33 protein-coding genes and 1 tRNA gene (1 of these 34 cut by a window edge) are annotated in these 50723 nt (G+C 44.9%); 22 read left to right on the forward strand and 12 right to left on the reverse strand.

Annotation, left to right across the window (positions count from 1 at the left end):
* From ACFSR5_RS02885 to ACFSR5_RS02905, 5 genes are all read right to left on the reverse strand, one after another.
* Positions 1–461 carry the beginning of a pectate lyase family protein gene (locus ACFSR5_RS02885; protein ID WP_380900521.1) on the reverse strand. Its footprint begins 877 nt before the window's first position, so only the first 461 of its 1338 coding nucleotides appear in the window; it begins with the start codon at positions 459–461; its stop codon lies off the left edge, out of view.
* Positions 458–1960 carry a pectate lyase family protein gene (locus tag ACFSR5_RS02890; RefSeq protein ID WP_380900523.1) on the reverse strand — a complete coding sequence of 501 codons (1503 nt, stop codon included), beginning with the start codon at positions 1958–1960 and terminating at the stop codon, positions 458–460. The genes ACFSR5_RS02885 and ACFSR5_RS02890 overlap by 4 nt, the downstream gene beginning before the upstream one ends.
* Positions 1961–2064: 104 nt before the next feature.
* Positions 2065–2583, reverse strand: coding sequence for a DUF5060 domain-containing protein (locus ACFSR5_RS02895; protein ID WP_380900525.1), 519 nt, complete (start codon positions 2581–2583; stop codon positions 2065–2067).
* On the reverse strand, positions 2580–3338 hold the full coding sequence (locus ACFSR5_RS02900) for a DUF1593 domain-containing protein (protein ID WP_380900527.1): 759 nt from the start codon (positions 3336–3338) through the stop codon (positions 2580–2582). The genes ACFSR5_RS02895 and ACFSR5_RS02900 overlap by 4 nt, the downstream gene beginning before the upstream one ends.
* A 176-nt stretch (positions 3339–3514) precedes the next feature.
* Positions 3515–4600: a glycoside hydrolase family 88/105 protein gene (locus ACFSR5_RS02905; protein ID WP_380900529.1), complete on the reverse strand. Its 1086-nt coding sequence runs from the start codon at positions 4598–4600 to the stop codon at positions 3515–3517.
* A 712-nt stretch (positions 4601–5312) separates the two neighbouring features.
* On the opposite strand from ACFSR5_RS02905, the gene ACFSR5_RS02910 reads away from it, so the two are divergent.
* Entirely contained in the window at positions 5313–8561 is a 3249-nt protein-coding gene (locus ACFSR5_RS02910) for a SusC/RagA family TonB-linked outer membrane protein (protein ID WP_380900531.1), read from the forward strand.
* Between the two features lie 40 nt (positions 8562–8601).
* Complete coding sequence (locus ACFSR5_RS02915) at positions 8602–10125, forward strand: RagB/SusD family nutrient uptake outer membrane protein (protein WP_380900533.1); 1524 nt, start codon at positions 8602–8604, stop codon at positions 10123–10125.
* A 60-nt stretch (positions 10126–10185) separates the two neighbouring features.
* Here the strand turns inward: ACFSR5_RS02915 and ACFSR5_RS02920 are convergent, their stop codons facing one another.
* Positions 10186–12834, reverse strand: a complete 2649-nt coding sequence (locus ACFSR5_RS02920; RefSeq protein WP_380900535.1) for an alpha-L-rhamnosidase — start codon at positions 12832–12834, stop codon at positions 10186–10188.
* A gap of 427 nt (positions 12835–13261) precedes the next feature.
* On the opposite strand from ACFSR5_RS02920, the gene ACFSR5_RS02925 reads away from it, so the two are divergent.
* The 4 genes from ACFSR5_RS02925 to xyl3A all read left to right on the forward strand — a co-directional run bounded on the left by ACFSR5_RS02925 (position 13262) and on the right by xyl3A (position 22926).
* Entirely contained in the window at positions 13262–16498 is a 3237-nt protein-coding gene (locus ACFSR5_RS02925; RefSeq protein ID WP_380900537.1) for a SusC/RagA family TonB-linked outer membrane protein, read from the forward strand.
* A 7-nt stretch (positions 16499–16505) separates the two neighbouring features.
* The gene (locus tag ACFSR5_RS02930; protein WP_380900539.1) at positions 16506–18344 is read left to right on the forward strand and encodes a RagB/SusD family nutrient uptake outer membrane protein; all 1839 of its coding nucleotides are present in this window, start codon (positions 16506–16508) and stop codon (positions 18342–18344) included.
* A 21-nt stretch (positions 18345–18365) separates the two neighbouring features.
* On the forward strand, positions 18366–19994 hold the full coding sequence (locus ACFSR5_RS02935) for a DUF4957 domain-containing protein (protein WP_380900541.1): 1629 nt from the start codon (positions 18366–18368) through the stop codon (positions 19992–19994).
* A gap of 307 nt (positions 19995–20301) precedes the next feature.
* Positions 20302–22926, forward strand: coding sequence for a xylan 1,4-beta-xylosidase (xyl3A, locus tag ACFSR5_RS02940; RefSeq protein ID WP_380900543.1), 2625 nt, complete (start codon positions 20302–20304; stop codon positions 22924–22926).
* 21 nt (positions 22927–22947) lie between these two features.
* Here the strand turns inward: xyl3A and ACFSR5_RS02945 are convergent, their stop codons facing one another.
* The 5 genes from ACFSR5_RS02945 to ACFSR5_RS02965 are packed head-to-tail and all read right to left on the reverse strand — an operon-like array spanning position 22948 to position 29809.
* Entirely contained in the window at positions 22948–23898 is a 951-nt protein-coding gene (locus tag ACFSR5_RS02945; protein ID WP_380900545.1) for an alpha/beta hydrolase fold domain-containing protein, read from the reverse strand.
* Complete coding sequence (locus ACFSR5_RS02950) at positions 23895–24689, reverse strand: rhamnogalacturonan acetylesterase (protein ID WP_380900547.1); 795 nt, start codon at positions 24687–24689, stop codon at positions 23895–23897. The genes ACFSR5_RS02945 and ACFSR5_RS02950 overlap by 4 nt, the downstream gene beginning before the upstream one ends.
* Positions 24664–27147, reverse strand: a complete 2484-nt coding sequence (locus tag ACFSR5_RS02955; protein WP_380900549.1) for a glycoside hydrolase family 95 protein — start codon at positions 27145–27147, stop codon at positions 24664–24666. Before ACFSR5_RS02955 ends, ACFSR5_RS02950 begins: the two co-directional genes overlap by 26 nt.
* 21 nt (positions 27148–27168) lie before the next feature.
* A complete protein-coding gene (locus ACFSR5_RS02960; RefSeq protein ID WP_380900551.1) occupies positions 27169–28167 on the reverse strand; it encodes a pectinesterase family protein in 999 nt (332 codons plus the stop codon).
* 7 nt (positions 28168–28174) lie between these two features.
* Entirely contained in the window at positions 28175–29809 is a 1635-nt protein-coding gene (locus ACFSR5_RS02965; RefSeq protein WP_380900553.1) for a glycoside hydrolase family 43 protein, read from the reverse strand.
* 174 nt (positions 29810–29983) lie between these two features.
* Between ACFSR5_RS02965 and ACFSR5_RS02970 the strand changes: the two genes are divergently transcribed.
* The 14 genes from ACFSR5_RS02970 to ACFSR5_RS03035 all read left to right on the forward strand — a co-directional run bounded on the left by ACFSR5_RS02970 (position 29984) and on the right by ACFSR5_RS03035 (position 48241).
* The gene (locus tag ACFSR5_RS02970; protein WP_380900555.1) at positions 29984–30727 is read left to right on the forward strand and encodes a rhamnogalacturonan acetylesterase; all 744 of its coding nucleotides are present in this window, start codon (positions 29984–29986) and stop codon (positions 30725–30727) included.
* 15 nt (positions 30728–30742) lie between these two features.
* Positions 30743–31753: a zinc-binding alcohol dehydrogenase family protein gene (locus ACFSR5_RS02975; RefSeq protein ID WP_380900557.1), complete on the forward strand. Its 1011-nt coding sequence runs from the start codon at positions 30743–30745 to the stop codon at positions 31751–31753.
* 247 nt (positions 31754–32000) lie between these two features.
* Positions 32001–32978: a pectinesterase family protein gene (locus ACFSR5_RS02980; RefSeq protein ID WP_380900559.1), complete on the forward strand. Its 978-nt coding sequence runs from the start codon at positions 32001–32003 to the stop codon at positions 32976–32978.
* A gap of 85 nt (positions 32979–33063) precedes the next feature.
* Complete coding sequence (locus ACFSR5_RS02985; protein WP_380900561.1) at positions 33064–34737, forward strand: glycoside hydrolase family 28 protein; 1674 nt, start codon at positions 33064–33066, stop codon at positions 34735–34737.
* Between the two features lie 13 nt (positions 34738–34750).
* Entirely contained in the window at positions 34751–36658 is a 1908-nt protein-coding gene (locus ACFSR5_RS02990; RefSeq protein ID WP_380900563.1) for a glycoside hydrolase family 88 protein, read from the forward strand.
* A gap of 2 nt (positions 36659–36660) precedes the next feature.
* The gene (gene pelA / locus ACFSR5_RS02995) at positions 36661–37710 is read left to right on the forward strand and encodes a pectate lyase (protein WP_380900565.1); all 1050 of its coding nucleotides are present in this window, start codon (positions 36661–36663) and stop codon (positions 37708–37710) included.
* A gap of 24 nt (positions 37711–37734) precedes the next feature.
* Positions 37735–39252 carry a tagaturonate reductase gene (locus ACFSR5_RS03000; protein ID WP_380900567.1) on the forward strand — a complete coding sequence of 506 codons (1518 nt, stop codon included), beginning with the start codon at positions 37735–37737 and terminating at the stop codon, positions 39250–39252.
* Positions 39234–40880, forward strand: coding sequence for a UxaA family hydrolase (locus ACFSR5_RS03005; protein WP_380900569.1), 1647 nt, complete (start codon positions 39234–39236; stop codon positions 40878–40880). Before ACFSR5_RS03000 ends, ACFSR5_RS03005 begins: the two co-directional genes overlap by 19 nt.
* 10 nt (positions 40881–40890) lie before the next feature.
* Positions 40891–42291, forward strand: a complete 1401-nt coding sequence (uxaC, locus tag ACFSR5_RS03010; protein WP_380900571.1) for a glucuronate isomerase — start codon at positions 40891–40893, stop codon at positions 42289–42291.
* Positions 42292–42297: 6 nt separating this feature from the next.
* Positions 42298–43326 (forward strand): PfkB family carbohydrate kinase, encoded by a 1029-nt coding sequence (locus ACFSR5_RS03015; RefSeq protein WP_380900573.1) that lies wholly within the window; start codon positions 42298–42300, stop codon positions 43324–43326.
* Positions 43323–43976: a bifunctional 4-hydroxy-2-oxoglutarate aldolase/2-dehydro-3-deoxy-phosphogluconate aldolase gene (locus ACFSR5_RS03020; protein WP_380900575.1), complete on the forward strand. Its 654-nt coding sequence runs from the start codon at positions 43323–43325 to the stop codon at positions 43974–43976. The genes ACFSR5_RS03015 and ACFSR5_RS03020 overlap by 4 nt, the downstream gene beginning before the upstream one ends.
* A gap of 48 nt (positions 43977–44024) precedes the next feature.
* Positions 44025–45455 carry an MFS transporter gene (locus tag ACFSR5_RS03025; protein ID WP_380900577.1) on the forward strand — a complete coding sequence of 477 codons (1431 nt, stop codon included), beginning with the start codon at positions 44025–44027 and terminating at the stop codon, positions 45453–45455.
* Between the two features lie 43 nt (positions 45456–45498).
* Positions 45499–47118 carry an NADP-dependent glyceraldehyde-3-phosphate dehydrogenase gene (locus ACFSR5_RS03030; protein ID WP_380900579.1) on the forward strand — a complete coding sequence of 540 codons (1620 nt, stop codon included), beginning with the start codon at positions 45499–45501 and terminating at the stop codon, positions 47116–47118.
* Positions 47119–47230: 112 nt separating this feature from the next.
* Positions 47231–48241 (forward strand): LacI family DNA-binding transcriptional regulator, encoded by a 1011-nt coding sequence (locus ACFSR5_RS03035; RefSeq protein WP_380900581.1) that lies wholly within the window; start codon positions 47231–47233, stop codon positions 48239–48241.
* A 35-nt stretch (positions 48242–48276) separates the two neighbouring features.
* Here the strand turns inward: ACFSR5_RS03035 and ACFSR5_RS03040 are convergent, their stop codons facing one another.
* Entirely contained in the window at positions 48277–49455 is a 1179-nt protein-coding gene (locus tag ACFSR5_RS03040; RefSeq protein ID WP_380900583.1) for an MFS transporter, read from the reverse strand.
* Positions 49456–49549: 94 nt separating this feature from the next.
* Between ACFSR5_RS03040 and ACFSR5_RS03045 the strand changes: the two genes are divergently transcribed.
* Together ACFSR5_RS03045 and ACFSR5_RS03050 are read left to right on the forward strand one after the other, a co-directional pair.
* Positions 49550–50482, forward strand: coding sequence for a glycoside hydrolase family 43 protein (locus ACFSR5_RS03045; RefSeq protein ID WP_380900585.1), 933 nt, complete (start codon positions 49550–49552; stop codon positions 50480–50482).
* Positions 50483–50583: 101 nt separating this feature from the next.
* Positions 50584–50656, forward strand: a tRNA-Lys gene (locus tag ACFSR5_RS03050).
* Positions 50657–50723 lie beyond the last annotated feature (67 nt).

Here is a 50723-nt window from a genome sequence, read left to right on the forward strand (position 1 = left end):
CAATGGTCAATAATAATATTTTTTCCTTTTGAGATTGAAATGGCATCTTTTCCCTGTTTGCTTCCTGCACCACGTTTAGCGTCTCCTAAACGTACACGAATATGTCTAACAATGACATCGTCTGTAGCTATTACTATAGTTTCACCACACAAACAAATACCATCACCGGGAGCCGTTTGTCCTGCGATAGTAATTTTGGGATGTGTTATAGTTATACGTTTTTTTAAATTGATATTTCCCGAGACAGCGAAAATCACCGTCCTGGCGCAATTTTGCTCTAGCGCCCAACGCAAACTACCTTCCCCGTCGTCTTTTAAATTAGTGACATAGAGCACCTTACCTCCTCTTCCACCTTGGGCGTGGGCGCCGAAGCCTTCGGCCGTTGGAAAAGCTAATTGTTGAGCATTTGTTGTATTTAGGCTGCTTAAAAAAGCTAGCCATAGCGAAAGAATTTTATTCATAAAAAATCTTGTTTCTGTGTAATTTCATCTACTAAACCGTTTAGATAGACTTCTAGGTTGGTATAGCCGTCTTTGCTCAATGTTATAGTATTGCTGTCTGAAATATCGTCCGGATTAAAATTGTTTTTATTTTCCCACCAATCCGGCATACCGTCGCCGTCGGAATCTTTCAGAAACTCTGGGTTAATGCCTTTGTTACTCAAATCGGGCCATGCGCTTGCGGAATTGGCTGGCTTTGCATCATCGGGAACGTCTATCAGTCCGGGATAATTTTCAGCGTCTGAAGAGATGCTGCCAAAGTAAGTCGCTGTTCCATTTTGTGTTTCTTCAGCGATTCGCAAGTCAATGACGTCGCGTTGTTTTGAACACCCTGCATATTGCACAACTAAGCGATATGCTTCCCGAGCGGAATGGGTAGTAACCACATCAGTTTCCAACGGCGAGATAAGACGTATTTCTTTTTTTACCTGTTCGTTAAAGGTATTGTCATTTTTGTCTTCAATTTGATCGTATATTCCTTTCGGCCAATTATTTATGGTTGTTTCCTTGTCTCCTTCCATCACATTTCCGGTTACATAAAAGCGTCCCCAAATATGTTCCATAGGTTTCCAGGCATTAGCTTGGCCGTTCTTTCCGGTTACATATTTGGAAGTACGAACGCCGATAGCTGCAATACGGTAACGGACGCGGCTATTGCTCGGCGTCGCGGGACCGGGTTTGTAATAATTATTTACAATATTTACGTGCATTCCTTCACCACCGTAACATCCAGCTCCCGCCCAGTTATAAAACACGTTATTGCGTACATCCACATATTCACGCTCTTGGGTCGAAACGTGAGGGCCCAGACGCGGCATTCGACTTTCGTGATGAGCCATCAGATTATGATGGAATGAAGATCGGTGCCCGCCTACAATGGCGCCGTAGCCATGTTTTCCCTTGGCATGTCCGGCAGTACGAAGGCTTTCAGAAATCATGCACCATTGTACTGTTACGTTTTCACCACCATAGAACGTACAAGTTTCATCAACCGACCAGCTAATAGAACAGTGATCGATGATGACATTCTTGTTTTTGGAACCTCCTAGTCCGTCCGGTTCTTCACCTCCTTCGTTACCTACGCGAAAACGCATATAACGAATAATCACATTATCTGCGCTAACTGATACAGGGTGGCGTGCAATACAAACCCCGTGTCCTGGCGCTGTTTGACCAGCAATGGTCAGATTGCCGTTGATGATATTTAAACGGCTGTTCAGGAAAATAGTTCCTGCCACATCGAACACTACCGTACGAGTGCCCTTTTGAGAGATCGCAAAGCGAAATGTGCCCGGTTCGTCGCTGTCTTCTAATGAGGTTACGTGATATACTACTCCTCCGCGTCCTCCGGTAGCATAGCGTCCGAAACCTTCCGCTCCCGGAAAAGCCGGAATGTCACTCTGTGCTGATCCTAACAACGTGATAAAAACAAGCTTTAAGAATATAAGAAGGCTTTTCATGTGTTGTTATGATTTTAAAAGGAAATAGCGAATAAAATGATTAAATACAGATAGACTTTTGGCGCTATCGCTACAAACCCATTCTTAATGAGCGATGAAAGTTATCATCGGAGCCAAGACCAACGTTCAGCCCAATCTCTCATGGCGTCAATACGCCATTTAGATACGGTTTTGAAACCGTGAAGGTTTTTATCGAAAAACTCTTCATCGCTTTTATCTGTAAACCAGTTATCTCCCAATTTGTAATCTGTTTCACTGGCGCTGCCCGGCCAGATATTCTCAATAGTTATTTCACCATTCTGCTTCGGGAAATTGGGGATATCCGAAACGATGGTATACGGCATTGTCCCAAGCGCGTAGGTAGCATGTCTTACAGCATAAATCCCATCTCCTAAATAAAATCCATCCCAAGTTTGCTTATTAATTGTCATTTGTATGCAGATCGAGTCTGATGGAATGTCTATTTTGGGGCCTTTAATACGAAACTCCATGATCGAATAGATTTTAACGGTACCTTGCTTTGTTGTTGGTCTGTCGAATATAATTTTTGGACTGTGTGTGAACCTCACAAAGCTACCACCCCATGATTCTTTTGTAGGATCATTCGGGTCGCCGTCCATCATATAAAGCAAGACGGCGTATCTCCCAATTTAGTATTTCCTTCTAAGTAATTTTTAAAGTCTTCGCCGAGATTACCACCGCCACTGATATATGTGTCATAGTATTTACCATTAAATTCATCCATTTGTTTATAGTTGGCAATGAATCCACGATAGGAAGCGTTATTTTCGATGAACCAAAGATTTGGGAAATGCTCGACAATGTAGGCATAACTATTGGTACTCCACTTTTTATTCGGCCCACCTATCCAATATATTTTTATTTTGTGCTGAATGTCGGGAGCGTCGTGTAAAGCTTGAGCCACGTCATCTAATCCCCCCCATACTAAAACCCATAAAGGTCGGTCACTTTTTTTTCGGGCACATTTGATAATCCAGTCAGATCCCTCAGTAGCAGTCATGTATCCACGGTAAGGAGCAGCTCCACGTCTTCCCTGTTTGCTAACAGAACGCAAATAATCGGGTGACGGAAAGGTATCGGAATGCTTTTTTAATTCGGGTAGATCCTTTTCATACAGATCAATCATTCGCAATATTTCTGACACATTCCCGCTGCCATAAGATGGTGAAGAAACAAGGCCTTCGGTTTCAAAAAGATCACTGTACATTAAAAAATGAGCCATCGATTGATTGTCATCTGGATCCGTGCCTCCAATATCCGTGCTTATAAGTATGCGGGGCTTTACAGGAATAGCCGATTGCGCAGTCAAAGCGATAGGAACAAACGAAAGCAAAAGATAGAAAATTACTTTAATCATAATTAGTTTATAAAAATTTTTGATGTAGTTTCTCAAATAAGGTCAATGGATAAATGCCGATACTATGGTCTTTCGGATATTGCCCCGCGGCATAAAAATATATGTCTTTAGACGACTGTTTGCGCATAAGTCATAGATTTGAAGTGACATAAGTAAAGGATATAGTCTGGCATTCTTTACCTATCCAATAAAACACTTGTCATAATGAAAGGCCCTACAGCCTTAGGATCATTATCGCGGATCGGCTCGGAAATGTAATATTCAAAGCTCCCGTCTCTATAGTTCTTTTCGCCTCCCAATCCTGCCACTGAACAACAATCGGTGATGGATAGGCTTCCATCTGTTTCCGTCTTCACGAACCTTTTTAAATACTGGTCATATGCTTGTTCCCCTTTCTTCAAATAATGCTTGTCTAAATAGCCGCATTGAGCACCCTTGATCCATGTGTAAATAAACATAATAGACCCTGTGGACTCTAGATAGTTCCCATCTCTGTCGCTTAAGTCCGTAACCTGGTACCACATACCTGTTTTGGGATCTCTAAATTTTTCAATGGAAGCAGACAGTTCCTGTAGGATTTTGATGATTGCAGGTCGATCCTTATGATTTTTGGGTAGAAAATCCAATACATCGACGATGGCCATCATGTACCAACCTATGCTACGCGACCAAAAATGTGGCGAACGACCGGTTTTAGGATCTGCCCAACGTTGCTCTTTGCTCTCATCCCATCCATGGAAGTACAGGCCGGTTTGCGCGTCATACAAATATTTCCGAACATCCAAAATCTGTAAGGCCACATCGTCAAATAATGTTGTTTCCTTATTTTCCTTTGCGTACTGTGCCAAAAAAGGTCCTGCCATATAAAGTCCATCTAGCCATACCTGATGAGGATAGACTTTTTTATGCCAGAAGCTTCCATCCTTTGTCCTGGGATGTGTTCGCATTTGCTCGCGTTGAAGATCTAAAGCTGTTTTAAATCGCTCCTGATTTGTTTTCTTCAGGACAGGAAAAAGAATTTTCCCCGTGTTGACACGGTCTATATTATACTCCAACGGTTTATATGTCTTTATGGTTCCGTCAATGTTCACCATTGTGTCTGCATAATCATATACATAGTCATAATATTTTGGACGGTCTGTTTTATTATAAACTTGTAATATAGATTGCATCACCAAGCCATGGCAATAGTTCCATTTCAATGTCTTTGAAAAGTCAAGCATCCATGCTTCAGGATTACGTTTCATTTCAGAATCTGCCATCTGAACATAGTTTTTTTGTCCGAAAACTTGTACGGCAAAAAAGACGGATATTATCAATATGATGAGCTGTTTCATGCGAAAGGACTGAAGTTTATATTCGGTTTATTAGCTATGCTTTTACAACGATAAGTATTTGAATGCTAATTACGTAGATAATAAACTAAAAAAAGAGTGCAAACGTTGCCGGCAACGTTTGCATGATGACCAAATACCTTTTCATTCGACTAAGAAAATAAGATTATCTCAAGCTGCTCTGTCCTAGTGCAGCCACCGAGGACTTTTAAACGATCTAAGGTCCACGGAAAAATTAGTCACCGCTTACGACTACATCCTATATACTGATTGTTTGATTTAACGAATTTCAACTCTTAAAAACCTAAGAGAGTCGGTGCGAGTTTTGCTAAATAAGATTCACGTGAAACAAGAAAGATCAGGAGTTCTTGTATGCCATTCCGCACCGGAAGTTGCAACATCTCCGACGTTAATACGAATTTGACGAAAACGAAATTAATACAAAGAAATGCTGTTAAAATCCGAACGTCAAAAAATATGTATAAAGCCATCAGGATGGCATACACTAATACGCGGTCGTTGCCTGTATAATCATTTTATGGAGTCAATAATTCGTTTTAGCTAACCATTTTATAAAAGGAAATTAACCCATAGATAACATTAGACTGGTAGGTTTGCGGCAAATACAATCAACAAAAACATGTATCCTAAACCAACCAAACTTCTTTGGCTTTTGCTTTCGTTAACGGTGGCTTCGCCTGCTGTGGCGCATTTTAACGAGCGAAATATTTCAGCGCGCAATTTTATTGAAAATCAAGAACTACTTCGGGGAAAAGTAATTGATGAAAATGGCAATCCTGTCGCAGGTGCGACCATCACCAATATACAGACACGGCAGAGTGCGCAAACAGCAGCTGATGGAAGCTTTTCGCTGCCCGGTAAAATTGGTGATTCCATTTCCGTCAGCTTCATTGGCTACGCCCCTAAGGAACAGTTGGTGAATACTACGCAACAGATAACACTAACCTTGGGCGTGAAGAATCAAGAAATTGAAGAGGTAATGGTTTCTATCGGCTATCAACGTGTGCGAAAGTCCGATGTAACCGGAGCGATTGCCAGCGTAAAGGCCGAAGAATTAAATCTGGCCTCACCAAAACTTTCTCAAGCACTCGTCGGTAAGGTGGCAGGAGTGCAGGTTATGCAAACCAGCGGTGCGCCATATGACGGAACAAAGATTCGGGTGCGCGGAATTGGATCGATCAATGCGGGATCAAATCCGTTGTACGTAATCGACGGCTATCCGGCAGGAAATAACTTAAATATTAATCCCAACGATATTGAGACGATTGACGTCTTGAAAGATGCAGCATCTGCGGCTATCTATGGTTCCCGGGCCGCTGGGGGTGTTGTCTTGATCACCACCAAACGTGGAACGGAAGGGCGCAGTAATGTCGATTATGAAGTGTTAACGGGATTCGGACAGCTGTCGAAGAAGGTAGATTTGCTGAACGCCGAAGAGTTTATCGATCTAATTATTGACGGACGGAACAATGCCTACAAGGATCTCGTCGTTAGCCAAGGTGGGACCTGGACGGACGATATGCGATTGGACGACAACAAAACCCGCGTTGGACGTGTCCGCAACGCAGGTTCCGTGTCCATTCCCGAAGACTATTACGATTTTACAACAGGCACGGCCAAACAAGCTAAGTACGATACAGACTGGCAAGATGCCCTGTACAGAAATGCTCCGTTTCAGCGTCACAATCTCTCTGCGTATGGAGGGAATGACAAGAACAGGTACTTTTTGAGCGGGTCATACCAAGATCAAAAAGGGATTATGCTTGGGACGGACCAGCAAACCTTCAATTTTAGAGCAAATGTTGACTCCAAAGTTGGAGATCGCCTTACTGTAGGTGCGAATGTTTCATTTACCTACAACGATAACAATGAAGTAACAACAGGTCGGTATGATCAAAGCCCATCAATGGCTGCTTTAATATATTTGCCCACGCTACCTGTTTATAATGAAGACGGAAGTTATGCTCAATACCTAATGGCCGATATGTCGGCTAATAATTATGGTATTCAGAATCCGGAAAACCCGTTGGCCTATGTAACCAAGATCAAGAATAATCGCCGAGGTAAGCGTGGATTATATAATGCATACGCGGATTTGAAGATTATTGATGGACTGAATTTGAAAGTAAACGGTGGTCTTAGCACATATGACGAAAAATATGATTATTTCAGGCCGACAAGTATATCGAGTGGCAATAATCCTCCCTTTTCGGATCAGGCGGTTACCGCGGCATATGCTGATGCAAGGACTAGAGGCGAGATAGATAAACTGATGGAGACGACGTTGACATACAACAAGTCGTTAGGAGAAAAACATCAGTTGAATGCGCTGTTGGGGTATTCAGCACAGCGTACCGATATTGATTTTATATCATTACGGGCCAATGGGTTTCAGAATGACAAAATCGGGGAAATTTCAGATAAGGGAGCTGACCCTTCGAACTTCCAGTTGAGAGAGGCATACAAGAATGCGGTTACTTTACAATCCTACTTCAGTCGCCTTATGTACAACTACGACTCCAGATACTTTCTTTCCGCGTCGTTCAGGACCGACGGTTCGTCCAGATTTGGCCCTCAAACCAAGTGGGGAACATTTCCGTCCATATCTGCTGGATGGACGCTTTCTAATGAAGGGTTCTATACCGACTGGCTGGGAAATGGTTCCAGTGCTAAGCTTCGGGCCAGCTGGGGATTAAGCGGAAATAATAACATAGGAGAGTATAATGCGTTGACTACGATGAGCTCCCCAGGTGGTGTGATTATCGGAGATGGCGTAGAGACCGGATACTGGCCGGAAGATATTAAAGATCAGGCATTGGGATGGGAGTCTACCTCGCAGTACAACGTGGGCTTGGATCTCGGGTTCCTTAATGGACGGATTAACTTAATGACGAATTTTTATTTAAGTAGTTCTTTTGACTTACTTTTCAGACAGCCTATTTCAGCGGTTTCGGGAGCTCAGACCATCTTAACCAATCTGCCGGACAGCAAGGTCCAGAATAAAGGTTTTGACCTTCAATTGGACGCGACAATCATCCGTCGGCAAGATTTTCAACTGGGATTCAGTGGAAATGTGAATGTAAATAGGAATAAGGTTCTAGATCTTGGAGGCGCTTCGACAATCTTGACCAATGGAGCGGAAAGATCATACATCACACATGTTACACAGGAAGGAAGCCCCATCGGTATGTTTTATGGGTTCAAGGTCTTGGGAATAGCCACCGAGGACAATTACAAAACGGTAGCCCCATCGGCAGCATCGAGTAATCCACTTCAGCCCGGAGATTTATATTTCGAGGATGTCGACGGCAATGGCGTCGTCAATGATGAAGATAAGCGTGTCATCGGCAGTCCACACCCCGATTTTACATACGGCTTTGCGATAAACACAAGCTACAAACAATTTGACCTTCGGGCATCTTTTAATGGCTCTCAGGGAAATAAAGTTTTGGATGGGTATGACTATTATCTGTATAATATGGAAGGATCCGGTAATCAATATGCAGACGTCGCCCAACGATGGAGATCTTCTAACAACCCCGGTAATGGATCTGTATACCGTGCCTCCCGGGCCGGGACGCAAAGCAACAGTACGCGTCTTTCCACCTTTTATCTCCAAGATGGTTCTTTTCTCAGAATGACGAACGTGACTTTAGGGTACAACATGCCCCAAGGACTAAGTCAGAAATTGAAGTTATCAGGTGTTCGTATATACGCTAGCGTCGAAAATCCATTCACTATAACCAAGTATAAGGGATATAATCCAGAACCCGACTATGACCAGCGCGGTAATCTTACACCGGGAGTGGACTATGGGTTGTACCCGCTTGTAAGGGGGTATAATTTGGGCCTTAAAGTAACATTTTAAAGAAAAGTACAGTTCAATAGCGCTTAAAATAGAGATGAAAATGAAAAAAAGATATTTAATACTGTTCTTGATATGGAGTTTGGCATCCTGTAAGCAGGATTTCCTTAACCAGTTGGATCCCAATGCCGTCACGGTTGACAAATACTTCGAAACCGAAAATGACGTTTTACTAGCCGTTAATGGAATCTATCAGGCACTGAGATCCGGAAGTAATATTGGTGAGGGCAGCACGCTTTACAGTGAGGAAAGATCAGACAACACCGGACGGGATGACAATCAGTCCAATGCCGGCGAACCGTTTCAGTTCAATGACTTTTCTATATTACCAAGTAACTCTTATTTACGGACACACTGGGCCAATATGTACGATGGTATCGCTCGGTGTAACACGTTGCTTTCTAGGATAGACCAAGTCACTTTCGATGACCAGAGCACAAAATTGCGCTACATGGCCGAAGCTAAGTTTGTTCGCGCACTGCTGTACTTCCATTTGGTCAGAAAATTCGGTGATGTCCCATTATCTACTAAGGAAATTACCTCGAAGGAGGAGGCTGCCGCGGTAGCTTTTCGGGAAAAAGAATCAGTTGTTTATCAACAGATTGTTACCGACTTAAAAGACGGATTGTCAAGCAATTTGCCCGATAAGCAATCGGAATATGCCGTTGGCAGAGCGTCAAAGGCGGCTATTAACGCACTTTTGGGACACGTATATCTGACTATGGGCGCGACATTACAAGACGTCAATAACACCGAGCTGTTCACCTTAGCCGAAAGCCATCTCACAGCTTCCTACCAGATGAGAGCTTTTGGTAAGCTTAGCGAAATTCCCTATTCGCAAGTGTTCGATGTGTCCGCAAAAAGTACGTGTGAGGAGCTGGTATTTCAAGTCCAGTATTTACAGGGCGACCAAAACTACAGTTCCAGCATTGCCAGGAATAACCAGGCGCGTGGCGAGACGGTCAATTCGAAATATCCCTCAACGGGAAGCGGTGGTAATGTCAAACAGGACTTAGTCAACGACTACGAAGAAGGTGATATCCGGAAGTCATTTTCCATTAAATTCGCTTCAGATCCGCAAGTAAACGATTGGTTTATAACCAAATTCCGGGACAACAGTGATGAAGCGGGCTCTCAAGGGTGGGGAGGGAATGACTGGATATTGATTCGTTATGCCGACGTGATGCTTTTGTTGGCTGAGGTCAAAATGCATTTGGGTAAAGAAGCTGAAGCTGTCGCTTTGTTGGATCAAGTACGCGAACGGGCAGGACTCCCCACCTACGCGGAATCTCGGGAGAACGCGGCGTATAACGGTAAATACCCGACCCTTAAGGATGCTATACTTCACGAACGTCGTGTTGAACTAGCATTCGAAAACCATCGTTGGTTCGATCTTATCCGCAACTACGATGCACAAGAGCTAGTTTCCTATTTTAAGCAGAAGAACCAGGCGGATTATGGAAATGCAAAATTATCCAACATCACAGTGAAAGACCGCTATTATCCTATTCCATTTGACGAATATAAGCTAGATCCAGCACGGATGTATCAGAACCTCGGCTATTAGCAGATCAGACCAGGTGTGAAGGCTCATTTTCCCGTGCTTTAAGCAGCCGAGAAAATGAGCCTAATTTTTGAGAGGGCACTCCCAGGTATGTATACCTGCAGTAACCTTTATAGGTTCTTTTTGCGGGAAGGGAGCTGGAAGATACAGCGTGGCCGAACAGTTGGGAGGAACAATTGCCGTATACTGTATTTTCGCTTTCTTCCGTGTCCAAGAGGAACAGATTTCGCCAAAAGGCGAGCGGTGTTTTGCTTCGAATTGTTCCAGGTCCGCTGCAAAATATGGCTTTAGTACGATATGTTTGAAGCCAGGAGAGGCGGCGTCAGGATATATCCCTCCTACCCCCTTGTAGAACCACGCACCAATTTCGCCGAACATCATGTGGTTGTCGGAGATATCCCGGGTTGCTTGTAGATCCCAGTTCTCAAGTAGCGTCGTTGCTCCATTCGCAATCCACCACCCCCACGATGGGTAAGTCTGCTGGACGGCTACGCGATAAGCTGTTTCAGTATGTCCATTTTCACTCAGAGCGTTTAGTAACGCTTTGGCGCCGAGCACACCGACATCAAGATGAAAGTTATTCTGTACGACCTTTTCTGCGAGGTTGTCAGAAACCTTCTGTCGTACATCCGGAGGTACTACGCCCCAGTATAACGGGACACTTAATTCCGTTTGGGTACCCGTGGCATACAAGCCAGTGTCTTTATTTAGGTACTTTGAGTTGATGGCACTTTTTATTTTTTCGGCTAAGGAACTGTAATAGAAATAATCCGCCTGTTTATCAAATAATTTAGCAGTTTGTGCCAAAATATGGACATCAACGTAAAAATAAACGGAAGAAGTCAGTTCTTTGTTGGACGTAGATTTCACCGGCACCCAGTCGCCTCTGCCCCAGCTCGTCAGATGATCTGGACTTATTCGGTCTACGTAATCGACGTAGCGTTTTATGGCCTCATAACAATCAGCTAGCGCTTTGCTATCACCGTAAAACAGGTAAATGTGCCACGGGATAATCGCGATGGTACTTGTCCAGTCCAGTCCGTTATCTGTACCATAGCCCCATCCACCTGTGGGGATAATATCTGGAAGAACGCCGTTGGGTTGCTGCTCATCACGGTGATCGGCAAGCCATTTTTCATAAATCGTAATGGCATCAAAGTTGTAAAATGCCGATTCGATGGCGAAATGGCCGTCTCCTGTCCATCCATTCTTCTCTCGTTGTGGACAGTCCGTGGGATAGCCCATTAGATTAGATAAATAGGAGTTGTTGGCAGCCTTCCACAACCGCTCGATTATCGGATTAGACGACTTAATTTGCCCGACAGCATCCACGTCACTGTGTGTGAAATAGGCTGTTAATGACCCTTTGTCGAGGTTAATGGGGACAGAACTCAGGACTTCTACATAGCGGAAACCCTTATAATTAAAACGGTTTCTAAAGGTATCTAGTGTGCCGCTCAGCGTGAAGATATCGGTTTGAAATGGCTCCCTTAATTTATCGCCCCGATAATACACGTCAATGTTCGACAGATCAATACGTCCATCCTCTGCTAAACGTTCCCCATGCTTTACCTGAATACGGGTGCCGGAAGGCCCGTGAACGCGAAGTGCCGTCATGCCGGCCATATTTTGACCGAAGTCAAAAATGTACGTGCTATCGTTTAAGTGTTTGTATGATTGCGCTGTGATCGTCTTGGCATGCCGTATGGGTTGCAGCTGCTGCGATTTGATGATGGAAGCTGGCGCTGAACGCAGCCGAACACCGTGCCAATCCGAATCGTCAAAATGTGCTGTATTCCATCCCTTTTGTTCGAGTCTTGCATCAATATGTTCACCCGTGTAAATGCTGTTAAACTGTAAAGCGCCCGTCGCGGTTTTCCAATCTAATCCTGTAGAAATGGTTTCGTGTGTTCCGTCGACGTACAAAATCCGCAAATCCATACAGAATGCGGGGCGGTTGCGCCATGGTGCTTGGTCAAAATCCCACACTGCTTTCGATTGATGGTTGTACCATCCATTGCCCAATAAGACGCCAATTGCATTGTCTCCAGCTCGGATTTGTTCGGTTATATCGTGGGTCACATATAAAATCCGCCGGTCGTAGCGTGTATACATGGGATTAAGGTGACTGTCGCCGATGCGGATACCGTTTATAAATAGTTCGTAAAGCCCTCCAACAGCGATATAAACGCGGGCTGATTTTATCGGTTTTGGCGATTTAAAGACTTTCCGAAAGTAAGGGGCGGGATGGAACTCCCGGTTATGTCCATCGGATATCCATGCACCCTTCCATTGATTCTTGTCAAGAATGCCCGTTTCAAATGACGATATTGCCGATTTACTTTTTTTTCCATTTTCGTCTACAGCTTCGACATGCCAAAAGTAGCGCGTATACGGTAGCAAGGGTATGCCCGCATACGCGACCAGCATATCTGCGGAAGCTTTTTCTCCCGTATCCCAGCAATTCGACTTATCGTGTACCAATCCCAGCGAATCGGTGGATACCATAATCCGGTAAGCTGATTGCTTTGCGCCGTTGCGGTCTGTTTGGTAACGCCAACTTAAACGAGGCGTTCGAGCGTCAAGGCCAAGGGGACGTACCATATGCTCACATCGCAAGTGTACGGGTTTAAAATTTCCGCTATCTTGGCCAGATACCGGACGCTGTATAAAAAGCAGGAGAAAAAAAACAAGGAATTGGCTCTTTTGCATAGTTGTGGTAGCTAACGGTAAAGTAGCAATGTAAATATAACGATTTAGCGAGGTAATATGAGCCGATTTTGACTAAAAAACAAAATAAGTGCGTTATAAAATATGTCAAACCGTATCTTTACTGTAATGCAACCGGTTGTTACTATTAAACTGTCCTGTGCTGTCCTGCAAACGTTGCCGGCAACGTTTGCGTAGTTTTTTACGAGGTGAAATGGATATTTACCTTGCTTAGAATAGTATTATTGTATAGGATATTAACGCTAACAAGATATAACCCAGAATTGAAAAGAGTTGAATTTTGTGTTTCGCCAATTTGAATCTGTTATAATCCACAAATGAATTAAAATAAATTAAGGTGTATAAGCCAATGATGGTCTATAGCGCTTTAGTAAAACGTAACCAGTTTAAAATCTTTATCTACACTATTATGAGGAGAATTAACGCGCTACTTGTGCTGCTCTCACTAACCCAGCTTGCCTTGGCACAGCAAAAAAAAATACAGGGGGTGGTATATGGGCCGGATGCCCGACCGATGCCAGGAGTCACTGTGAAAATTAAGGGCCGGCCTTTACAAACCAGTACGGATGCTGCCGGCAAGTACACCATTGAGGCTGCCTCTGCACAAGACACCTTAGTTTTTTCTTCGATCGGATATATTGCTGCGGAGAAAGTTGCCGCGGGCCAGGATAATCTAATCGTCACGCTTCAAGAAGATGCCGCCGGTTTAGAAGAAGTCGTCGTGATCGGCTATGGCACCGTCTCCCGGAAAGACCTGGCGGGCGCCGTGAGTTCTATCAAAGGGAAAGAATTGGAAAAGGCTCCCGTAGTAAACGTAGCGGAAGCGCTTACCGGCCGACTGCCCGGTGTTCAAGTTACAACCGTCGACGGTGCGCCGGGAGCAGAAATCGTTATCCGCGTCCGTGGAGGAGGATCTATAACGCAAGATAACGCCCCTCTCTATATAGTGGACGGCTTCATTGTGGACAATATCAATGATATTTCTGCAACAGACATCGAATCCATCGATGTTTTGAAAGATGCATCTTCAACAGCAATTTATGGCTCAAAAGGGGCCAACGGTGTCGTTATTGTCACTACTAAATCGCCGAAAGCAGGGAAAACCAGCGTCAATTACAATAACTTTTTTCAAAGCAAATACATGCCTAAAGAATTAGGTGTTTTGTCGCCCTACGAGTTTGCCCTTCTGCATTACGAGCATGGCCTAGTTCGTGGAACGACATCGAGTGAATACACAAACTTTAAAAAATTTTTTGGAGAATACGACGATCTGGAGTTGTATAAGTATCAGGCTGGAACGAATTGGCAGCAAGAACTTTTCGGCGGGGCAATCCGCTCGAGCCAGCATAACCTTTCCATTTCTGGAGGAACGGAGAAAACAAAGTTAGGCTTTAATACAACCTACAACGACGATGAAGGACTTATGCTCAACTCGGGACAGAAACGGTACTATTTTAACTTTAAACTAAACCACGAACTTTATAAAAATCTAAAACTCGATCTTTCCGCTCGATACACAAATAATGTTATTGATGGTGCGGGAACATCCGGGTCTTCCAGCGTTCGTATTTCAGACGGTATCCAGACGCGTCCTATAAACGGTTTGGTTGATTATATGGTCATTGATCCGGTGGAAATTATCGACGGTGAAGACGATTACGATAATTTCCTCCGTAGCCTGATTAACCCGATCGAACTCACAAAACAAGACTATAGACAACGAAAAACAAGAGACTTCAGTTTAGGGGCCGCATTAAATTATACCCCTTGGAAGAAACTGAATATTCGTTCGGAGGCGGCCGTCACGTTGCGCAACGGGAATGCCAAGCGCTATTGGGGTCCACTAACCGGAGAGTCTCGAAACGTCGGCTTGAACCTGCCGTTGGGCCAATTGGAACAAACCGAGTCGGATCGTTACCGCTTTGTCAATACGGCCAATTATAAAGTTATAAAAAATGACAAGCATGACCTGAATGCGTTGCTCGGTCACGAAATCAGCTTTACAACAGGACGAAACTCGCTAAACAGGGCAAAATATTTCGATGAAAATGTCACGCCGGAAGTGATGTTCGCAAACCTCGCACTTGGAACACCTGAACGCATGGAAACGTATGAAGTACGAGGTGAGGATTTCGTTTCTTTTTTCGGAAGGTTAAATTATTCCTTTTTAGACCGGTATGTAATCTACGGAACGCTGCGAGCAGACGGCAGTAGCAAGTTTGCCCCTACAAAACGTTGGGGGTATTTTCCTTCGGCCTCTTTTGCCTGGAAGATTAAAGAAGAATCCTTTATGCGGGATGTCAGTTTCGTTAACGACTTGAAGCTACGGGTAAGCTATGGTGAGGCAGGAAATAACCGAATTGCGAATGATGCCTGGCGATTCCTGTTCGGGCCATCTCAAAATAGACCGTACGGCGCGGGAGATATCAATCAGACGTACTACAATATCCTCAATACTTCACTACCGAATCCAAACTTGAGATGGGAAACAACAGTGTCCCGCAACCTGGGATTAGACTTTAGTTTATTTAACAACAAGCTTTCGGCGATTATCGACGTATATAAGAATACGACGAAGGATTTAATCATCGATAATGAAATTCCTCCTCACTCGGGATTCACCAAACAGCTGATCAACTTAGGTGAGACATCGAACCAAGGTTTCGAAATCGGTTTGACCGCGCCTATAATAGAAAAGGCAGACTATGGCCTTACTCTTTCTTTTAATATCGGAAGGAATATTCCTAAGATCGAGAAACTGGATGGAAACAACCAGCGTATTCTACAGTCCAACTGGGCTGGTACAGACCTGAAAACACAGGATGATTTCCTGTTCAATGTAGGCGAAACCATCGGTCAGGTTTACGGCTATGAGGCAGACGGGTTCTACACCGTGGATGACTTCGCTTCGTACAATGGAGGAAGCTCTTATACATTGAAGGATGGAATTGCTTCTTCACAAGGGATTTTGGGAGGAACAATCGGCATCCGTCCAGGAACAATGAAATTGAAGGATTTAAACGGAGACGGACAAATCACAGCAGATGGCGATCGCCGGGTGATCGGTAATACTCTGCCGAAGCACTCTGGAGGCTTTGGCTTCAATGCCCGCTATAAAAATTTCGACCTCAGCACATTCTTTAACTGGGTTTATGGGAATGATATATACAACTCAGGTCGTATTCAGTACAATATGCTGTATCGAACGACCTTCGGGAATATTTCCGACCGGATGAATTCGGATGATCGTTTTAAATACGTGGATGATGCGGGACAACTAGTGACGGAGCTGGACCAATTGGCTGAATTGAACAAAGATGCAAAAATCTGGTCGCCGTTCTCAATGGGAACAGCGTCGCCCGTACTCACGACTGACGCGATTGAAGATGGATCTTTTTTACGCCTTTCTCTGGTTACGCTGGGGTACACCCTGCCGAAACACATTACCTCTAAGATTGGTATTTCTTCACTGCGTGTTTTCGGAACAGTCTACAACGCATTTGTTTGGAGCAGTTATTCGGGATATGATCCGGAAGTCTCAACTACCCGAAGTAGTGCATATGCCGCCCTTACGCCCGGCGTAGACTATTCTGCTTATCCAAAAAGCAGAACGTTCACATTCGGTCTGAATATTAACTTCAAATAAGAGAGCTATGAAAAATATACTTAAAAAACGACTATATATACTGACAGCGATAAGTTTAGGTCTAGCATCCTGTGAGAAATTCTTGGATACCGATTCACCTTCTAACTTTACACAAGAAACAATCTACGCCAACCTCAGCGATGCGACAAAGGGTGTCAATAGCATTTATGCCCTGTTTAATCAGGATGCGTTCACATCACGTCTGTCTAATTCTTTTATACCCAATACCGACGTAGAAGTCGGTGGCGTGGGAGCCTCTCCGGACAACTCTCGGCGTGATATCTGGTCGATGGAGGCGACGGATGCCAATGGGGATATCCGTACGGTATGGAATAATGCGTACAACGCGATTAACCGTGCTAATTTGGCAATCGAGGGAATAGAACAATCAGCGATAGCGGACAATCCGGATATGAAGCAGTTATTGGGGGAAGCAAAAACCCTGCGTGCCATGTGGTATTATTGGTTGGTGAATTATTGGGGTGATGTTCCGTTTAAATTAACGCCGACAAGGGGCGGTGATAATTTGTATATTCCACGTACTGGACGTGACACGATACTTTCTACGCTGATCAACGATTTAATAAGTATTGAAGGATCTATGAAACCGGCTTCTCAACTAACCTATGGCGTGGAAACGATAAATCAGGAATTCACACAGGGGTTCATTGCCCGACTAGCATTATGTCGTGGCGGATATTGGCTCTATCCGGACATGGTAATGCGAAGGAAGGAGGATTATAGGGACTACTACGAAATTGCTAAGACCTACGCGGATAAAGTCATAAATGATCATGGCCGGTCCCTCAATGCGCGGTTTTCGGAAGTCTTTGATAGCCAAAGTAGATGGGAGGTCGATAGTGAAACCGATGTGCTTTTTGAGGTCGCTTTCGCGCCAGGTTTTGGTGATGTGGGATGGAACATTGGCGTGGCGGTCGACGCTGGCTCCCATCCTTACGGATCTGGTGGTAGCTATATGCCACTGAACCCAAGCTATGTGTATAGCTTTGATACCCTGGATACACGGTTATTTAAAACAGCTTCCTTTATAAAGTATAATGCCAACCTGGAGCAGGCAACCATCAGCGCGACGGGGATAGGTATTGGTAAATGGAGCAGATTACTTATGCCAACCCCGTCGGGTTCTGGATCGGCTAAGGGAACGGGGATAAACTGGCCGATCATGCGCCTGTCAGATGTCATGCTCATGTACGCGGAAAGCGAAAATGAACTTAACGGTCCTACCGCAGAAGCACAGGAGGCGTTAAAGAAAGTTCGTACTAGGGCTTTTCCCGAAAGTGCGAAAGCGGATAAAGTGGATCAATACATAGCAACAGTATCTGCAAGCAAAGCGGCGTTCTTTGAAGCCATTGTAAACGAGCGGGCTTGGGAATTGGGGGGCGAATGTATACGGCATTACGACTTGATACGGTGGAATCTATTTGGTAAAAAGATTGCTGAAACGCGAAAAAAATTGATTGATATTGGGGAGAATACCTTTAACGGAGCTGGTCCCTACGCGGGATTGCCCGCGTCTTTGTATTATCGACTAAAAGCGGATAAGACCATCGAATGGTTTGGTGGAGTGTTCCAACAAGTGACTACCCCCCCGCCCATCAAAGACAGTCCAGGAAAAGGGGATAACCCAAACGGCTTCACACGGATCAATTGGTTGTCTGCGCTTTATAACGATAAAGAAGCCAGACCGGCAGACTATATACTACGTTCCTGGCGCGGATATACAGATGATACGGGGGAATCGCCTGCACCTTATATATTGCCATTACATGGCTCCACCGTCACGACGAGTATGGGTAGCTTAAGAAATGAAGGATATAATTTTTAAACCAATCTTGAACGAGATACCATGAAAAAAATAATCAATAATGTGTTCGGTATTCTTTGCGTCATCGTCCTGTTGGGCGCTGTGTCCTGTCAAAAGGAATGGGAGGCCGAACTTAGTGGAGAGGCTCCTAGGATATTCCGCCCGGTCATTAAGGGTAGTCTGGAAGCGGCCGGAAATTACATTGATGTGGCCTGGCAAAAGAGTGAGGAAACGACAAAATATAAGGTGGAAGTAAGTATCGATTCCTTTAAAACGATAGCCGCTTCCAAAGAGGTTGCTGATACAACGGGTACGGCGGTAGAGGAATTGCTATGGGAGCAGCTGTATCAAGTGCGTGTGACCGCGTTGCACCCTTCGGATCCTGCAAAAAATTCGCGACCGGCAGAGTTTGGCGAAGTAAAGACGCCACGGTTTCCCACGATCGTTGAAACCCCAACGACGGACGATATTGGTATAACCAGCATCGTTTTTAGATGGCGTAATGAAGGGGAACCAGTAACAAAACTTAAACTTTTTAAGGTCGATTTGGATACAGAACAGGAAACAGAACTGCGGGCAATTAATCTCTCGAGCGACGATATACAGCAGACATTTAAGCTGGTTGATCAGCTTTCTGCATCTACTACTTACCGGATTGCGCTGTATAGCGGCGAAACATATCGGGGAGCTAATACCTATACGACGAAAGAGGCGATCTCTGGAAATATTATCGACTTACAGGCTTCCGATCCCTCTTCGGTTAATTTAGGCGAGGTTGTCGCTGACGCACCAGCCGGAAGCACGATTCTACTGAAAAAAGGTGCAACCTACGAAATAACTTCCAGCCTCACATTTTCCAAGTCGGTTACCTTAATGGGAGGCATTGACCCCTTGATTCCGCAAAAATCGAAAGTGTCAATTAGTGGCATATCAAATTTCGGAATAACCTCCGGAGCGAATATTGAGTCCTTAATCTTCAAAAATCTGGAGTTATATACCAACGATGGCGGGGGCAAGTATATTTTTAATCCAAACAGTGCGGGAAATATCGAAAACATGACATTTGAAGACTGTATCATCCATGACGTTCGGGGCGTAAGCCGCTTCCGCGGAGGGATGAAAATCGGACATGAACGCTTCGAAAATTGTATGGTATTTAATATCGGCGGTTATGGAGTGGTCACCGTCGATGATGCCAATGCTTCAGTTGATAATTTTACATTTGCCAACTCAACGCTGTATAATGCGGACCTATTTGTCGTCAGCAAAAATAATGCGACAGGAACGTACACGTTGACCACATCGACGTTCTATCATGCACCGCAATCTGGACGTTACCTGTTTGATTTTGGAGGGACCACTTTTAGCGCATCGGGCGGCATAGTTGTCACAAATATGGTATTTGGGCAAGGTAAACCTACTGCGGGAACAGACCCGACATATGATATTCAGGGAATTCGATCGGGCGGCACGCAACTTACTTCAGGAAATAATTATGTCACTTCTGACTTTAAATGGCGGGAATCTACATCTGCGATTATACCGAGTGTATCCACGTATTCGAAGTCAAGCACGGATATCTTCGCCGCACCAGCGAGTGGGAACTTTACCATCAAGGACAACGGTTTTCCGGGAAAAGACAGCGCCGGTGATCCGCGTTGGAGACCGTAAAGAACAAGGCATCGGGGCGGCGTCTCCTCCCCGATGCTTTCACTATACGTGCGAAAAAAAAGTAAAGCGTTGTCGTCGACAAATGCGGAAATCGGTCTTTAGTAATGAAAAAGCGGATGCATTTCAGGGAACGGAAGATTTTGGTCGAGGGTTAAGCTTCGTGGCGCAAACAAAAAGTTGAAAACAACGGAACAGAGAATCCAAGCCAAATTGGCAAGGTCTTAATATTTGATGAGCTGGCAGATGAAAAGGAAAAGTTTTCCATGTATTGGTTATAGAAAATAGATATCCAAACATTATACATTGTATGAAAAGAAGTGCATATTTTTTAAGCGTGGTAGGAGCCTTTCTGTGTTTTACAGTAGTCGTTGCGCAACCTCCAAAAAGTCAGCAGTACGTATATCAAGACCGCAGCCGGAGTTTCGAAGAGCGAGCGGACGACCTACTTCAGCTATTGACACTGGACGAAAAGATTCAGCTTATGCAGGATGTCTCTAAACCTGTCACACGTCTGGGTATTAAGCCGTATAACTGGTGGAATGAAGCTTTACACGGTGTAGCCCGATCGGGGTTGGCCACGGTATTTCCCCAACCGGTTGGAATGGCAGCCTCTTTTGATGAGGTGCTGGTCAACCGTGTTTTCTCGGCAGTGTCTGACGAGGCCCGTGCAAAATATAGTCGATATGTACAGCAAGGAAGTCACGAGCGCTACCAAGGTTTGACGATGTGGACGCCTACTATTAATATTTTTCGCGATCCGCGCTGGGGAAGAGGAATGGAAACTTACGGCGAAGATCCATACTTAACCAGTTTATTGGGTGTGGCGGCGGTTCAGGGGCTGCAAGGTCCCTCGGGTGGTGAGTACGACAAAATCCATGCATGTGCCAAACATTTCGCCGTGCACTCGGGACCCGAATGGAACCGGCACTCCTTTGATGCAAAAAATATCAAACAGCGCGATCTGTACGAGACCTATTTGCCGGCTTTTGAAGCATTAGTGAAAGATGGCAATGTGCGCGAGGTGATGTGTGCGTACAATCGTTTTGAAGGGGATCCTTGCTGTGGTAGCGACCAGTTGCTCATGCAGATCCTCCGACGAAAGTGGGGATTCGAGGGGATTGTTGTTGCGGATTGTGGTGCTATCGCCGATTTTTATAAAATTGGAGCGCACCAAACGCATGCCGATGCAGCACAGGCATCCGTGACAGCGGTGCGTGCAGGAACAGACTTGGACTGTGGTACAAGCTACCGCGCGCTCTTGGAGGCCGTTCAGACGGGCGTGATAAAAGAAAAAGAGATTGACGCGTCGGTAAGACGACTGTTATTAGCGAGGTTTCGACTGGGGGAAATGGATGAATACAGTGACGTGCCATGGAACCATATTCCCTATCACGTAGTCGCCTCAGCAAAACATCATGCGCTTTCGTTGCAGATGGCCCGAGCGTCCATGACGTTGCTACAGAATAAAAATCACATACTGCCGTTGAACCGGACTGGATTGAAGATCGCAGTTATGGGGCCGAATGCGCAGGACTCGGTTATGCAATGGGGAAACTATAATGGAACTCCCGCAAAAACGGTGACCGTCTTAGAGGGTATCCGTGAGGCATTGGGAAGCCACGGTGAAGTTATCTATGAACAAGGCAGCGGACTAGTCGAAAACTATATAATGGAAAGCGCCTACAATCAATGTAAAACGGAAAAAGGCAAGGGGTTTCAGGCTTCGTATTGGAATAAGAAAAGTCCAGATGGCCTACCGGATGTAGAAACCAACATGCCGACGCCGTTTGCGCTATGTACTTCCGGGGCTACGGTATTTGCTCCTGGGGTAGCATTGCAGGACTTTTTCGCGCGCTATAACACCACCTTTACGCCACAAAAGAATGGCGAGGTTGTTTTTGATCTGTATGTAAATGGGGAGGCGAAATTGAAGATCGATGGTAAAGAGGTAAAATCCGTAAAGACGGGGCACGGAAGTAGAAAAATGAACTATATGATGTCGGTCGAGCAGGGACGGTCGTATGCTATTGAACTGGATTTTTCATATTTTAAAGGGGATGCACAACTGAATGTCGATTTCGGATATCGACGCGCGATCGATGTGAAGGAATCGATCGCCAAGGTCGCTTCTGCGGATATAGTTATTTTTGTTGGAGGCATTTCTCCAGCACTTGAAGGAGAAGAAATGGGAGTCAACTTTCCCGGATTTCGAAAAGGAGACCGCACGGATATTGAACTTCCTGCTGTACAACGTGAATTTTTAGCTCAGTTAAAAAAGGCGGGTAAGAAAGTGGTCTTTGTGAACTGTTCGGGATCTGCAGTCGGTTTGGTGCCGGAAACCGAACATTGCGAGGCTATATTGCAGGCGTGGTATCCCGGACAAGCGGGGGGAACGGCTGTTGCCGAAACACTATTTGGACTGCATAACCCTTCCGGGCGCTTGCCTATTACTTTTTATAGGGATACAACGCAGTTGCCTGATTTTGAGAACTATGATATGAAGGGACGAACGTACCGATATTTCAATGGAAAGCCGCTATTTCCGTTTGGCTTCGGACTTAGTTATAGTTCTTTCCAGTATGATCGAATGAAGGTAGATCAGAACGTATTAAAAAGAGGCGAAGGAACAAAAATCCGGCTGACTATACCAATTAAGAATGTGAGCCAGCGCGACGGACAAGAGGTAGTACAGTTGTACATCAAAAGGAAAGGTGATGAAGATGGTCCAAGGAAAGAATTACGGGCCATAAAAAAAGTAGATATTTCTGCTGGAGAAATAGCCAGCGTGCTTATCGAGCTTTCCGAAAAAGAATTTGCTTGGTGGGATGAAGAACAGCTCGCTGTGGTTCCAGTATCCGGAACGTTTGAGGTAATGGTGGGCGGTAGTTCGCAAGACCAGGATCTACAACGTACTACGGTTGAAATAAAATAGACAAGTATGTTCTTGGATAGGCTACCAAATCCTATCCAAGAACTGATCGATATATTCCACCATCGGATCAAACCAAGGGTCAAAAAACCAGAATGGGTGTGGTGTGTCGTCAAATTCTTGGACTTCGGTATATATGCCGTGTCGCTGTAATAAGGAAATCATATCGTCTCTTCCCGCATGAAATCGGGGGATACTGCTGTTGATGAATAAAATTGGAACGGAGTGACTGGACACATGCGTGAGCGGGGAGGCTTCACTCCAGGTAGCCGGTACTTCCGTATAGTTACCGCCCAGCCATTCCGCAGCGACCTTGCCTTCGGTTGATTCCGGGTGATGAAACGCCAATACGCCATCGATGTCGATAACAGCATGTATATCGGCTGTCGGTGCATTGCCCGCTGATTCGGTTTGGAAGAGGGGGCTGTCATTTGTCATTCCGAGCAAGGCGGCCAACTGACCGCCGGCGGATGTACCAACACTTGCCAGCTTCGTAGTATCCAACCGATACCTGTCTGCGTGTGTTTTGGCCCAACGAACGGCCTCTTTTAAATCTAGTACTGCGGCCGGATAACGCGCCTCCAGACTCAGGCGGTATTCTACAGCATAAGCGATATAACCCCGCATGGCCAGCGCACGACCTAAAGTATGCATTTGGTCTTTATCTCCAGATCGCCATCCCCCGCCGTGAATCAGAAGGAGACCCGGAGACCGTCGGGACTTGGAGGGGCAGGGATAAAATATATCGATCGCTAACTTACGGGATCCTCGCTGAAGGTATATTTTGTCGAGATCCACCGCAATAGATCGATCAGCTTTTACCTCTGCAATACGAATATACGGACGGTACTTCTTTTCCTTTACGTATGTAGCATGAAGTGTGAAGGATGTGTCCCGGGGAAAAGAAGTTTGCGCATGGGATATACTTAGGAACAAAAGGGTGGCGACGAAGCAACCTATGCATCGAGCTATCATAACGTTTTTAGGGCATTAAACACCAATTGGGCAACCGCTTTGCCTCCAGCTTTTTGAAAATGCGTATTATCTTTTTGACCATCAGGATAGGCGGGGAATTTTCCGGAAGGAAAGTTCATGAAGTAATTTTCGGTAACATAGTTTTGTCCGACTTTCGAAAAATGGTCCATGGATAATTGATTGAGATCGATCAATTTGACGTCTAGTTCTTTTGCGACATCCATGACGGCCCGAGGGTATTCCCCATGGACGTTTTCTAACCGACCGTCTTTCCATGGGTAATTTCGTGCCACAGGGGTTAACAAAATAGGTGTTGCACCCTGTTGTCGGGATTGGAGAACGAAAAGACGTAGAAATTCCTTGTAGCCCATTATGTCTACATACCGTTCGGGTTTGTTTTCTGCACCATCGTTATGCCCGAACTGCATCATGACGATATCGCCTTTCTTCAACGCGCGATACACCGCAGACCATCTGCCTTCCTGAAAAAAGGTTCGCGTGCTGCGGCCCCCTTTGGCACGGTCGTCTATCGTGATTCTGTCCACATGTCCTAGAAGATGTTTTAATTGATGAAGACTGTCTTTTGCGAAAAATGCGGAGAACTCTTGTCCCCATCCGACGAGCGGATAGCGCTTGCTTTTGTAGTCTGGTTCAAGTGTATAATCAGCAACGGTAGAATCGCCAATGAGGTAAATGGTAATCTCCCGGGGCTTATAGGATCCGAAAGCACATAATATGACCCATACTAGGCTACAGATTATAACTTTATTGGTTCTGTTGTTGAAAAACATAGGTGTTATTTTTTTTAGTTTTCAAGTCGTAAGATACGGTTTCAGCTAATGATACACCCTGAAACGTTGCTTGTTGGGAAAACACTGGTTGGGCGATTTCGCGAATAGCATAAAACGGGTTTGAATTCTCACCGCGGGCAGGCAATAGATCTTGTTTTCCTGTCAAATGTGTTCCTTCTGCCAGGCGTATTCGACAATTGCCACCTAGTTTGGACCTTATCGTCAACCGGCTTACCTTGCCGTGCTCCCAATCCATATCAATTTCGAATCCTCCTGGCGCGCGCAGCCCTTTTACGGATCCTCGTTGCCACGCCGTTGGTAATGCTGGAAGAAGATGAATATCACCATCGTAGCTTTGTATAAGCATTTCAGCGATACCTGCGGTACACCCAAAATTGCCGTCTATTTGAAAAGGAGGGTGTGCATCCAGCAGGTTGGGATATGTCCCCCCGTGCTGACCGCTTTGTGCTTCAGGAGCTGGAGACAGCTGATCTTTGATAAGTTTATATGCGCGCTCGCCGTCCTGTAACCTTGCCCACCAATTGACTTTCCATCCCATGGACCAGCCCGTAGAGACGTCGCCTCGATACGTGAGCGAATTGCGAGCTGCTTCGAATAGTTTTGGATGACGGTACGGTGATAGTTGCGCCGAAGGATATAAACCGTATAGATGTGAAATATGACGGTGCCTGTCATCTTTCTTGTCCCAATCATGTAGCCATTCCTGAAGCTGGGTGTGCCGACCGACCTGCATAGGGGGAAGACGCTTTAGCGCAAGCATGACCGTGTCGATAAAAGCGGCATCACGGTTCAGAATCTTCGCAGCAGCAATACTGTTTTGGAAGACGTCGAACACCAACTGATTGTCCATCGTTGTTCCAGCCGAAAGGGCAACACCTTTTTGATAAGTATTCTCCGGAGACATAGACGGAGCAACGACCAGATAGTGTGTTTGCGGATCTTCAGCAAGTACATCCAGATAAAAGCGTGTACATTCCTTCAGCACCTCGTAATAGGTATCCAAAAATTTGGTATCACCGGAATATATATAATGTTTCCAAATATGTTGTGTCAGCCACGCGCCACCCATTGGCCACGCGCCATAGAATCCTCCATCGACGATGCCGGTAATGCGCCACAGATCTGTGTTATGATGCATATTCCATCCACGGGCGTTGTATAACTTTTTTGCACTCTCACGACCGGTCACCGCCAAGTCCTTGAGCATCGCGAATAAGGGCTCGTGTAGTTCTGCTAAATTGGTCACTTCGGCAGGCCAATAATTCATCTCGGTGTTGATGTTGACCGTATATTTACTGTCCCAGGGCGGAGATAATTTATCGTTCCAGATTCCTTGTAAAGTCGCTGGTTGCCCACCGGGCTGGGAACTCGAAATCAAGAGATACCGTCCAAACTGAAAATAGAGCGCGACAAGAGCGGGATCATCTGCCTGTGCAAATTCGCGAACCCGTAGATCGGTGGTCTTTTGCTGTTGCGGACTAATTCCAAGATCCAGAGATACCCGATCGAACTGTGCCCTGTAACGGGCGATGTGCGCATCACGTAAAGAAGCATACCGCTTTCCAAGTGCTTTTTGAAGTAAGCCGTGAGCTCTATCAGAAGCATTGCCCGAGATATCTTTGTAGTTTTTAAAATTTGTAGCGGCAGAGAGGATGAGCACGACCTCGTCGGCCGCTTGTATACGTAGGGTGCTGTCTGTGCTTGTTAGTGTTCCGCCTTTTAGCAACGGTGTTACGTGTGTCTCAAACGCAATTCGTCCACGTTTATTTTCGCTGTTCCCACTAATTCCCCGCATGATGGCCGTGGATTTTCCACGAGTGGTTCGTTGAATTTGCTGCTGCGGAGACGTCAGTTTTAGATCGAAAGTCAGCATCCCTTTTTTGCTGCTCGAAAGTCGTATCACAAGAACATCGTCTGTCAGGGAGGTAAAGTATTCCCGATTATAATGCACACCTGCTAAATCATACGACACAGTAGCGACCGCGCGGCTGATATCTAGTTCTTTCTTGTAGTTTGTTGCCTGGCCGTGTCCGGGGAAATTCATCCATAAATTCCCCATGGTTTGATAAGGCATTCCATAATTAGACGAATCGGGGACTTTACGGGGAAATGCTTCGAGCATCAACGCTTGGGCCTCCGCATAATTACCCGCGAAAAGAAGGGTTCGAGCACGTGTGATGTCTGCGGATTTCCCTTCCGGGACGTTGTTTCCCGGTTCTCCCGCCCAAAGGGTTTCTTCGTTCAACTGAAGCTGTTCGGTTTCCGTGCCACCGTAGAGCATGGCGCCTAAGCGACCGTTACCGAGCGGCAGAGCCTCATTCCAGTTGCTGGCAGGCCTGTCATAACGCAGGGTTAGATCCGTTTGGGCCAGACAAATCGAACCGCAAGTGAATAATGCGAACGTAAGTTTTAGGCGAAAGATTAATTTTTTTTTCATCGTTTGGATTTTTTAGAGCGATTACAATTTTGGATCCCACCCGCCTAAAACACGCTCAAGCGTATAGTGCGCAGTATCGTTTTTCGAAAGTTGCACGGACCAGCTGACGCGTTTGCTCAAGTCTTTACTACCTGGACCTCGACTGCCATATTCTGCATAGAATGCTGTCTTTTCTTTGCTGGGAAAATTCTTGTCGCCCGGCCATGCATGCCATCCCTCAGGAACGATATGGCTTCCCATCTCCGTATTCAGAAACACGGTTTTTGCATAAGGGCGCCAAGGACGGCCGAGAAACACGCGGTCAGCGCCAGCCAACGCTGTTAATACGGAAGATTCGAAAACAAAACCGTAGGCATCTTCAGCGGTCGTAGATGCCGCGGTTATGTATGAGTTGCTGCGGCTTTCTATCGTGCAACGATAGAAATATGTTGTTGCAGCCCCAAAAATAAAATCCGTTGTGCCGCTGATCAGGCAGTGTTCTAAATAGTTTCTGGTCCCGCCACGGGCCAGATATAAGGTGTCTTGGTTTCCGAGTATCGCGCAATTGCGGACGGTGATTCGGTCAGCATCAGTGTGCAAGGCGACAGCCTGCCCGACGCGACCGGCTGTATTTTCAATCGTTAGGTCTTCCAGTGAGCAATCATTTCCGGATACCAGAACCGTATACGATGTGTAGGTGCTGAATTTTGTATTTCCGGTTGCATCAATTCCTCGGTAATCTTTGCCGGAGTAATCATCATAGCTGATAATGGTACGACCCCGACCCTCTCCTTTAAGGGTAATATTGCGCTTAAACGAGGGAATGACAACTTTCTCTCGATACGTTCCTGCTTTAATCCGGATGGTGACGCGTTTTTCGGCATGATCGCGTACGTGATTAATGGCTTCTTGTATCGTTTTGAAATCAGCGTTACCATCTGCGGATACCGTCAATTCAAAACGATTGTCCGTAGTCTGCGCAGATGACTTGAAGATGGACCCACAGATAAAAAAAAGAAGCAAAAATTTATGAAATCGCATATACAATTTATTTAAGAGGTTCTACTCTAAACCAATCCACTTCCGCATATCCGCTGTCGTTGATCGTGGAGCTTCTGGTGGCATACAGACCCAACGTAGCACCAATCCATTTGCCCGGTTTAGCTGTAAAGGTATCGCCGACTGCGAGATATTTTTTGTCGTCTAGACTATAATACCATTGACAGATTCCTCCCCGAGAGACAGCGACACGAAGATAAACATACGCACCATTCCCTATATCTGTAACGGCCATTATGTTTTCCTTACCAGTAGTCAATCCCTTCGTACATACACCAAAAAAGAGCTGCTGCTTTCCTTGGTTGTGCTGCACATATAATTGACTGTAATCTTCCCCTACTACAGCAAAACCAGCACGCTCATTGGCTATTTTTTCGTGACCGATTAAACGGAGCTTTGCGGTGGCTTTAAACTCTTCTGCCGGAAATTTCTGCGTCAAGATATTTGGGACATCTAACAGGTTCTTATGCCCGTTTGGAACCGGTTGCGTAAATAGCGTAAGATGTCCATTTTTAGTAGGCATCAACCATGTCCCATCTGGATTTGCCTGCCATTGCCATTGTTTGCCCAATAACGGACTTAGAAATTCGTCCGATTCGGGCGGTGTCTGTATTGGGTAAGTTTTACCTACGTTAGGTTTTTTAAATGTCAAGACAGGCTCGCCAACACCTGGTTCATCTCCTTCTACGCCAATAACTGGCCAGTCATTTACCCATTTCATAGGTTGCAGGTGTACGATGCGACCGTAGGCGTCTTTATCTTGAAAATGTACGAACCAGTCCTCTCCGGTTTGTGTATCCACCCAAGCGCCTTGATGCGGACCGTTAATATCGGTCTTGCCTTGTTCCATAACCACCTTTCGCTCATAGGGACCATATACGTTTTTAGAACGTAATACCAATTGCCAGCCAGTGGCCACACCACCCGCAGGAGCAAATAGATAGTAGTAACCGTTTCGTTTATGCATTTTTGGTCCTTCGATAGTTGGATCAACTTCATGGCCATCATAGACGATTACCCCTCGGTCTAATACGTTATCACCAGAAGAATTCAAGCGCGCGATCGCTAATACACTTTTAAGCCCTGCTCGACTGCCCGCATAAGCATATGCAAGGTAATTGTTGCCATCTTCGTCCCAAAACGGACACGGGTCAATAAGTCCCTTTCCCTCAAATACGAGAACCGGTTCCGACCAGATCCCCGCCGGATCTTTCGTTTTGGTCATGTAGATGCCGTAATCTGGATCCGGAAAATAAACATAAAACTCGCCTTTATGGTAACGAATGGAAGGTGCCCACACGCCGTTTCCATGCTGCACGGATCGGAAGATATCCAACGGCTTCTGCCTAGGAAGTATATGAGAAACAATTTGCCAATTTACAAGATCCTTCGAATGTAGCAGTGGAAGACCGGGAGCATGGTTGAAACTGGATGATATCATGTAAAAGTCGTCACCGACGCGTATGGCGTCGGGATCGGAGTAGTCTGCATGTAAAATCGGATTTTTGTATGTCCCGTTGCCAAGGTCGGACACCCAAACTTGAGAAACAGAATTTTCCTGCGCAAAAGCTCCGAGGCTCGAACCGCAAAGTAATACAAGTGAAAATAAGTTGATTTTCTTCATGTTGGCTTTTTGGATTTATATTGGTAATCACAAGGATACGGATTTTAGGAGATTAAACAAACCGTGATTTGTGCAATCGTTACCGGCAACGATTGCGTGGTATTTTATGGATTAGTGCAAAAAAATGCAGAAATTGAGCCAATAATAAAGCAAACGTGTAAACCAAAAGAGCTCATGAAAAAACAGATTGTTATTGTTGGATGTTGTCTGGCAATGGTAGTAACACTATGCAGTTTTCTGATGCCGCCCAAGCGGTTGACGGTTTGGATGATGGGGGACTCCACGATGGCCATTAAGTCTGCGAGTAAGTTTCCCGAGACAGGTTGGGGGGTTGCTTTCGCAACGAAGTTCAACGACCGGGTACAAGTTGTCAACAAAGCTAAAAACGGGCGAAGTACCAAATCATTTATTGATGAAGGTATTTGGAAAGAGATTGAGGAACACATGAAACCGGGAGATTATGTGTTCATTCAGTTCGGACACAACGATGAGAAAATAGAGAAACCAAAGGTCGGAACTACAATCGCGCAGTATAAAGAAAACCTTTCTTTATTTGTGCAAACGGCTCGGTCGAAGCAGGCCACGCCCATATTGATGACACCAATCGCACGGCGTTCATTTATCGAGGGTAAATTGGTGGATACACATAAAGGATATCCGGAAGCCGTACGCGAGGTGGCGGACAGCTTGAACGTCATGTTGATTGATGCTACGAAGCTTACGATGGCGCAGCTATCCGAAATGGGACCGACAAAATCGGAATCTTGGTTCTTGCATCTTCCTGCAGGACATACGAACTACCCCAACGGAGTACAGGACAATACGCACCTTAATGTGGATGGTGCCGAGCAGATTACAGCCTTAGTGGTGGGCGAGATGAAAAGACAGAAAATGTCACTCGTTGATGAGTTAAAATAGCAAATATTACTATACATGAAAAAATTGATTTGTGCTGAACCCGGAAAATTTTTGTATGTCGATGATGAAATTCCAAAGCCCGGCATTGGGCAATCCTTACTTCGTGTGCGCAAGATTGGGATTTGTGGGACGGATATTCACGCATTTGCGGGGCGTCAGCCATTCTTTACCTATCCGCGCGTATTGGGGCATGAAGTAGCCGCAGATTATGTAGAAGGCGATGCTGAAGGATTTGTTGCAGGTGATAAAGTGACGGTCGTTCCTTATTTTACGGAAGGCAAGGATATTGCATCCCGAATGGGAAAACCCAATTGTACAAATGATATGCGTGTCTTGGGCGTGCACATTGATGGCGCTATGGCCGAATATGTTGTCGTGCCTTCTCAGGCGCTGCGTAAGGACGATGGATTGAGCTATGATGACCTGGTGCTTGTCGAACCGCTGGCTATCGGAGCGCATGGCATTCAGCGAGGGGGAATTGTTCCGGGCGAGTTTGTGCTCGTTATCGGGGCTGGCCCAATTGGTTTAGGCATTATAGCTCTTGCGCATATCGCCGGCGGAAAGGTGATTGCGCTGGATGTGGATCCTTCGAGGCTCGAACACGCGAAAGCATTAGGAGCACAACATACGATTTTGGCCAGCGATGACACTGTTTACCAACAGGTGGAGACACTGACCGAAGGAGATATGCCAACCTTACTGTTCGACGCTACAGGAAACACGATGGCTATTAACAACGCCTTTCAATATATGGCGCACGGAGCACGTTATGTGCTCGTCGGATTGCAGAAAGAGGAGATACATTTTAGCCATCCCGAGTTTCATAAACGGGAAGGAACCTTGATGAGTAGCCGTAACGCACTAGGTAGCGACTTCGAATATGTTATGCAACGCTTAAAAGATAAGTCATTGGATCCTGCACAATTTATTACGCGACGAGTGAAATTTCAGGATGCGGCAGATCTCTTTACGGATCCATTGAAGCCATTGCTCTCGGGCATAAAAACAGTCATCGAATTTGACTAACAGGGAAAACCACCGAACCAGCATACACTTCTTCCGTAGATAACATAACGCAAACGTTACCGATAACGTTTGCGTTTTTAATTTGCGCTAAACAGCCTTTTAAACCGAAATTTAATCCCTAAATTTCGCTGCAACCAATTGAGAGGAAGTATATTGTAAGCATTTATGCCGGTCGGAAAAACAGTACTATCGGTCGGTCAATAATACAATCAAACTCTCATCGGCCATAAACACAAGAAACAAAGACATGAAATTAAACCTGTTGGTGATCTTTTTATTATTTTTTGTATCGAACAGCGGGGCTGTAAGTTATGACTTTGTCGTAGCCAAAGATGGTAGTGGACATTTTAAAACAGTACAGGAAGCCATCGATGCGGTTCCGGCTTTTCGTCAGCGGACTACTATGATTTTCATAAAAAAGGGGGTCTATAAAGAAAAAATTATCATCGCAGAACAAAAAAAGAATATCTCATTGATTGGCGAAAGTAAAGATCAAACGATATTGACGTATGACGACTACGCGCAGAAAAAAAGCGCTTTTGGTGAGGACATCGGGACATCAGGTTCCGCCAGTTTTTATTGTTCCGGAGAAGGATTTGTCGCGGAAAACTTGACGTTCGAAAACAGTGCCGGACCTGTGGGGCAGGCTGTTGCTATGTGGGTAAGTGCAGACAAAGCGATATTTTTGAACTGTCGGTTTCTGGGATTTCAGGATACGTTGTACACCTATGGGAAAGGTGCACGGCAATTTTACTACAGATGCTATATTGAAGGAACGGTCGATTATATTTTTGGGGCGTCGACGGCTTGGTTTGAAGCGTGTGAGCTGCACTGTAAGCGATCAGGATATATTACCGCCGCGTCTACACCTGAAACATCGCCTTTTGGATATATTTTCAATAATTGTGTGGTGACCGGAGAACCGGACACGAAAGATTTTTACTTAGGGAGGCCCTGGCGGCCATTTGCTAAGGTGCTATTTATGAATAGCACGCTACCTTCATTTATCAAAGCGGAGGGATGGCATAATTGGGGAAAAGAAAGCAATGAGCATACGGTGTTTTACGCGGAGTACAACAACAGCGGCCCGGGAGCTTTGTCACAAAGTCGTGTCAAATGGTCGCACCAATTATCAGTAGAAGAAGCAGAAAAGCTGTCGTTATCAGTTGTTTTCGGCGACTGGGACATGGAATTACTGAAGAAAAAAGGAGTACAGCTCCGGTAACGATTGCATAGTTTTTTCTTCACAATGAGCAGTAAACCCTGTACACTTGTTAAAAGAATCGCGACCAATTAAATCGATGTTAGACATGACACAACAGAAATCAATTACGAATAAAGTGAAAAAAACATGCTTAGCTTGGCTGGGCTTGTTGGCCTTTTCGACAGCTTGGGCCCAGCAACCCGCTCGTCCCACTATACAACAAGTGAGCTTCCCGACGGACACGCTCTCAATTTCCTCCTTTGGAGCAAAGGGGGATGGTCAGTACCTAAATACAGAGGCAATCAATAAGGCCATCTCTACCTGTAGCGAAAAAGGCGGCGGTGTAGTACTCGTTCCTGCAGGACTGTGGCTGACTGGCCCAATCGAAATGAAAAGTAATGTGAATTTGCATATCGGTCGCGACGCTGTGGTGTTGTTCACGGATGATTTTACACAATATAAATTGGTCGAGTCCAATTGGGAGGGAGAACCGGCGTGGCGCAACCAAAACCCTATATCCGGAAAGAATCTAGAGAACATTGCAGTTACCGGTAGTGGTATTATCGACGGAAACGGCGGCGCATGGCGTATGGTGAAACGCAGTAAAATGACCGAATCGCAGTGGAAGAAGTTGGTCGGATCTGGCGGTGTGGTCGATGAGAAAGCAAATATCTGGTACCCGTCCGAAAGTTCGCTTCGTGGATCAAAGCAAAAAAAAGCAGGGGTCATGCGTCCGGGCACAACACCATCAGATTTTCAGGATGTTAAAGATTTCCTACGTCCCAACCTATTGGTGTTTACGCAATGTAAGCGTATTTTGCTTGAGGGGGTGACTATACAAAACTCCCCAGCATGGAATCTGCACCCATTGATGTGTGAAGACCTCACCCTCCGGAAAGTCTTGGTACGGAATCCGTGGTATGCGCAAAATGGAGATGGCGTAGATATCGAGTCGTGCAAAAACGTACTGGTCGAGGATTGTACGTTTGATGTGGGTGATGATGGAATTTGTATCAAGTCTGGACGCGATAAAGCGGGAAGAGACCGCGGTATGCCGACAGAAAATGTGATTATTCGCCGAAATGTGGTGTATCATGCACACGGGGGCTTTGTTATCGGGAGTGAAATGAGTGGTGGTGCGCGAAATATCTGGGTCGACGACTGTTCTTTTATCGGTACGGACATCGGGCTGCGCTTCAAAACAACTCGCGGACGCGGAGGCTTAGTTGAAAATATTTTTATTAACAATATCAATATGGTTGATATTCCCGGTGAGGCGATCTTATTCGATATGTATTATGCGGCGGTCGATCCAGTGCCTTTGATTGGAGACAAGAAAGAAGCGGTGAAGGTCGTTACCCTGCCGGTTACCGAGAAGACTCCGCGGTTCCAAAATTTTGAAATCCGCAACGTGCAGGTGAACGGTGCAGAAAAAGGAATATTTGTTCGGGGCCTACCGGAGATGCATATTAAAAACATCCTTATCGAAAATGCACATATCAGTGCAAGAAAAGGCGTAGAGCTTATAGAAGCGTCGAATATTCAATTGAAAAATGTGTTGTTGTCAACGACAGAAACAAACCCGTTGATCCGCATAGAAAACAGCGACAATATCCGTCTCGAAGAATTAAAACAGCAAACAGGAACCGATGTGTTGCTCTCTATCGCTGGGGAATCGAGCAGAAATATTGAACTCCATGGTTCGCAAGTAGAAAACGTGAAACAATTAAGTGAATTTACACACGGCGCGAACCGTAAGGCGCTTCGTATCAAAAAATAATATAAGAATGGACATGAAGAAAAATATTGTATCTATCTTTTGTTTATGCATGCTCGCTTTTTTTGCACACGGGCAGAAAGCACTCTCTGAGCAGATGGCACTAACTGCCATGGACAAGCTCTTTAAGGACGCACGGTTTACTAACCCGGAAAAAGGACCAACGTGGACATACGATATGGGCGTGGTGTTGGAAGGTGTTGCTGATGTATGGAGGAATACAGGCAATGGGGACTATTTCCGTTACATACAAAATTGGATGGATCAATTCGTGGCAGAAGATGGTACGATCCGTAATTATCATGCCACCGAATATAACATTGATCATGTTAAAAATGGCCGTTCGTTGTTGTTTCTATACAAGGTCACCGGTAAGGAGAAGTACCTTAAGGCGAGCCATCGACTCTATGAACAACTAAAAGTTCACCCACGGACCAATGAAGGAGGCTTTTGGCATAAAAAAATATATCCCTACCAAATGTGGTTGGATGGTTTGTATATGGCTCAACCTTTTTATACCGAGTATGCAGCGCTCATGAATATCCCAGAGATATTCGACGATGTCGTCAACCAGTTTACTTACATGGAAAATCATGCACGGGATAAGAAGACTGGACTACTATATCATGGATGGGATGAATCGCGAAAAGAGCGTTGGTCGGACCCCAAAACGGGACTTTCAAAGCATTTCTGGGGACGTGGAATGGGTTGGTTCTCAATGGCCTTAGTCGATGTCTTGGATAATTTTCCGCAAGAACATCCGCGTCGTGGTGAACTTCTCCAGATATTAAATCGTACATTAACGGCGGCTGCAAAATTCCAAGATCCGAAAACAGGTGTTTGGTACGATGTTATCGATTTGGGGACACGCGAAGGTAACTACGTCGAAGCATCTGCCTCGAGTATGTTTGTCTACGCGATGGCAAAAGCGGTTAGAAAAGGATATGTCCCGTCGTCGTTTCAAAAGAATGTGGATAAGGGTTTCGCCGGCCTGATTAAGGAATTTATAACGCCCGCAGGAACGGATCGTGTCGACCTAAATAAGGTTGTGGAAGTCTCGGGTTTGGGCGGAAAGAAATATAGAGATGGCAGTTTTGAATACTACATGAGTGAACCCATCCGTACCAATGATCCCAAAGGAGTGGGAGCCTTTATGTTAGCGGCATCGGAAGTCGAGTTTTTCAAAGCTCCTAAAACGAAAAGGCAGCCAAAAGTCACCTTGGACAACTTTTACAATAACGAATACAAAAAAACAGCCAGCGGTGAACTCAAACCCTATCATTACTTGTGGGATGGGCAGGATAACAATGGGTTTTCATTATTAGGACGTATTTTTGAGCAACACAGAGGATCATTGCACACTTTGAAAGAAGCGCCTACCGCTCAAAATTTAAAAGCATCGGATATTTATATTATCGTTGATCCAGACACCGAAAAAGAGACAGAGAAGCCGAACTTCATGAGGGCGGAAGAAGCGGAAGATATTGCCCGTTGGGTGAAACGCGGTGGGGTGTTGGTTCTCTTGCTTAATGATGTTGGAAACTGCGAAATTTCACAGTTTAATATACTCCCGAAACAATTTGGAATTACATTTAACGAAGACAGTAAAAATCGTGTTCAAGGAAATGAGTATGCTACGGGAGCAGTCGAGATCCCTTCCGGTACAGGGATATTCGCTACCACCAAGAAGATTTATATAAAAGAGATATCTACGCTTCATGTTACTCCTCCTGCTAAACCGCTTATTGAGAGCAATGGATCGGTCGTGATGGCAACCGCGAAATACGGCAAGGGAACGGTCTTCGCGATAGGTGATCCGTGGCTTTATAATGAGTATACTGACGGCAGAAAACTGCCTGCAATGTATCAAAATTTCGACGCAGCAAATGAGTTAGTGACTTGGCTGACTAATCAAACAAAATAAAAATGATGTATATCCGGAAGACGATATTAGGTTTGAGCATGTCTCTATTGGCCTTTGCCGGGTGGGCGCAGTCCGCGTCGAAAGATAGTCTGGCCGAAAAGATCGTCGTATATCAGCTGCCGAATGGTGCGTGGGCAAAACAACTGGTTGATAAGAAGGCGGTCAACTACGACTTGCCGTTGACCAGCGATTTACTGCACAAGATTAAACAAACAGACAACAACTACGCGACCATCGATAATGCTGCTACGACACGCGAAATAAATATCCTGGTTGCAGCGTACGGAAAAACGAAAAATATCGCGTATAAGGAATCTGCTTATAAAGGGATCTTGTATTTGCTTGAAGCACAGTACGCAAATGGCGGATTCCCGCAATATTATCCCAATTCATCTCTTTACCGCTCAGAGATTACCTACAATGATAATGCGATGATTAATGCCTTGACGGTACTTGACAATGTGGCGAAGGGAAAAGAAGGATTCGAGGTCTTTACGGATGCCGAACTTCGGATAAAGGCACAGAATGCGATCAAAAAAGGAGTGGATTGTATCTTAAAAACGCAGGTTAGGCAGTCTGATTCGTTGACAATATGGGCAGCTCAATATGACCAACATAAGCTTATTCCTGCTCAAGCCCGTAAATTTGAACCGGTTTCTTTGAGTACTGCAGAATCGGTTGCCATAGTTCGGTTTCTTATGAGGCAGCCTTATACCGTGGCCATTGAGCATGCGGTGGATGCAGCGGTGACTTGGTTTCAAAATAACGATATCGAAGGCTATCGGTTTGATAAAGCGATCGATGAGAAATCCGGAAAAATGACACGGGATTTGATCCGTGATCCATCATCTATAGTGTGGTCTCGCTTTTACGACATCACAAACAACAAGCCGCTTTTTGGAGATAGAGACAACAGCGTAACCTATGTCTTTGCGGATATATCCGAAGAACGTAAAAATGGGTATGCTTGGTTTGGAAACTGGCCGGAAAAGCTGTTAAGTCAGGAATATCCCAAATGGAAGAGGAAAATTAAAAGAACAGAAAATAAATAGTTTATACAGGTTAAGAGTAAGATAATGTTGCTTTCAAAAGAAAATTTAGGAAAGATTGCTCCAACAAAGGCAGAGCTACCGCAGGTAGATTCATTCGATCTCCCGGAAAAAGTTTTGCAATTTGGCACTGGAGTGTTGTTGCGCGGATTGCCCGACTATTATGTCGACAAAGCAAACAAGCAGGGAGTTTTTAATGGACGTGTACTCGTCGTAAAATCGACTTCGTCCGCCGGTGTTGATGCGTTCTCTGAACAGAATGGTCTTTATACCGTATGTATCAAAGGGCTCGTCAACGGGAAAGAGAAAGTAGAATACGCAGTAAACAATGCTATTTCACGTGTATTATCGGCAGCGCAAGATTGGTCAGAGATTTTAGAAGCGGCGAAAAATCCGGAACTACAGGTTGTTTTTTCGAATACTACCGAAGTGGGGATCGTGTTAAGCAACGATAAGATAACTGATGCTCCCCCAGCATCGTTTCCAGGGAAATTACTTGCCTTTTTGTACAAACGATTTCAACATTTTCAGGGAGATGTAGCAAAAGGACTGGTTGTTTTACCGACTGAGCTGATCTCTGACAACGCGCAGAAGTTGAAGAAAATAGTACTGAACCTTGCCAGCCAGAATGAATTAGAGGATGCATTTGTGGATTGGTTGGAAGAGGCCAACGATTTTTGCAATACACTAGTGGATCGTATTGTACCGGGACGCTTGCCTGAGGAGGAGCAAAAAGCGACAGAAGTAGAGCTCGGGTTTGAAGATGAGTTGATGATTATGGCGGAGCCGTTCAGCCTATGGGCGATTGAAACAGAGTCGCCGCGTGTGAAAGATGTACTATCTTTTGCTTCGGTAGATAGCGGAATCGTTTTGGTACCCTCGATTGATAAATTCAAAGAAATTAAACTCCGCCTGTTGAATGGTACCCATACACTGAGCTGCGCGGCCGCGTTATGGAGTGGCTTTACCACCGTAAAAGAAGCGATGGGCAATCATCTGTTCCATCAATTTGTTAAGGATCTGATGCAAAAGGAAATCGGGCGGGCAATTCTGGATCAATATATTGAGCAAGGGGATGTGGATCGTTTTTCCAGTAGTGTGCTTGACCGCTTCAGTAACCCTTTTTTAGAGCACCGTTGGGAAAATATCGCGCTTAATTATACCTCGAAAATGAATATGCGTAACGTGGCACTCATCGGCAAGTGGTACAACAAGCATCTGTTCCCTCCATTGCATATTGCGCTGGGATTTGCTGCGTACATAAAATTTATGGATACCAAGCAAAAGGATGGTAAGTATGTACAAGAGATCGAAGGTCAAAACGTAGTCCTACAAGATGAGTTTGCTCCATTGTTTTACGATTATTGGAAGGATGAGTACACAGTTGTTCAACGTGTATTGAGCGATGACAGCCTGTGGGGTAAAGATCTTACGACGTATCCAGAGTTTGCGTCGACAGTCCAACGGTATCTGGACGAAATTCGTGCCGAAGGCGTATTGAAAACAATTGAAAAGTTAAACGTAGAATGGCAAGTAGAATATTAAAGATACATCCAAAAGATAACGTGTTGGTTGCGTTACAGGATCTGTCTAAGGGAGAGCAAATCGCATTCGAAGGAGAAGTGTATGACCTGCAAGATGATATTCCTGCAAAGCATAAATTCTTTATGCAGGACATGCAGCAAGGAGATGAGATCTATATGTACGGTGTATTGGTGGGAAAGGCTCAATATAACATTCCTCGCGGAGGCATTATGAATACAGATAATACCAAACACGCAGCGGATCCATATACTTTCAAACCCTATAACTATCAATGGGAAGCTCCGGACGTATCGCGTTTTGAGGGACGTACTTTCAATGGCTATGTACGTAAAGATGGTCGTGTGGGTACAGCAAACTATTGGCTGTTTATTCCAACTGTATTCTGCGAAAACAGAAATTTAGATGTCATAAAAGAGGCGTTATACAATGAGCTTGGTTATTCTGTAACCGGGAAATATCGTGCTTTTACGCATGAGCTGTTGGCGGCCTATGAGGCCGGACGGGATTTGTCTGCGCTTTCTCCAGACGAGCTTAGCGTCCACACACATAAGAAAAATCGGGTCTTTACCAATGTAGATGGGATCAAGTTCTTAAATCATCAGGGCGGATGCGGAGGTATTCGACAAGACGCAGCCGTACTGGGTAAATTACTTGCTGCCTATGCCGACCACCCTAACGTAGCTGGCGTCACGGTTTTAAGCCTCGGTTGCCAAAATCTGCAGTTAACGGATTTGATGCAAGATATAAAGGATAGAAATCCTCAATTTGATAAGCCACTTTTTGTATTTGAACAACAGCAGTCGAAAAGTGAAGAGCAATTGATCAAAGAGGCGATCCAGAAAACATTCTGGGGATTGATAGAAATCAACAAATTAGAGCGCCAACCCGTGCCTCTAAGTAAGCTTACCTTAGGTGTGAAATGCGGCGGAAGCGATGGGTTTAGCGGTATTTCGGCGAATCCGGCAGTTGGCTATACCTCGGATTTGCTTGTCGCTTTAGGCGGAAAGGTCTTATTGGCAGAATTTCCCGAATTATGTGGGGCTGAACAAAACCTGATCGACAGAACAATCGAGCCGCAGGCGGCACATAAGTTTATCAACTTGATGGGTGCCTACAGTCAAGCGGCAGAAAATGTTGGGTCGGGCTTTCATATGAATCCATCTCCAGGAAATATTCGGGATGGTTTAATTACAGATGCGATTAAAAGCACAGGAGCAGCGAAGAAAGGCGGAACATCACCAGTAGTAGATGTTTTAGACTATACGGAAGAGGCAACGAAGCCAGGGTTGAACTTAGTATGTACGCCAGGCAACGATGTGGAAGCGACGACTGGTAAAACCGCCTCGGGAGCAACGCTGATTCTGTTTACGACGGGATTGGGCACGCCCACGGGAAATCCAATTTGCCCCGTAATCAAAGTAGCCACCAACAACTCCTTAGCCGCTCGGATGTCGGATATTATTGACATTAACACGGGGGCTATCATTGATGGAGAAAAAACCATTCAGGAAATGGGAGAAGATATCCTAGAATATTGTATAAAAGCGGCAAGCGGAGAAGTGATACCGAAGGCTGTACAATTGAATCAAGACGACTTTATTCCTTGGAAGCGAGGCGTCAGTTTATAAAAGAAGAATCATGAAAACATTTTTAGACGAAAACTTTTTATTACAGAGCAAGACAGCACAGGAGCTATATCATCAATTTTCGAAGAACCAACCGATCATTGATTACCATAACCATTTGATTCCTGAGCAAATTGCCAACGATACACGCTTCGAGAACATCAGTCAAGTATGGCTAAATGGAGATCACTATAAGTGGCGTGCTATGCGTGCTAATGGAGTAAACGAAAAATACATCACTGGAGACGCTTCCGACAAAGAAAAATTTTTGAAATGGGCGGAGACCGTGCCATTTACAATGCGCAATCCATTGTATCATTGGACACATTTGGAATTGCAGCGTTATTTTGGCATTACGGATTTGCTTTCGCCTAAAACAGCGGAACGAATCTATGAAGAGACTGCTGAAAAGCTAGCTCAGCCAAATTACTCCACGCGCGGCTTATTGAAGATGATGAATGTTGAAGTCGTATGTACCACAGACGATCCAATTGATGCGCTAAATTTTCATCAGCAATTTGCTAAGGAAAATGAAACGTTCAAGATGCTTCCTGCCTTCCGCCCGGATAAAGCCATGAATGCCGACGATGTACAGGCTCTTAACGGTTATATCGAACAGGTGGAGGCGGTCACAAACACAGCTATTGGTAGTTACAGAGCTTACTTGGATGCGCTTAAGTCGAGGCACGACTTCTTTGCAGAAAATGGATGTTCTGTGTCCGACCATGGATTGGAACAGATTTATGCGGAAGATTATACCGATCAAGAAATCGAGGCGATCTTTCAAAAGATTCGTTCCAATCAAGCACTTACTTATGCAGAAAATCTGAAGTTCAAATCGGCCATGCTCGTACAATTTGCGGAATGGGATCATGAAAAAGGATGGGTACAACAGTATCATTTAGGAGCGTTACGCAACAATAATGCGCGCATGCTTCGGGTGAATGGCCCAGACACGGGGTGGGATTCTATCGGAGACTTCAGTCAGGCACGTGCACTGTCTAAGTTTTTGAACCGCTTGGATAATCAAGATCGTTTAGCGAAAACAATTCTATACAACTTGAACCCCGCTGATAATGAATTGATGGCAACGATGATCGGAAATTTTAATGATGGATCGGTCAAAGGCAAAATACAATTTGGATCGGCTTGGTGGTTCCTCGATCAAAAAGACGGGATGACGAAGCAAATTAATGCATTGTCCAATATGGGGTTACTAAGTCGTTTGGTGGGAATGTTGACAGATTCGCGTAGCTTCCTCTCCTTTCCTCGGCATGAGTATTTCAGACGATTAATCTGTGATATCTTTGGTCAAGACGTAGAAAACGGAGAATTGCCAAATGATTTGGAATGGATTGGAAAATTGGTGAGTGATATTAGTTATAACAACGCAAAAGAATATTTCAATTTTTAAATAGGCATGAGAGGAGGAAAGGTGCTTAGCTTCGGAGAGATACTTCTGCGTATTTGTCCCGATGTGAGCATAGATTGGATAACAGGTGGACAATTGCCTTTTTATGTCGGTGGTGCAGAATTAAACGTGGCGACGGCGCTTTCCCTATGGGGATTGCCCTCGTCGTATATGTCGGCTATGCCGGCCAACACCATGACAGAGGGAATAAGATACTATCTGGAACGAAAAGGAATTGATCTGTCTCCCATGCACTGGTCGGGCGACAGGTTGGGGATTTACTATCTTCCCAAAGGAAAGGATGTAAAACATGCTGGCGTCGTGTATGACCGAGCCAACTCTTCGTTTTCACAACTCGAAGAGACAGATATCGACTGGGATGCCGTGTTTAAGGACGTAGTATGGTTTCATTTTTCGGCCATCTGCCCTGCGATAAATCAACAGATAGCCAACATTTGTGTGAATGCGGTACAAGTGGCAAAAAAGAAGGGAATTTTCGTGTCGTTGGATCTAAATTATCGGGCGAAACTTTGGAAGTATGGCAAAGATCCAATCGATATAATGCCTGAAATGGCCGCCTACTGCGATTTAATTATGGGCAATATTTGGGCTGCACAGCGTATGCTCGGAACTTCTTTACCCGTAATGTTCGAAGAGCAAAGACCGGAATATCCAAAAGAGGCACTGGTGGAGCAGGCCCAGAAAACAAGTCTGGAAATCAGGAAAACGTTTCCCCAATGTCGCTATGTGGCCAATACGTTCCGCTTCGATTACCAACAGAACGGCATAAAATATTTTACCACCCTGTATGCACAGGATGGACTTTTGGTTTCAAATGAGTATCTTTCCGAAAGCATTGTAGATAAGGTAGGTAGTGGCGATTGTTTTATGGCCGGGCTCATCTACGGTCTTTATAAACAGAGAGACGCCAGTTATACGCTCGAATTTGCAACCGCAGCAGCCTATGATAAATTATTTATCCCCAGCGATGCGACTGTAAGTTCGGTGGCGGATATTGAAAAACGAATAAAAGAATGAGTAAAAGAAAAGAGGTCTTAGACGCTATTTTAGACCAAGGGATGCTACCCTTGTTTTTCCACGCAAATGCACAAGAAAGTGTTGCAATTGTAAGGACACTGTACGCAAACGGAGTACGTGTTTTTGAATTTACAAATCGAGGTGCCGAAGCGCAAGAGGTATTTAAGGCTCTGGTAGAAGCTCGTGACAGTAGTATGCCGGGTTTATATCTAGGTATTGGAACAATAAAAAATACGTTAGAGGCTACACAGTTTATCGATCTGGGAGCAGACTTTATTGTTGCTCCTATCGTCACGCCGGCGGTTGGTACATTGGTACATAACGAAGGGCTGCTTTGGATTCCTGGGTGTATGACACCAACAGAAATTGCACTTGCTCAGGAGCTGGATGCTTCATTGATTAAGCTGTTTCCTGCAAACATTCTAGGACCGGGTTTCTTAACAGCAATCCGAGAATTATTTAAAGGGCAGCTTTTTATGCCGACGGGTGGTGTAGATTTAGAGATAAATAACTTGAGATCTTGGTTTGATGCGGGGGTGTGTGCGGTAGGTATGGGAAGTAAATTGATCAATCCCAAGAACGTGGACGGATTAGCGGAAAAAACGCAGCGCGCGTTGCAATTAGTTGCCGAAGCAAGGATCTCAAAATAGTAATAACTCTAAAAAAAGAAAAACTTTTAAACCTAATAAGCTATACCAATGAATAATGACAAGAAAAGCAATTACAGATGGACGATTTGTGCCCTCTTGTTTTTTGCGACAACAATAAACTACTTAGACAGACAGGTATTATCTTTAACATGGACGGATTGGATACAACCGGAGTTTCATTGGACGAATGAAGACTATGGAGATATCGCCGGAGTCTTCTCCTTGGTGTATGCAATCTCCATGCTATTCGCTGGAAAATTCATTGACTGGATGGATACGCGTAAAGGGTTTGTATGGGCCATATTTATTTGGTCGATCGGAGCGTGTATCCATGCGCTCTGTGGGATTGCTACGTCCGGATTGCTTGCCGGCGACTGGTTGGTCGGATTTGAAGGAGCGAGAGAGAATATAGCGAAAGTCAGTAACACGGCTTTAGTCGCATCAACGAGTGTTACGCTTTTCATTATAGCGCGGGTAGTATTGGCCATTGGAGAAGCAGGAAACTTTCCGGCAGCAATTAAAACGACCGCTGAGTATTTCCCGAAAAAAGACCGAGGCTTGGCTACGAGTATCTTCAACGCTGGGGCAACAATTGGAGCCCTTTTAGCTCCATTAAGCATTCCCTTTATTGCGGCAGCATGGGGCTGGGAAATGGCATTTATTATTATCGGTGGACTGGGATTTGTGTGGATCGGCTTCTGGTTATTTATGTATAAAAAACCACATGAGCATGTAAAAGTAAACAAGGCAGAACTGGATTATATAAACCAAGACGACTTCATTGAGCAACAGGTGAGTGAAAAAACCGACCAGGTGAAGATTCCGTTCTTGAAGATGTTCCGATATAAACAGACCTGGGCGTTTGCGGTTGGTAAGTTTATGACCGATGGGGTTTGGTGGTTCTATTTATTCTGGATTCCAGCTTACTTGAAATCGGTTTACGGGCTTTCCTCGACAGAGAGTGCCCCGCTAATTTTCGTACTTTACTTAATAACCTTACTTTCCATTATCGGAGGATGGTTGCCAAGTTATTTTATATCCAAGAAGAATATGGATCCGTATGCGGGTAGAATGCGCTCCATGCTCATCTTTGCTTTTTTTCCTTTGTTAGCCGTCTTTGCGCAACCATTAGGAACGATTTCTGTCTGGTTACCTGTGTTGATTATCGGGATTGCAGGTGCTGCGCATCAGGCTTGGAGCGCTAACATATTCTCTTCTATCGGCGATATGTTTCCAAAATCAGCCATTGCCTCTGTGACAGGTATAGGTGGTATGGCAGGAGGTGTCGGGTCTTATTTTATAAACGTGGGCTCAGGGAAGTTATTTGACTATGCGGAGGAGACGCAGATGCAAGTGTTGGGATTTGTGGGTGTGCATGCTGGATACTTTATAATCTTCTGTATTTGTGCAGTAGCCTATTTGGTGGGATGGTCGATCATGAAAACATTGGTGCCACGTATGGAATTGATCAAAGCATAGCGCACACTTATTTTAATACAACCTAAATAATTAATTTTTAACAATGGAGTTAGACTTAGAAAGCATTTTCTACAGGGAGGAAGATATCCCTGCAGAATTTGCATTACAGGAACAAATCGACCAGCGCGAGTTCCTGTCGAACGGAGAGATGTTGCCTTGGACAGGCCAGATCAGTGAGGTGTTTTCGCCTATTTGTGTAAAGACCAAAGATGGTTTAAAACGAAAGCGTATCGGAAGCTATCCGGTATGTACTGAGAAAGAGTCTATGGAAGCTCTGGACGCTGCGGTTAAAGCCTACGACAATGGTCGAGGTGAATGGCCAACGATGAGTGTGGCTGATCGCATTGCTTGTGTGGAACGGTTCACGCAGAAGATGATCGAAAAGAAAGACATCGTAGTCAAACTGATCATGTGGGAGATTGGTAAATCGTACGCAGATTCAGTGAAGGAGTTTGATCGTACCGTTGAATATATCTATGCGACAATTGATGCATTAAAAGATATCGATCGTGATTCTTCGCGTTTCCAGATAGAACAAGGAATCATTGCGCAAATACGCCGTTCTCCGTTGGGAGTCGTACTATGTATGGGGCCGTTTAATTATCCGTTAAATGAGACCTTTACTACGCTTATACCGGCACTAATTATGGGTAATACGCTGCTGTTCAAACCACCAAAGCACGGAACGTTATTGCACTACCCCCTGTTGGAGGCTTTCCGCACGAGTTTCCCGAAAGGCGTGGTCAACACCATATACGGGCGAGGAAACAAAATTGTTCCGCAATTAATGCAATCCGGAAAAATCAATGTTTTGACATTGATCGGGTCGAGTCGCGTCGCCGATGAATTGAAGAAATTACATCCGCGCGTGAACCGATTGCGCGCCATCCTTGGTCTGGACGCAAAAAACGCGGCTATTATTACAAAGGATGCCGATTTAGACTTGGCGGTATCGGAGACAGTATTGGGCTCATTATCGTTCAACGGGCAACGTTGTACCGCGTTGAAGATCATCTATGTACACCGCAGTATTGCGCAGGAATTTCTAAAAAGACTGAGTGGAGAGGTCGCCAAACTAAAATACGGCATGCCTTGGGAGAAAGGTGTTGCGCTGACTCCCCTGCCCGAGGTAAATAAGCCTGCCTATTTGACGGAATGTCTGGAAGACGCAAAAACATTCGGTGCTAAAGTCATTAACGAACACGGTGGCGAAACGAAAGAATCTTTCTTCTATCCAGCCATTGTTTATCCAGTAAATGCACAAATGAAGCTATACAGAGAGGAACAGTTTGGTCCGGTTATCCCTGTTGTACCTTTTGACGATTTAGAAGAGCCGATCGAATATTTGATTGATTCATCACATGGACAGCAGGTCAGCATATTTAGCAATAATGCCGCCGTTGTTTCTTCCCTCATTGATCCGTTGGTCAATCAAGTAAGTCGCGTGAATGTAAACAGTCAATGCCAACGTGGGCCAGACACCTTCCCTTTTACTGGACGGAAGGACAGTGCAGAAGGCACGCTTTCTGTGGTGGATGCTCTTCGTTCCTTTTCGATCCGTTCGTTGGTAGCAACGAAGAACACAGACAAAAATAAGAAATTGTTGAATGAAATTGTCGGTGACGATAGTTCTAATTTCTTAAGTACAAAGTACATATTTTAAGCATATTGAATATCGGAGAACAGGTCTTGACCTGTTCTCTTTGTATTGTTCTAGAGGCATTCCTTTTCTTTTCTCGCCTATTTTAGGTATAATTACGTTATTTTTACCTGACATGGCGTTTGAGAATTATACGATTAAGGATATTGCGAAAGCACTGAACCTATCTCCATCTACGGTTTCTAGAGCCTTGCGCGATAGTTATGAGATCAGCATTGAGACAAAAAAGATGGTACTCGACTATGCGGAAAAGATTAATTATAGAGCCAATCCTATCGCCCGTAGCCTCAAAGAACGAAAAAGTTACAGTATCGGTATTGTAGTCAGTGAAATAGCCAATAATTTTTTCTCGCAGGTAATTGATGGCATCGAATCTGTAGCGTATGCCAAAAATTATCAAGTTGTTATTTCCCAAACGCATGAGTCCTCTGAGAGAGAGCGCTTGAATGTCGAACATTTATATTCTCGGTCTACAGACGGTCTCCTCATGGCGCTGTCAGCGGAAACGGTGGATACGACCTATTTGGAAGACTTGATGAAAAAAGGATTTCCAATCGTTTTTTTTGATCGCGTTCCTGCGCAATTGAGATCGCATAAAGTAATTGCCGATAATAGACAAGGGGGATTCGAGGCGGTACAATATCTGGCCAAAAAGGGAAGAAAGAAGATTGCACATTTAACAGGAGCAAAAAAGCTGTCCATTACGATTGAACGTTTAGAGGGCTATAAGACGGCGCTTATGGCCAATGGCTTGGACTTTTCGCCATCACTGGTTAAATATTGTCAGTACGGGGGCTTGCATCAACAGGAAATCGAACAGGCGGTAGCGGAACTTTCGCAGGAAGATTATGATGCTATTTTTGTTTCTGGAGATAAGCTCACCACGGGCTACCTACAAGCTATGAAGGAACGTGAAGATGTAAACGTCCATCATGTCATGATCGCTGGCTTTACGAATTCGAAGGTCGTCAGTATATTCTCTCCCACTATAACGGCGATTAGGCAGCCTGCATTTGAAATGGGAGAGCGAGCGGCGGAGCTATTAATCCAGCAAATCGAGTCAAAACATGCAGTAGAAGAGTTCCAGACGGTAGTATTACCGACCGTTCTGATTGAACAAAAATAGAATCGAACGACTTATCCGCGTGGAGCAATTAGCTATCACCTTGTCCTAAAAACAGCTAAGCGACTGGTTAAAACAAACATTAACAGACCGAAACAGGCAAAGAGTGCAAAGGAGTATCGTAAACTGGATAGCTCGGCAATGTAACCAATCAGAGGAGGACCCATAAGAAAACCGAGGTAGCTGACGCTGGACACCATAGCTAATGCAACACCTGAGGAAATGGTGGGGTGTGTGCCTGCCACTGAATACACGGATGGAATATTGCAGGCAACACCAATTCCGACCAACATAAAAGCCAACGTGCAAAACAATAAATTTGGAAATGCGACCGCAGTTATCATGCCGAGGAACATCAATATTCCACTAACTTGTAGTGTGCGCTGACGGCCAATTCTACTGATAACAGCGTCACCGATAAAACGTCCCGTCGCCATCATGATCATAAAGGCCGCATATCCTAATGTGGTTAGTGTATCGGGAGCGCGGACGATATCATGAAAATATACACCGCTCCAATCAAACATAGCGCCTTCGGTTGCCATGCTGCAGAAACCAATAACACCAAGTGATATTAAGAGTTTATCAGGTTTGAAGGAAAAGGATTTCTTTTCGGAATTGTTGGTCTCATCGAAGACGAGAAAGGCCTTATTTAGGAAAATGTTGAACAGCATGAGGCCAGTAATGATGTAAAAGTGTACAGATGTTGATAATCCAAGGTTTAAAGTAGCTAATCCGATGAGTGCGCCAGTGAATCCGGCAATGCTCCACGCCCCGTGAAAGGAAGACATGATCGATTTTCCGAAAAGACCTTCGGCTAGGACACCCTGTGTGTTTACTGATATGTTACAAATATTTCCTACAATTCCAAATAGCAAGAGCGATCCCCCGAGCTGCCACGCATTCGTTGCGAAGGACAAGGCACAAAGTACGATCAGATAACAAATTGCGCCGATGGGTAGTATGCGATGGCTGCCGTATTTGCTAACGAGTTTGCCGGAAACCGGCATAGTCATCAATTGTCCGACAGGTAGCATTAGCAGTACCGTGCCCAGCTCTGCTTCGGTTAAGTGAAGGTTCGCTTTGATTATGGGAATGCGGCTCGCCCAGCTGGCAAAAGCGATTCCTTGTCCGAAGTAAAATAAAGAAACGGCGATACGAATGCGTTGTTTGCGTGTGGAGGAGGCGACGGTGGAAATGCTAGTCGAAGAGTTCATGGTGTGACGCTGATTTGAATGCAAAATTACATCAAATTTTGAAGAAAAAATGCTAAACTTGTGGACAACTTAACCTTTGTATTCCAGTATTAGAATGAAGAAAATCAGTTTAAGTTTTTTATTTTTTGTCCTGGCCAAGTTCGTATTTGCGCAGTCTGCCGACAGCGTATACGTATTCTCATATTTCGTTGGTAATGGAGAAGATGGTTTACATTTAGCATACAGCGAAGATGGGTTCACGTGGAACAGCGTTCGTGAACGATCTTTTTTGAAACCGGAACTGAGTTCGGACAAGCTTATGCGGGATCCTTGTATTATCCGAGGAAAGGATGGTTTTTTCCACATGGTCTGGACGGTGAGCTGGACACAAAAAGGTCTAGGGTATGCGTCGTCTACGGATCTGATTCATTGGTCTGAACAAACGTATATACCCGTAATGGAGCATGAGTCGGGAGCGAGGAACACGTGGGCGCCAGAAATTACCTATGATCCGGAAAACGAAGAATATATGATTTATTGGGCCACAACGATTACAGGCATGTTCCCAGAAACCCAAGTGCAAGAAGACAATGCCTACAATCACCGCATGTATTACGTCACCACGAAAGATTTCAAGAGCTTTTCCGATACAAAACTATTATATGATCCCGGTTTTAACTGTATCGATGCCACCGTTGTGTCTTATCTGGGGAGATGGATTATGTTTCTCAAAGATGAAACCCGGATTCCGCCGCAAAAGAACCTGAAAGTGGCTTTTTCGGATCGCCTCACAGGACCGTTTGGGCCAGCGAGTGCGCCGATAACCGGAGACTATTGGGCAGAAGGCCCGACAGCCATAAATATAGATGGTTACTGGATGGTATATTTTGATAAGTATACGCAGCATCGGTATGGCGCAATACGTTCGAAAGATCTAAAAAACTGGGACGATATCTCCGACGAGGTAATATTTCCGAAAGGTATTCGCCATGGTACGGTATTTAAGATCTCCCATGGGGAGTTAGACAAACTGTTAGCGAATCCATAAAAAAGTATCTACAGTATTTTTCAATCAGATGGCTCACTTGTAATAAAAAACAAAAATAATGGTTGACATTTAATAGGATTGCCCTTACATTTGTGACAGCAGACTTCGTAGCTCAGTTGGTAGAGCAACAGACTCTTAATCTGTGGGTCCTGAGTTCGAGCCTCAGCGGGGTCACTGTCAAAAAAAGCCGTTTTTACTTGCGTAAAAACGGCTTTTTTGCGTTCCTTAGGGCGGTTTTGGA

It is taken from the genome of Sphingobacterium suaedae, from assembly GCF_042684625.1.
Lineage (GTDB): Bacteria > Bacteroidota > Bacteroidia > Sphingobacteriales > Sphingobacteriaceae > Sphingobacterium > Sphingobacterium suaedae.

Bases quoted from the DNA above. Each gene is read 5' to 3' on its own strand.
- ACFSR5_RS02890 (WP_380900523.1), bottom strand. From the start codon at position 1,960: ATGAAAAGCCTTCTTATATTCTTAAAGCTTGTTTTTATCACGTTGTTA.
- ACFSR5_RS02895 (WP_380900525.1), bottom strand. From the start codon at position 2,583: ATGATGGACGGCGACCCGAATGATCCTACAAAAGAATCATGGGGTGGT.
- ACFSR5_RS02900 (WP_380900527.1), bottom strand. From the start codon at position 3,338: ATGATTAAAGTAATTTTCTATCTTTTGCTTTCGTTTGTTCCTATCGCT.
- ACFSR5_RS02905 (WP_380900529.1), bottom strand. From the start codon at position 4,600: ATGGCAGATTCTGAAATGAAACGTAATCCTGAAGCATGGATGCTTGAC.
- ACFSR5_RS02910 (WP_380900531.1), top strand. From the start codon at position 5,313: ATGTATCCTAAACCAACCAAACTTCTTTGGCTTTTGCTTTCGTTAACG.
- ACFSR5_RS02915 (WP_380900533.1), top strand. From the start codon at position 8,602: ATGAAAAAAAGATATTTAATACTGTTCTTGATATGGAGTTTGGCATCC.
- ACFSR5_RS02920 (WP_380900535.1), bottom strand. From the start codon at position 12,834: ATGCAAAAGAGCCAATTCCTTGTTTTTTTTCTCCTGCTTTTTATACAG.
- ACFSR5_RS02925 (WP_380900537.1), top strand. From the start codon at position 13,262: ATGAGGAGAATTAACGCGCTACTTGTGCTGCTCTCACTAACCCAGCTT.
- ACFSR5_RS02930 (WP_380900539.1), top strand. From the start codon at position 16,506: ATGAAAAATATACTTAAAAAACGACTATATATACTGACAGCGATAAGT.
- ACFSR5_RS02935 (WP_380900541.1), top strand. From the start codon at position 18,366: ATGAAAAAAATAATCAATAATGTGTTCGGTATTCTTTGCGTCATCGTC.
- xyl3A (WP_380900543.1), top strand. From the start codon at position 20,302: ATGAAAAGAAGTGCATATTTTTTAAGCGTGGTAGGAGCCTTTCTGTGT.
- ACFSR5_RS02945 (WP_380900545.1), bottom strand. From the start codon at position 23,898: ATGATAGCTCGATGCATAGGTTGCTTCGTCGCCACCCTTTTGTTCCTA.
- ACFSR5_RS02950 (WP_380900547.1), bottom strand. From the start codon at position 24,689: ATGTTTTTCAACAACAGAACCAATAAAGTTATAATCTGTAGCCTAGTA.
- ACFSR5_RS02955 (WP_380900549.1), bottom strand. From the start codon at position 27,147: ATGAAAAAAAAATTAATCTTTCGCCTAAAACTTACGTTCGCATTATTC.
- ACFSR5_RS02960 (WP_380900551.1), bottom strand. From the start codon at position 28,167: ATGCGATTTCATAAATTTTTGCTTCTTTTTTTTATCTGTGGGTCCATC.
- ACFSR5_RS02965 (WP_380900553.1), bottom strand. From the start codon at position 29,809: ATGAAGAAAATCAACTTATTTTCACTTGTATTACTTTGCGGTTCGAGC.
- ACFSR5_RS02970 (WP_380900555.1), top strand. From the start codon at position 29,984: ATGAAAAAACAGATTGTTATTGTTGGATGTTGTCTGGCAATGGTAGTA.
- ACFSR5_RS02975 (WP_380900557.1), top strand. From the start codon at position 30,743: ATGAAAAAATTGATTTGTGCTGAACCCGGAAAATTTTTGTATGTCGAT.
- ACFSR5_RS02980 (WP_380900559.1), top strand. From the start codon at position 32,001: ATGAAATTAAACCTGTTGGTGATCTTTTTATTATTTTTTGTATCGAAC.
- ACFSR5_RS02985 (WP_380900561.1), top strand. From the start codon at position 33,064: ATGACACAACAGAAATCAATTACGAATAAAGTGAAAAAAACATGCTTA.
- ACFSR5_RS02990 (WP_380900563.1), top strand. From the start codon at position 34,751: ATGAAGAAAAATATTGTATCTATCTTTTGTTTATGCATGCTCGCTTTT.
- pelA (WP_380900565.1), top strand. From the start codon at position 36,661: ATGATGTATATCCGGAAGACGATATTAGGTTTGAGCATGTCTCTATTG.
- ACFSR5_RS03000 (WP_380900567.1), top strand. From the start codon at position 37,735: ATGTTGCTTTCAAAAGAAAATTTAGGAAAGATTGCTCCAACAAAGGCA.
- ACFSR5_RS03005 (WP_380900569.1), top strand. From the start codon at position 39,234: ATGGCAAGTAGAATATTAAAGATACATCCAAAAGATAACGTGTTGGTT.
- uxaC (WP_380900571.1), top strand. From the start codon at position 40,891: ATGAAAACATTTTTAGACGAAAACTTTTTATTACAGAGCAAGACAGCA.
- ACFSR5_RS03015 (WP_380900573.1), top strand. From the start codon at position 42,298: ATGAGAGGAGGAAAGGTGCTTAGCTTCGGAGAGATACTTCTGCGTATT.
- ACFSR5_RS03020 (WP_380900575.1), top strand. From the start codon at position 43,323: ATGAGTAAAAGAAAAGAGGTCTTAGACGCTATTTTAGACCAAGGGATG.
- ACFSR5_RS03025 (WP_380900577.1), top strand. From the start codon at position 44,025: ATGAATAATGACAAGAAAAGCAATTACAGATGGACGATTTGTGCCCTC.
- ACFSR5_RS03030 (WP_380900579.1), top strand. From the start codon at position 45,499: ATGGAGTTAGACTTAGAAAGCATTTTCTACAGGGAGGAAGATATCCCT.
- ACFSR5_RS03035 (WP_380900581.1), top strand. From the start codon at position 47,231: ATGGCGTTTGAGAATTATACGATTAAGGATATTGCGAAAGCACTGAAC.
- ACFSR5_RS03040 (WP_380900583.1), bottom strand. From the start codon at position 49,455: ATGAACTCTTCGACTAGCATTTCCACCGTCGCCTCCTCCACACGCAAA.
- ACFSR5_RS03045 (WP_380900585.1), top strand. From the start codon at position 49,550: ATGAAGAAAATCAGTTTAAGTTTTTTATTTTTTGTCCTGGCCAAGTTC.